General features: G+C 45.5%; 65 protein-coding genes and 1 tRNA gene. 21 read left to right on the forward strand and 45 right to left on the reverse strand.

All coding sequences use genetic code 11. The features are described from left to right. The 7 genes from CUN85_RS13615 to CUN85_RS01600 form a co-directional block, all read right to left on the reverse strand. The coding region (locus tag CUN85_RS13615; RefSeq protein ID WP_205804316.1) for a transposase at window positions 1-127 on the reverse strand (127 nt) is incomplete at its 3' end. Window positions 128-600: 473 nt separating this feature from the next. Then, window positions 601-2,256 carry an archaellar assembly protein FlaJ gene (gene flaJ / locus CUN85_RS01575; RefSeq protein WP_135388371.1) on the reverse strand — a complete coding sequence of 552 codons (1,656 nt, stop codon included), beginning with the start codon at window positions 2,254-2,256 and terminating at the stop codon, window positions 601-603. Window positions 2,257-2,265: 9 nt separating this feature from the next. After that, on the reverse strand, window positions 2,266-3,924 hold the full coding sequence (locus CUN85_RS01580; protein ID WP_135388373.1) for a type II/IV secretion system ATPase subunit: 1,659 nt from the start codon (window positions 3,922-3,924) through the stop codon (window positions 2,266-2,268). A gap of 19 nt (window positions 3,925-3,943) precedes the next feature. After that, window positions 3,944-4,639 carry an ATPase domain-containing protein gene (locus CUN85_RS01585; protein WP_135388375.1) on the reverse strand — a complete coding sequence of 232 codons (696 nt, stop codon included), beginning with the start codon at window positions 4,637-4,639 and terminating at the stop codon, window positions 3,944-3,946. A 9-nt stretch (window positions 4,640-4,648) separates the two neighbouring features. Continuing rightward, a complete protein-coding gene (locus CUN85_RS01590; protein ID WP_135388377.1) occupies window positions 4,649-5,155 on the reverse strand; it encodes a flagellin in 507 nt (168 codons plus the stop codon). 95 nt (window positions 5,156-5,250) lie between these two features. Next, window positions 5,251-5,682: a hypothetical protein gene (locus CUN85_RS01595; RefSeq protein ID WP_135388379.1), complete on the reverse strand. Its 432-nt coding sequence runs from the start codon at window positions 5,680-5,682 to the stop codon at window positions 5,251-5,253. After that, window positions 5,672-6,973 carry a FlaD/FlaE family flagellar protein gene (locus CUN85_RS01600; protein WP_135388381.1) on the reverse strand — a complete coding sequence of 434 codons (1,302 nt, stop codon included), beginning with the start codon at window positions 6,971-6,973 and terminating at the stop codon, window positions 5,672-5,674. Before CUN85_RS01600 ends, CUN85_RS01595 begins: the two co-directional genes overlap by 11 nt. A gap of 158 nt (window positions 6,974-7,131) precedes the next feature. On the opposite strand from CUN85_RS01600, the gene CUN85_RS01605 reads away from it, so the two are divergent. Next, on the forward strand, window positions 7,132-8,148 hold the full coding sequence (locus CUN85_RS01605; RefSeq protein ID WP_135388384.1) for a methyltransferase domain-containing protein: 1,017 nt from the start codon (window positions 7,132-7,134) through the stop codon (window positions 8,146-8,148). 1 nt (window position 8,149) lies between these two features. On the opposite strand, the gene CUN85_RS01610 is transcribed toward CUN85_RS01605, so the two are convergent. The 4 genes from CUN85_RS01610 to alaS form a co-directional block, all read right to left on the reverse strand. Then, complete coding sequence (locus CUN85_RS01610) at window positions 8,150-8,524, reverse strand: response regulator transcription factor (protein ID WP_135388387.1); 375 nt, start codon at window positions 8,522-8,524, stop codon at window positions 8,150-8,152. A gap of 65 nt (window positions 8,525-8,589) precedes the next feature. Continuing rightward, window positions 8,590-9,648, reverse strand: a complete 1,059-nt coding sequence (locus CUN85_RS01615) for a response regulator transcription factor (RefSeq protein WP_135388390.1) — start codon at window positions 9,646-9,648, stop codon at window positions 8,590-8,592. A gap of 87 nt (window positions 9,649-9,735) precedes the next feature. Further along, a complete protein-coding gene (gene gvpD / locus CUN85_RS01620) occupies window positions 9,736-11,076 on the reverse strand; it encodes a gas vesicle protein GvpD P-loop domain-containing protein (RefSeq protein ID WP_135388392.1) in 1,341 nt (446 codons plus the stop codon). Between the two features lie 10 nt (window positions 11,077-11,086). After that, complete coding sequence (gene alaS / locus CUN85_RS01625) at window positions 11,087-13,864, reverse strand: alanine--tRNA ligase (protein ID WP_135388394.1); 2,778 nt, start codon at window positions 13,862-13,864, stop codon at window positions 11,087-11,089. A 279-nt stretch (window positions 13,865-14,143) separates the two neighbouring features. Here alaS and CUN85_RS01630 point away from each other — a divergent pair, with 279 nt between their 5' ends. The 3 genes from CUN85_RS01630 to surE all read left to right on the forward strand — a co-directional run bounded on the left by CUN85_RS01630 (window position 14,144) and on the right by surE (window position 15,787). Then, window positions 14,144-14,437 carry a hypothetical protein gene (locus CUN85_RS01630; protein ID WP_235856147.1) on the forward strand — a complete coding sequence of 98 codons (294 nt, stop codon included), beginning with the start codon at window positions 14,144-14,146 and terminating at the stop codon, window positions 14,435-14,437. Window positions 14,438-14,510: 73 nt separating this feature from the next. Further along, the gene (locus tag CUN85_RS01635) at window positions 14,511-14,927 is read left to right on the forward strand and encodes a hypothetical protein (protein ID WP_135388396.1); all 417 of its coding nucleotides are present in this window, start codon (window positions 14,511-14,513) and stop codon (window positions 14,925-14,927) included. A 71-nt stretch (window positions 14,928-14,998) separates the two neighbouring features. Further along, entirely contained in the window at window positions 14,999-15,787 is a 789-nt protein-coding gene (surE, locus tag CUN85_RS01640; protein WP_135388398.1) for a 5'/3'-nucleotidase SurE, read from the forward strand. A 41-nt stretch (window positions 15,788-15,828) separates the two neighbouring features. Here the strand turns inward: surE and CUN85_RS12885 are convergent, their stop codons facing one another. Further along, window positions 15,829-15,978: a hypothetical protein gene (locus CUN85_RS12885; RefSeq protein WP_167848753.1), complete on the reverse strand. Its 150-nt coding sequence runs from the start codon at window positions 15,976-15,978 to the stop codon at window positions 15,829-15,831. A 1-nt stretch (window position 15,979) separates the two neighbouring features. Beyond that, complete coding sequence (gene moaA / locus CUN85_RS01645; RefSeq protein WP_135388400.1) at window positions 15,980-16,903, reverse strand: GTP 3',8-cyclase MoaA; 924 nt, start codon at window positions 16,901-16,903, stop codon at window positions 15,980-15,982. Between the two features lie 84 nt (window positions 16,904-16,987). On the opposite strand from moaA, the gene CUN85_RS01650 reads away from it, so the two are divergent. Continuing rightward, window positions 16,988-18,307 (forward strand): cobyrinate a,c-diamide synthase, encoded by a 1,320-nt coding sequence (locus tag CUN85_RS01650; RefSeq protein WP_135388402.1) that lies wholly within the window; start codon window positions 16,988-16,990, stop codon window positions 18,305-18,307. Window positions 18,308-18,313: 6 nt separating this feature from the next. On the opposite strand, the gene priL is transcribed toward CUN85_RS01650, so the two are convergent. From priL to CUN85_RS01670, 4 genes are all read right to left on the reverse strand, one after another. Then, entirely contained in the window at window positions 18,314-19,387 is a 1,074-nt protein-coding gene (priL, locus tag CUN85_RS01655) for a DNA primase regulatory subunit PriL (protein WP_135388404.1), read from the reverse strand. A 4-nt stretch (window positions 19,388-19,391) separates the two neighbouring features. Next, on the reverse strand, window positions 19,392-20,129 hold the full coding sequence (locus CUN85_RS01660) for a DNA polymerase sliding clamp (protein ID WP_135388406.1): 738 nt from the start codon (window positions 20,127-20,129) through the stop codon (window positions 19,392-19,394). Window positions 20,130-20,249: 120 nt separating this feature from the next. After that, the gene (locus CUN85_RS01665) at window positions 20,250-20,564 is read right to left on the reverse strand and encodes a transcription factor S (RefSeq protein WP_135388408.1); all 315 of its coding nucleotides are present in this window, start codon (window positions 20,562-20,564) and stop codon (window positions 20,250-20,252) included. Continuing rightward, entirely contained in the window at window positions 20,542-20,958 is a 417-nt protein-coding gene (locus tag CUN85_RS01670) for an NUDIX domain-containing protein (RefSeq protein WP_135388410.1), read from the reverse strand. The genes CUN85_RS01665 and CUN85_RS01670 overlap by 23 nt, the downstream gene beginning before the upstream one ends. 65 nt (window positions 20,959-21,023) lie before the next feature. On the opposite strand from CUN85_RS01670, the gene artA reads away from it, so the two are divergent. From artA to CUN85_RS01690, 4 genes are read left to right on the forward strand one after another with little or no spacing between them, the layout of a single operon-like run. Beyond that, window positions 21,024-21,848 carry an archaeosortase A gene (gene artA / locus CUN85_RS01675; RefSeq protein ID WP_135388412.1) on the forward strand — a complete coding sequence of 275 codons (825 nt, stop codon included), beginning with the start codon at window positions 21,024-21,026 and terminating at the stop codon, window positions 21,846-21,848. Next, complete coding sequence (locus tag CUN85_RS01680) at window positions 21,849-22,469, forward strand: phosphatidylserine decarboxylase (RefSeq protein WP_135388414.1); 621 nt, start codon at window positions 21,849-21,851, stop codon at window positions 22,467-22,469. Further along, window positions 22,459-23,136, forward strand: coding sequence for an archaetidylserine synthase (locus tag CUN85_RS01685; RefSeq protein ID WP_135388416.1), 678 nt, complete (start codon window positions 22,459-22,461; stop codon window positions 23,134-23,136). Before CUN85_RS01680 ends, CUN85_RS01685 begins: the two co-directional genes overlap by 11 nt. Window positions 23,137-23,140: 4 nt before the next feature. Continuing rightward, window positions 23,141-23,515, forward strand: a complete 375-nt coding sequence (locus tag CUN85_RS01690) for a dihydroneopterin aldolase family protein (protein WP_135388418.1) — start codon at window positions 23,141-23,143, stop codon at window positions 23,513-23,515. On the opposite strand, the gene hisC is transcribed toward CUN85_RS01690, so the two are convergent. The 9 genes from hisC to CUN85_RS01735 form a co-directional block, all read right to left on the reverse strand. After that, window positions 23,501-24,601, reverse strand: a complete 1,101-nt coding sequence (gene hisC / locus CUN85_RS01695) for a histidinol-phosphate transaminase (RefSeq protein WP_394346213.1) — start codon at window positions 24,599-24,601, stop codon at window positions 23,501-23,503. The two genes, CUN85_RS01690 and hisC, sit on opposite strands and share 15 nt — an antisense overlap. Next, a complete protein-coding gene (locus CUN85_RS01700) occupies window positions 24,582-25,757 on the reverse strand; it encodes an acetylornithine transaminase (protein ID WP_135388422.1) in 1,176 nt (391 codons plus the stop codon). The genes hisC and CUN85_RS01700 overlap by 20 nt, the downstream gene beginning before the upstream one ends. A gap of 126 nt (window positions 25,758-25,883) precedes the next feature. After that, entirely contained in the window at window positions 25,884-26,231 is a 348-nt protein-coding gene (locus CUN85_RS01705; protein WP_135388424.1) for a hypothetical protein, read from the reverse strand. A gap of 45 nt (window positions 26,232-26,276) precedes the next feature. Beyond that, complete coding sequence (locus tag CUN85_RS01710; protein ID WP_135388426.1) at window positions 26,277-27,200, reverse strand: polymer-forming cytoskeletal protein; 924 nt, start codon at window positions 27,198-27,200, stop codon at window positions 26,277-26,279. 88 nt (window positions 27,201-27,288) lie between these two features. Continuing rightward, the gene (locus CUN85_RS01715) at window positions 27,289-27,762 is read right to left on the reverse strand and encodes a PUA domain-containing protein (RefSeq protein ID WP_235856149.1); all 474 of its coding nucleotides are present in this window, start codon (window positions 27,760-27,762) and stop codon (window positions 27,289-27,291) included. Between the two features lie 364 nt (window positions 27,763-28,126). After that, the gene (locus CUN85_RS01720) at window positions 28,127-29,593 is read right to left on the reverse strand and encodes an RtcB family protein (RefSeq protein WP_135388427.1); all 1,467 of its coding nucleotides are present in this window, start codon (window positions 29,591-29,593) and stop codon (window positions 28,127-28,129) included. 157 nt (window positions 29,594-29,750) lie between these two features. Next, a complete protein-coding gene (locus CUN85_RS01725) occupies window positions 29,751-30,182 on the reverse strand; it encodes an archease (RefSeq protein WP_135388428.1) in 432 nt (143 codons plus the stop codon). Between the two features lie 69 nt (window positions 30,183-30,251). Continuing rightward, window positions 30,252-30,866, reverse strand: coding sequence for a CDP-alcohol phosphatidyltransferase family protein (locus tag CUN85_RS01730; RefSeq protein WP_135388429.1), 615 nt, complete (start codon window positions 30,864-30,866; stop codon window positions 30,252-30,254). Between the two features lie 114 nt (window positions 30,867-30,980). After that, window positions 30,981-31,535 (reverse strand): aldolase, encoded by a 555-nt coding sequence (locus CUN85_RS01735; RefSeq protein WP_135388431.1) that lies wholly within the window; start codon window positions 31,533-31,535, stop codon window positions 30,981-30,983. A 97-nt stretch (window positions 31,536-31,632) separates the two neighbouring features. Here CUN85_RS01735 and CUN85_RS01740 point away from each other — a divergent pair. Both CUN85_RS01740 and CUN85_RS01745 read left to right on the forward strand, forming a co-directional pair. Continuing rightward, window positions 31,633-31,706 (forward strand) — tRNA-Thr (locus CUN85_RS01740). 315 nt (window positions 31,707-32,021) lie between these two features. After that, window positions 32,022-32,216, forward strand: a complete 195-nt coding sequence (locus tag CUN85_RS01745; RefSeq protein ID WP_135388875.1) for a YwbE family protein — start codon at window positions 32,022-32,024, stop codon at window positions 32,214-32,216. A 399-nt stretch (window positions 32,217-32,615) separates the two neighbouring features. Here the strand turns inward: CUN85_RS01745 and CUN85_RS01755 are convergent, their stop codons facing one another. Further along, entirely contained in the window at window positions 32,616-32,801 is a 186-nt protein-coding gene (locus tag CUN85_RS01755; protein WP_135388434.1) for a CxxC-x17-CxxC domain-containing protein, read from the reverse strand. Window positions 32,802-33,342: 541 nt separating this feature from the next. Here CUN85_RS01755 and CUN85_RS01760 point away from each other — a divergent pair. From CUN85_RS01760 to CUN85_RS01785, 6 genes are all read left to right on the forward strand, one after another. Next, the gene (locus tag CUN85_RS01760) at window positions 33,343-34,155 is read left to right on the forward strand and encodes an ABC transporter ATP-binding protein (RefSeq protein ID WP_135388436.1); all 813 of its coding nucleotides are present in this window, start codon (window positions 33,343-33,345) and stop codon (window positions 34,153-34,155) included. Window positions 34,156-34,275: 120 nt separating this feature from the next. After that, window positions 34,276-34,719 (forward strand): DUF2267 domain-containing protein, encoded by a 444-nt coding sequence (locus tag CUN85_RS01765; protein ID WP_167848754.1) that lies wholly within the window; start codon window positions 34,276-34,278, stop codon window positions 34,717-34,719. A gap of 206 nt (window positions 34,720-34,925) precedes the next feature. Continuing rightward, window positions 34,926-36,185 carry a UbiD family decarboxylase gene (locus CUN85_RS01770; protein ID WP_205804320.1) on the forward strand — a complete coding sequence of 420 codons (1,260 nt, stop codon included), beginning with the start codon at window positions 34,926-34,928 and terminating at the stop codon, window positions 36,183-36,185. A 49-nt stretch (window positions 36,186-36,234) separates the two neighbouring features. Next, window positions 36,235-37,431: an aconitase X gene (locus CUN85_RS01775; protein ID WP_135388440.1), complete on the forward strand. Its 1,197-nt coding sequence runs from the start codon at window positions 36,235-36,237 to the stop codon at window positions 37,429-37,431. Continuing rightward, on the forward strand, window positions 37,421-37,822 hold the full coding sequence (locus CUN85_RS01780) for a DUF126 domain-containing protein (protein ID WP_135388441.1): 402 nt from the start codon (window positions 37,421-37,423) through the stop codon (window positions 37,820-37,822). The genes CUN85_RS01775 and CUN85_RS01780 overlap by 11 nt, the downstream gene beginning before the upstream one ends. Window positions 37,823-37,847: 25 nt before the next feature. After that, complete coding sequence (locus CUN85_RS01785; protein ID WP_135388876.1) at window positions 37,848-38,954, forward strand: TIGR04013 family B12-binding domain/radical SAM domain-containing protein; 1,107 nt, start codon at window positions 37,848-37,850, stop codon at window positions 38,952-38,954. 29 nt (window positions 38,955-38,983) lie between these two features. On the opposite strand, the gene CUN85_RS01790 is transcribed toward CUN85_RS01785, so the two are convergent. Both CUN85_RS01790 and CUN85_RS01795 read right to left on the reverse strand, forming a co-directional pair. After that, window positions 38,984-39,751: a helix-turn-helix transcriptional regulator gene (locus tag CUN85_RS01790; protein WP_135388442.1), complete on the reverse strand. Its 768-nt coding sequence runs from the start codon at window positions 39,749-39,751 to the stop codon at window positions 38,984-38,986. Between the two features lie 384 nt (window positions 39,752-40,135). Beyond that, a complete protein-coding gene (locus CUN85_RS01795; RefSeq protein WP_135388443.1) occupies window positions 40,136-40,861 on the reverse strand; it encodes a YkgJ family cysteine cluster protein in 726 nt (241 codons plus the stop codon). 151 nt (window positions 40,862-41,012) lie between these two features. On the opposite strand from CUN85_RS01795, the gene CUN85_RS12890 reads away from it, so the two are divergent. Beyond that, window positions 41,013-41,186 (forward strand): DUF5350 domain-containing protein, encoded by a 174-nt coding sequence (locus tag CUN85_RS12890; RefSeq protein WP_167848755.1) that lies wholly within the window; start codon window positions 41,013-41,015, stop codon window positions 41,184-41,186. A gap of 198 nt (window positions 41,187-41,384) precedes the next feature. Then, a complete protein-coding gene (gene thsA, locus CUN85_RS01800; protein WP_205804322.1) occupies window positions 41,385-43,034 on the forward strand; it encodes a thermosome subunit alpha in 1,650 nt (549 codons plus the stop codon). Window positions 43,035-43,242: 208 nt separating this feature from the next. Here thsA and CUN85_RS01805 read toward each other — a convergent pair whose 3' ends face one another. From CUN85_RS01805 to CUN85_RS12895, 3 genes are all read right to left on the reverse strand, one after another. After that, window positions 43,243-44,358, reverse strand: coding sequence for an ORC1-type DNA replication protein (locus tag CUN85_RS01805; protein WP_205804324.1), 1,116 nt, complete (start codon window positions 44,356-44,358; stop codon window positions 43,243-43,245). 164 nt (window positions 44,359-44,522) lie between these two features. Next, a complete protein-coding gene (locus tag CUN85_RS01810) occupies window positions 44,523-45,704 on the reverse strand; it encodes a cysteine desulfurase (protein WP_135388444.1) in 1,182 nt (393 codons plus the stop codon). A gap of 41 nt (window positions 45,705-45,745) precedes the next feature. Further along, complete coding sequence (locus CUN85_RS12895) at window positions 45,746-45,898, reverse strand: hypothetical protein (RefSeq protein ID WP_167848756.1); 153 nt, start codon at window positions 45,896-45,898, stop codon at window positions 45,746-45,748. 206 nt (window positions 45,899-46,104) lie between these two features. On the opposite strand from CUN85_RS12895, the gene CUN85_RS01815 reads away from it, so the two are divergent. Then, window positions 46,105-47,382: a YcaO-related McrA-glycine thioamidation protein gene (locus tag CUN85_RS01815; protein WP_135388445.1), complete on the forward strand. Its 1,278-nt coding sequence runs from the start codon at window positions 46,105-46,107 to the stop codon at window positions 47,380-47,382. Then, entirely contained in the window at window positions 47,379-48,047 is a 669-nt protein-coding gene (locus CUN85_RS01820) for a TfuA-related McrA-glycine thioamidation protein (protein ID WP_135388446.1), read from the forward strand. Before CUN85_RS01815 ends, CUN85_RS01820 begins: the two co-directional genes overlap by 4 nt. A 6-nt stretch (window positions 48,048-48,053) precedes the next feature. Here CUN85_RS01820 and CUN85_RS01825 read toward each other — a convergent pair whose 3' ends face one another. The 13 genes from CUN85_RS01825 to CUN85_RS01885 form a co-directional block, all read right to left on the reverse strand. Then, entirely contained in the window at window positions 48,054-48,869 is an 816-nt protein-coding gene (locus tag CUN85_RS01825) for a metal ABC transporter permease (RefSeq protein WP_135388447.1), read from the reverse strand. Between the two features lie 12 nt (window positions 48,870-48,881). Beyond that, window positions 48,882-49,631, reverse strand: coding sequence for a metal ABC transporter ATP-binding protein (locus CUN85_RS01830; RefSeq protein WP_135388448.1), 750 nt, complete (start codon window positions 49,629-49,631; stop codon window positions 48,882-48,884). Window position 49,632: 1 nt separating this feature from the next. After that, window positions 49,633-50,589, reverse strand: a complete 957-nt coding sequence (locus CUN85_RS01835) for a metal ABC transporter solute-binding protein, Zn/Mn family (RefSeq protein WP_135388449.1) — start codon at window positions 50,587-50,589, stop codon at window positions 49,633-49,635. A gap of 70 nt (window positions 50,590-50,659) precedes the next feature. Beyond that, window positions 50,660-51,082 carry a metal-dependent transcriptional regulator gene (locus tag CUN85_RS01840; protein ID WP_135388450.1) on the reverse strand — a complete coding sequence of 141 codons (423 nt, stop codon included), beginning with the start codon at window positions 51,080-51,082 and terminating at the stop codon, window positions 50,660-50,662. Window positions 51,083-51,177: 95 nt separating this feature from the next. Beyond that, complete coding sequence (locus CUN85_RS01845; RefSeq protein WP_235856151.1) at window positions 51,178-51,510, reverse strand: DUF1622 domain-containing protein; 333 nt, start codon at window positions 51,508-51,510, stop codon at window positions 51,178-51,180. 258 nt (window positions 51,511-51,768) lie between these two features. After that, window positions 51,769-52,077 (reverse strand): hypothetical protein, encoded by a 309-nt coding sequence (locus CUN85_RS01850; RefSeq protein ID WP_135388452.1) that lies wholly within the window; start codon window positions 52,075-52,077, stop codon window positions 51,769-51,771. A 97-nt stretch (window positions 52,078-52,174) separates the two neighbouring features. Then, entirely contained in the window at window positions 52,175-52,354 is a 180-nt protein-coding gene (locus tag CUN85_RS01855; protein WP_135388453.1) for a hypothetical protein, read from the reverse strand. Window positions 52,355-52,579: 225 nt separating this feature from the next. Further along, entirely contained in the window at window positions 52,580-53,239 is a 660-nt protein-coding gene (locus CUN85_RS01860) for an MBL fold metallo-hydrolase (protein WP_205804326.1), read from the reverse strand. 12 nt (window positions 53,240-53,251) lie between these two features. Beyond that, a complete protein-coding gene (locus CUN85_RS01865; RefSeq protein ID WP_135388455.1) occupies window positions 53,252-53,824 on the reverse strand; it encodes a DUF1847 domain-containing protein in 573 nt (190 codons plus the stop codon). A 39-nt stretch (window positions 53,825-53,863) separates the two neighbouring features. Further along, complete coding sequence (locus CUN85_RS01870) at window positions 53,864-54,754, reverse strand: ATP-binding protein (RefSeq protein WP_135388456.1); 891 nt, start codon at window positions 54,752-54,754, stop codon at window positions 53,864-53,866. Window position 54,755: 1 nt separating this feature from the next. After that, window positions 54,756-55,613 (reverse strand): ATP-binding protein, encoded by an 858-nt coding sequence (locus CUN85_RS01875; RefSeq protein WP_135388457.1) that lies wholly within the window; start codon window positions 55,611-55,613, stop codon window positions 54,756-54,758. 22 nt (window positions 55,614-55,635) lie between these two features. After that, entirely contained in the window at window positions 55,636-56,025 is a 390-nt protein-coding gene (locus CUN85_RS01880; protein WP_135388458.1) for a NifB/NifX family molybdenum-iron cluster-binding protein, read from the reverse strand. A 126-nt stretch (window positions 56,026-56,151) separates the two neighbouring features. Then, window positions 56,152-56,520, reverse strand: a complete 369-nt coding sequence (locus CUN85_RS01885) for a NifB/NifX family molybdenum-iron cluster-binding protein (RefSeq protein ID WP_135388459.1) — start codon at window positions 56,518-56,520, stop codon at window positions 56,152-56,154. Window positions 56,521-56,615 lie beyond the last annotated feature (95 nt).

Genomic DNA, 56,615 nt, shown 5'->3' on the forward strand with positions numbered 1-56,615 from the left:
GAAGCTCTTTTAAACGTGCCTCAATCTCATTTTCTAAAACATTTCGTCTATATTTAGAACACCATATTAAATGAAAACCGATGTTATACACTGTTGTATTGCTATGTTTCCATCGTTCTGTTGCCATAACAATGTATTATAAGTCTGACAGCTATATAACATTTGTGATTATCTATAAGGTGTGGTACGATTCATCCCACAGCTAAATCAGTAGGCTTTCTCTACCCCTACGCCCCGTTAGTCGTAAATCATTGAGAAAAATACAAAGTACTGACAGTTTGGCATAAATAATTAGCATTTTTCTATATTCCTAGTCCTTTTTTAGTGTAAGAAATATTAGATATTATACATGCCTGGTTTGTATAAAGTGGTTCCTGTGCCAGAGAATATAAAAGCAGCCACCCGCCAAAGGCGGCACAATCCGTCGCTGGTGTACTGAAGAATGTTGAATTGAGGAGATGTGGCGGCTACTTTCGTTCATCTTTTTAAGTTATACACGATTTGGGACTATGCAACCTGACAGAAAGAATTTCAGTATTGAAAAAGCCGACTTTAAAATTTCAATCTACATGACTTCTCAAGGTTGTTTTTTCTTTATTGTCAGGTTATCCCGAGCAATGATGATACTGCTGCCATAGTAACCACGGCACTTGCTCCTGAGATCCAGACCATGATCACAAAATCAATTGTTGCGCTCAGCATGTGGCCTCCGTCAACGACCCTGATGAGGATGGCAGACATCAGGGAATGACCTATCATTATTGCCAGTACCATGTTTGCAAGGGTGTCCATACTTCCCACATTTGTATAGAGCACCATGCCCATGGACATGCCAGCCGGCATTTCGACTGCCGCGAACATATCCTGCATCAGTCCGACAACACCCAGGGAAATATACATTGTAAAACCGATACCACCGGTCAGCCCGTAGAGAACACCGACCAGACTGCCTGCGGACTGGCTCCTTTTCTTTCGCAGGGCGACTATCCTGTGAAAGTTCGTTGCGATGATATCACCTATAACCTCAGGCTTACCGCCGAGATTTGTCGCCTCCACGAACATCACACTGAATCGCTGGATAAGATTGCTTCCTGTGTTGGCAGAGAATACCTCCCATGAAGTTATTTTATCGATCCTTGTCACCAGCATCTTGTAAAGGTTGTTGACATCCTTTGTCAAAGGACCGAAATCATGAGCTCGCAGGGCTTTTAAGGCATCATCTATCACACCACCCCTTGCACCTGCAGAACTTCCCAGGGAGCGGATGAAAGCAGGGAAATTCTCATCCTTTCGCCTTATGCTCTTTTCGATCTTGGTGGCAACATATCCGGTATATACCAGTGGGGTGAATACCATTGCAACAGCGATAGATGTTTCGATCTTACCGTATAGGGAAACAGCTATAGCTACAATGATACATCCTGCGATCGAGATGGGAATGGAACGGTACAACTTGAGTTTCTCGCTTGTGACGATCCTGGAATTACTCCATGTAGGGTCCTTTGGGATCTTGCTCTTGGTGAACATGACCATAACAAGATCTGTCACAAGGAAGACCACAACCACGACACCCATGAGGAGTTCCGCATTCATTCCGGTGATAACAGGCATTATAACTGCAAAGGAAGCCATGAAGATCAGAGACATCACAAGGGACACGAAAAGCTCCTTGATGACCTCTACCGCATAAAGGGCACCATTATACATGGATTCATATTCATTCATCACGACATTCTGCTCTGCAAAAAGGAATGACTTTACATCCTCTCCCGACTGGAGCGCATGGGCGAACCTGTCAAGGAAATCCTCGAATATAATGGAAGGAGACCTTTTTGATACGAACCTGCACCCATCCGCAAGGCTCAGGTTCCAGACAATCACAAGGTCATATATTTTCCGGGTCTCTTCCGCAAGTTCCTGGTAATCCTCATTTTCAGAAACTATACGGATAATATCAAGCCTCGGGGTCTCAGCTGTTGCTATTGACCCCATCTGAGTTATGTAGTAGTGCATGTTGTTGTCGATACGGGCAGCTTTTGCACCAAGTATGGACAAAGGATAGGAGAAGGCAAATATCATACACACTACCGTAACAAGGGCTGGAATGTATCTTGTCGGGCCAACAAAGAGATTCGGCAGAACAGCGTACATCAGGATGGCGAAGAGGACACCAAATCCGATGATCGGCAAAGCAAACTTCTTTAAGTAGGTTTTTGGCTCCATGTCCAGATTCTTGAATGCCTTCTCATAACTCATGGAACTCACCTATACTACGAACGGAAGGCCATCTACACCATGCTTATAGAAATTCACGATGATCTCGAGCACATCATAGTAATCATCGATACCCCGTGAGCGCATCTCTTCCAGTATCCTGGCCCTGAGGAAAAGGTCCTCGTATATCTTTCTCTTGTCCTCATAACCCAGTTTTGTGGCGATCTTGTTCTCAAGAATGAAACTGTTATTAAGGCCCCTGAAATGATGCTTGTCCGTTTCGGGATCCCACTGGAATACTGCCCTGGTAACAACACCACCTACCTCCTCGTAATATCCTTCTATCTCTTCGATTGCAAGACAGCGTCGCAGGAACTTACCCTTACGGTAAACCGCTGACAATATCATTGCCACATTCAGGTTATCGATGAAGGTCACAGGGACATTTATAGGATCCGCAGTAAGGCGCTGTATCATCTTGGTTACCGCAGATGCGTGGAAAGTGGCCAGTACCGGGTGTCCTGTCTGCATTCCCTGGAAAGCCACGTTACCTTCGGCTCCTCTGATCTCACCAACGATAATATAGTTAGGCCTTGAACGCAAGGCCGCCTTGAGCAATGCAAAGGTATCCACCCTGGAATCAGGAGGGCCTTCCTCACGTGTGATAAGCTGCTGCCAGACAGGTTGCGGAGGCTGGACCTCTGCCGTGTCTTCCGCAGAGAATATCTTTGCTTTGGGATTGACGAACGCAAGACAGGCATTCAGCATAGTGGTCTTCCCACTGGCTGTTTCCCCGCTGAAGAAAACACTCATACCGTTCTCAAGGCACATCCACATATAGGCAGCCATTTCAGGACTTAAAGCGCCCCAGCTGATCAGCTGTATGATGCTCACAGGAACCTCACTGAACTTACGCATGGTGAAACTGCTACCACGCCTGCTGACATCTATACTGTAGATGATGTTGATACGTGAGCCGTCCGGAAGTGCACCATCGGCTATAGGGCGGGCATCGCTTACAGGACGACCAATACGCTCACTCATGCTTCTGAGCCAGTTGTCAAGTCCCTGCTCATCCCCGAAACTGAGATTCGTCTTCAACGTGTCGAATATCTTGTGGACAATGAAGATGTTATCCACACCTATACTGCTGATATCCTCAAGATAAGGATCCCTTATGATGGGTTCTATCGGACCGGAACCGATGATATTCCTTTCGATATGATAGAGTATCTTGTTATACTCTTTCTGGGTCATTAACACCTTTTTCTGGACAGGCATCAATTTCTGGATGATATCGAATCTGCCCTTTACCTCTTGCTCCAGAGCCCCGCCTGCACCTACATCGACGGATCCGTTCAGGAGCTTGGTTATAAGGTCCTTGAGCTCTGATTCTGAATCCGGTATCTGCTCACGCGCAGATTTTTCGAGTATGATGCTAAGTACAGCATCATATTTCTTCTTTTCAGGATCTGTCAGCTGTGGTTCAATACCATAGTAGAAGACATCGCCAAGTTCGGGAGTACCATAAAGGTGAATGAATACAGGATCCCCGACAGGTAAGATCACATTAATGCTCTCAGTGTCAAGGTCCTTTGAAAGGCTAACCATGAATGTTGGTTCATCCGCGCCGTTCTCTTTCATGAACTTGCGGACATACTCGCCCAGGTGCGGATTCCTCTGTATGGCTTTTTCAAATTCCTGATCCATTCGATCGCCTTCTTCAGCTTCATGACACAGAAGCTATCTCTACAACAAGACCAACTTTCGGCTCTATCCTGAAACCGATCATCTGGCCCACCGGGCCTTTGGCACCGGTGAACTTGTTGACAACTATCGTACGCTTGACCTCACTTCCCAGAGGTCTTGACTTGAGGGTAATGTAAACATCGCAGGATGACCTGAACATAGAAGCGATGTCCTCACTGAGCTGATTAGGCTCGATGGTAAGTATGATGACCTTCCCCATTCCGTTCAGTTTTTTGAAAAAAGATATCAGATCAAGACTTTTTTCAGTATTTGCGCTGTATTTTATTAGTGAGGAAATGGTATCTATGATAATTACGTTCTTCTCAAAGAGCTCTTCAGCTGTCATTAACCTCTCAAGGAAGTCGAAACGGGATTTAGCTGCCTGTACAAGAGGAATAACAGGAATATAGAGCAGATTACCGTTCAGCAGAAAAGGCGCAATCGGGTAATCCATTGAGTACATCTGGTTAATAAAACCCTTTGTGGTCATTTGTGTGGAAACAAAGGTAACACTGACGTCACTCTCATTAAGTCCGTATGCCAGACGCTGGGTGATCGAACTTTTGCCCCCTCCGCTCCCACCTTCTATCACTACAAGGGAACCTGCAGGAAAACCTCCTCCCAGCTTGGCGTTGAGTTCATCTCTTGGTATTTCGAACGAGTTGATCTTTGCCATATTTCACCATTAAATTATAAAGTTCATGCCACCGGATTTCCCATTCTCTGCTGCAACAAGTATGCGATGGTCACCTGCCTTAAGTGGAAAAGGGTCTGTTGTCACATTTATCACCAGGACATCCCCGGGACGCCATATGACATCTCCATCCGGGAGATCGATATCCATTTCACCTGGCCCTATCATGGAACCATCTACAAGGACGGTTATGAATTCCGGTACCAGTTCAGTCCTGCCTGTGTTCTTCGCATAGAAGGTATAATAATTCCCGGAGGCATCATAGGGGATGACAGAAGGGTCATTGACAATCGTTATGTCAGTCCTCATCTGCTCTGAGAGCAACTTGCTGCTGACAGATGATGATGATACCATGGACTGGATATCCGCGGAAAGTACAGTAACGACTCCCATTGCGATTATTATGGCCGCAATGAAGAATATCATGTGGGTTACAGCCGTATCTGCCTTCTCACATCCGGAAAATGGATGCCTCCGGTCGAAGCGTTTGTCCTTCATACTTTGGTACCATCAGGTCTGAAATTGGAATTATAATTAGAAGTATTATATATTGATAATAGTATATAAATTTGGTACCAGCCGGCAAGGTGCCCTCAAACCACATAGGTCCCGTAGTCAGCAATACCGTTCTCAGTGACAATTTTCACACGATGGGATCCCGTACCTTCCAGACCGGATACGGTCAGATTACGAGTCTCTTCCGGAACCCAGGTAACTGCAGTATCAGAAAAAGTATATTCTTTGAGGCTGCCGTCGATAAGCACATTGAGCTCATCAAAACTGAGAGTCTCACTACCGGTGTTTTTCATGGTAACGGTGAGGTCGTGGGTTTCGTTGAAAACGTCTGCTATCGAATCCTCAATCTCTATTCCGGTATTCAGGCGTTTATTCTGCATCTGGTATTGTTCTGCAGACGCATCGGAGGCAATCTCAGAAGATGTTGTTAAAGTTGTGTATGAGAAGGTCCCTACAATGACTGCCGAAATAAAGAAGATAGCAACAACAACCGAAACCTCAAATCCCATACAGTTCCTCCAGGCCGTGCTTGACCTTTGACATCTCCCGGTCGATGGAGCTTAGCATGTTGCGATCGATCTTGCGTCCGCACAGACGTTCAACAAAGAGAAGGGATTTGGTGTGGTCCTCCGGAAGCAGGCGCCAGGTAGGTTTCTCAACATAGTAATCTATACCGCGGGCATATGCCATTACCTCGGACCTTACATCTTCGCTTATCCACCCGATGTCCACATAGTAGTCCAGTGCGTCCATCAGGTTGTTCCTGCCTACGCGCTCCATCAAGAATTCTATCCAGTTCAGCAGTACGACCACGCTTGTGGGATCGGTCCTTATATTCTCCAGACGTACCATCGGAACTACTTCTTTGGAATTCCTGCGGGTACCTTCATCAGCATCATGCTCTGTGGCCGTTTCCCCGGAACCGTCTCCTATACCCTCCACGGGCAACTTTGAAGACATCAGAACGCCTTTTCTTTCGATCTCATCGACCCTTATGGAAATGGCACTTGTTGTTTCTGCAAGTTCAAGGATGTTCTGGTCAACAAGTTCGTTCTTGTCCGTGAGCTCCTCGGTTTTAAGGGTCAGCTGCTCGATACTCCCATGCAGCATGGACATGGCATCAGCAAACGCAGTGAGTTTGGATTCCACATCCTGCATCTTAGAGTCGATTTCCTTGGAGATTCCAGGCATGTTCAACTTGTGGTCGATCGAATCCAGGTCGTTCTTGAAGACAACCAGCAGGTCCCCAAGCTCAGTGGCCCTTTTCTCCACCTTTTCAAATCGTTCTATCGTAGCCCTGGAAGCTACATCATCACCTACAAACGGATTTACCTGATTGGATACGATCTCATAGAGCGAAAGCAATTCAAGCACACTCTGATCTATCTTATCCACTGTTTTTTTGATCTCTTCGTTCTCACGTTGCACCATGCTAAGAGTCACGTCAGCCTTGGACACCTTCGTTTCGATCTCTTTGATCCTTTTGGTATTTGTCTCGATAGCCTCTTTGTTCTCAGAAGAGCCAGACTGGCCGGAAGAACCCCCCTGGAAACCCGGAGGGCCGCTCATGCCGGGAGGGCCACCTGCAGGAGGATTTGCTCCAGGCATACCTGGTGGACTCATGCCGGGAGGACCTCCGGGAGGCATACCTGAAGCCAGGTCCGGCACAGAGTTAAGGTCGGGAATCCCTTCTAAAAAAGGAGGATCTGAATCAAAAGGAGAACTACCCCCATTATTCTTTCCTTTTTTACTAAGGATAGCAGAAGTTGCCTTCTTTATTTTATCGCTTAAGCCGGACATGGTCTCACATAGCAGGATCTGATCTTTCAGATATATCTATCGATAACAGAATATACGTTCAATAATATATAAAAATATTGAATCAAATGATTTTGCCTGGTCCGGGCAGGCAAAGGTGGGTTTAAATCATTTGACCAACCATTGCTTCAAAGATCAGAGTGACGCGCAAAAAGAAGTTTGAACATCGTATCTTCTCCGACAAGGACGGAGTGAGGTTTGCAACACCTGAAGACGTAGCAATCTACAGGGCCAAACGCCTGAGATGTAAAACCATCGCCGACATAAGTTGCGGGATTGGCGGACAGACAATATACTTCGCAAGGGAATGCGAGCATGTCTATGCAGTGGAGATAGACCCTCAAAAGATAGCATACGCCAGGAAAAACTGCAAGCACCTTGGGATCACAAACGTGGAATTCATCTGTGCAGATGCACTTTCCCCTGAAGTGATAGCCAGTCTGCCTCAGCTTGATATCGTATTCTCGGACCCTGCCAGGCCTGCAAGTGAAAAAGTGAGGGATATCAGCAACCTGCAGCCATCGATCCCTGACGTGATGACCGCATATAGCACAAAGACATCCTGTTTTGCCTTTGAAGCACCCCCTCAGCTTACACCCGAAAGAGTTCCTTTTGACTGTGAAAAAGAGTATCTTTCACTCGAAGGCAAAATGAACCGCTTAAACCTGTACTTTGGGACCCTGAAGAAATGCGGGGTATCGGCCATAGCCCTCCCTTCAGGAACCAGAATAGAGTCGGACGATGAGATACCGGATATCCGGAGAACCGAAGAGCCGGCCTTATATGCCTATGAACCGGAAGAATCTGTTGAAAGGGCAGGGCTCCTTGCACAGCTGGCTGAAGAAGTAAGGGAACAGGCATCAGATGTCAGTTTATTCCCGATAGATAAGAAACGCATTTTCCTAACATCCATGGAACAGATTGACCACCAACTGTTCAAGAAGAAGTATAAAGTTCTGAATATGCTGGCGTTTGACATCCCGCAGATCAACGAGTACCTTCGGGAAAACGGTTTCGGAACTATGCTTTTAAGAGCTTCGGTCGATCCGAAAGAATACTGGGATATACGTAACCGGCTTGAAAAAGGACTTCGGGGAGACAGAAAAGCGCACCTGTTCCTTAAGGGCGAAATTGCCATATTGTGCGAGACATTGTAAACTACTGGCCCTTTAACTTCAGCAGGGACCTTGTCCTTTTTATGAGTTCACGTCTGCTGAAAGGTTTTGTAATATAATCATCCGCTTTGATCACATGTAAACCAAGCATCTTATCGAACTCCTGGCTTTTTACAGTAAGCATAGCAACCGGGAGGGCAGGGTTATCTTCCTTTATCTTGTGGAAAGTTTCCCATCCGTTCATGTCAGGCATCATGATATCAAGCAGAACAGCATCCGGAAGTTCTTCCTTTATGAACTCGAGACATTCAAAACCACTACTTGCCCCGATGACATCTATACCTTCAGATTCAAGAATAAGTTTCACAAGGTCGATGGTATCGGGTTCATCATCTACGACCATGACTTTGGGACACATTTTTTAACTCCTTAAAGAGAAAGATCTTTACAGAACAGAATATAAGATACTCTTTAAATATATAATTAATCCTCTTCCGACCAGCCAAGCCGCCTCATGACCATCTTTATACGAGCTTTTACTTCCCTTTTGTCAAAAGGCTTTGAGATATAGTCATCAATACCAAGTTCCATACCTTTTACTTTGTCCTCGACTGCTGTTTTTGCAGATATCATTATTACAGGGATGTCACTGGCAGTTCTGCTTTTCTTGAGTTCTTCCACAACCTCATAACCATCCATATCCGGCATCATGATGTCGAGCAGTATCAGGTCCGGTTTTTCCTTTAAGGCGATATCAATTGCCTGCTCACCGTTATATGCCACCAGGAAATCGTATGGTTCATTCATCAGAGAAAGTTTTAGAAGTTCGGGAATATCAGGTTCATCATCCACGATCAATATCTTTAACCTGTCATGTTTGATCTTCTTTCGGGAATACTCCAGTTTGATATATCCGTCTTCCACAGTATACAGGAAGTCAAAATCCTTCAGTCCGACCTGTGTATGAACCTCACCTATATTGGTCGTTTCAAGTACCACGTCAAAAAAGGACTTAACCAGCATTTCAGTATCTTTAGAAAGGATGTCCTTCAAAAGTATGGAGACAATACCACCTTTTTTCTCGCTCACCTTCTTCTCGATGAACTGCATGAAGTTCTCAACGACCTGCATGGTATCGCTGGCAAGGACATTCATATTATCGATCACAAGTAGCGAACCCGGATTCTTTTCGAACAGGTTGGCTATATGTGACGCCATTTTGGTATAATCAGCAGGAGAACTGCAGTACAATGTACCTTGCTGTGGTGGCCTTCCAGGAACTTCTACGTCAATGAACCAGAAACGGCCCATGAATCCGGAAATATCCAGCCCGAAATCCCCGAATTTGCTTAGGACTTTATCCCTTGAGGAATTCAGGCATAGCCAGACCACAGTCCTGTCAGCATCATTCTTCAGTATATCATACACATGAAAATAGACAAGGCGTTCGACAAAACTATCGACTGGAGCAAAGAACAGGGAACTTTTGTTTGCCAGTTCCTTCCTTAAAGTAGCCAGAATTTCAGGAGTCCGATCTTCCATTGTCCCTTACCTTTATAGTCTTTTGTAAGGATTGGTTCTATTTTCTTATTAATGTTTGGGATGTTTTAGACTATAGAGCCTGACCGCCTATTTGATCGGAGTGAGTCTGACCTGCGGATAGCCCGAGCTGAAGTCCATCTGAGCAACAAACAGTCCTGTTTTCGGAACAATGCCATACATAACAAGGGTCTTATCAACGTTCTCGAATTTCCAGTGGGTTGTAGCCATATGCGCCACGGAATCAGTGATATTCTGTCCGTGCTTTGCAACGGCAAGTACAACATTATCAGTCGTTTTGGTGACCGAAGCCATTTGTCCTATGATAGAACCAATGTTTTCCCAGCCGTAATTGTATTCCATACTGTCCAGCCCGATATAATCAAGAAGTGGAGAACCATGCTGACGCATCATTTCGTTCTTTGCCTGGTAGAATACATCCATGTCCTTGTATACGTTACCCGAAAATGCTGCTATATATGAAGGGATCCGACCCTTCAGGTCACGTATCTCAAACCCCCGGAACTGCCCGGGAAAATCAGGCCCTGTTGTAAAAGGGGAGATCATCCGCTTCTCGGTCTCCACACTCGTACCCTCGGAAGGAATACTCAGCAACCCTCTGCCAAGATTCAGATGATTGATAAATGTCGGAAGCAGGAGGCTGTAAAAAGAATCACCTACACCGCTTGTGATCTCAAAGAGATTGAAACTGCCTTTCTGGTAACCTCCTCCGAGGATCTCATCGAGATCAGGACTTCCCGTAGAGATTTTACTTTCCATGGGATCCGGCATGGAATCAGGAATTGCTGTCTTCTGAGGATATGAGACCCTGAAAGGATCAAAACTTGTGAACTTACCCCCTTCAAGCGTAAAGACATATCTCGACTGGGACATACCGACCCCCCGGAGCTTGAGCATCTGAACCTTACGGACATCGGCATCTGATATCTCTGAAACCTCGAGGGATACCACCCCGTCGACAAGGTAATCCAGAGAAGTGACCTCAGTCTGTTCAGTGATCAGTACAAGGTCTGCGTTAACCTTTCTGGAGAAGTCTGACAGGAGACGTTCGAGCTCGAACTTGTTATCCTCCCATCTGGATGACCTTGTTGTTGCAATGCTCAGGGAATCGATAGAATCTACCACTATCATGGGTTTTGAATCACCCGATTCCCAGATGACCTTGATCCTGGAGGCAAGCATCCTCAGGAAATCCTCATTATTGCTGAAATCCCCCTCTATCCAGGGGAACTTGCCGTATGATGATGACTTGTCTATCCGGGGAGAAATATAGATACAATTTCCCTCAGGACATAGTTCATTCAGAATCCCGAATATGAACGTGGTTTTACCAGTACCGGGTTTGCCTTTGACAAGCAGGGACTTACCGAACTGAGAAGAAAAGAACTGCTCTATCTCCCCCGGGATCATAATTCACCCCTCATGCAACCTTAAGCTGTTCTTTTAGCAGAGCTACTCCACATTCCAGCGAATCGTTGACCTTTAAAGGATCGACACCGCCTCCACGCGCCATGTTCGGACGACCTCCGCCACCGCCACCCACTACTTTTGACATTTCCCTGACAATGGAGCCTGCATTCGCGCCTGCAATTAGAGCATCATTGCCTGCGGCAGCTACGATCTTAACGCCTTCTGCATCACTTACAAGTATGGAAACTACATCCTTTTCCCGCGTGAGCTCACCTGCGATCTTTACAAGTTCTTCTGCATCTGCATTTGGAACCAGGCTGGCTATCACACGGATGCCACCTATGTCGATGGCGTCGTTTATCATGCCTGCGACACGCACGTGTGCCAGTTCATCCTTGAGTTTCTCATTCTCCTTCTTGAAGTCCTTCCATTCACCGAAGAAGCGTTCAATGGTCGAAGGCAGGTGTTCAGGAAGTACGCGCAATGCTTCTGCCGACTGGTCGAGATAGGACTGCAGCTTCTGTGTAGCTCTAACTGCTGCAAGACCGGCAGCGTATTCGATACGTTCCACACCATCCTGGATGCGTTCGGTCTTGAGCATCTTGATAGGCCCTACAATCCCGGTACTTGTACAGTGAGTACCTCCACATGCCTCAACATCATCTGCAACTTTGAGAACACGGATCCTGTTACCCGGAGGGACACCTCCCTGATAGAGCTTGAAGCCGTACTTCTTCTCAGCATCGACACGGTCCATCCATTCGGCAGTGACACGCTGGTTCTCCATCACCGTACGGTTTGCGATCAGTTCTATCTGGTTGAGTTCATCCTGAGTGATACGCTTGTAGTGAGAGATATCAAGACGGGCCCGTTCAACTGTCTTTTGTGCACCGGTCTGCCATACATGATCACCGAGTACCTTTCTGGCAGCATCGTTTACAATATGTGTTGCGGTGTGATGACAGGCATGTGCCATTCTTCTTTCCTCATCGACTTTCGCGATAACAAGGTCACCTTTTCGCAGATGGAATTCATCTTCTGTGCCATTTATTGTATGGACAACGACACCATTCACTATCTGAACATCGACAACGTTGAGTACATCATCATAGACAGTAATAGTACCATGGTCTGCAGGCTGTCCACCACCTTCCGGATAGAAGAGGGTGCTCTCAAGCACCAGATGGTTATCAAAAACGTCAAGCACAACTGCCTCGAACTCCATCCTTGCAGGTTCATCGTAAAAGAGACGCTTTGTTTTCGGGAGTTTATCCACTTTATCCGCATAGGGGAAGACCTTCTCTACTTTAGCCTCTGCCCTGCTGTGGCCTTCTGCCACCAGCGAATAGAAATTATCCGGAAGCTCGGTCTCGACTCCCATCTCAGCGGCAGCTTCCTTTGATACTTCCGGCGGGATACCATGACTGTCATACATCTCTATTACTGTTGAGAGAGGGATCTTCTCACCTGCAGACTTATAGTGTTTTGCAGATTTCCGGATCATGCGCCTTCCACGTTCAAGCGTGTCAGCAAATTTCTTTTCTTCATGCTCCAGTATATCACGGATCACATCAAGCTTCTCGCCAAACTCTGGATATTCCGGCAGGTTATCAATGTGCATCTCGACTATCTCGGACAGAGGTATCCTGATATCCATCTCATTCATCTTCCTCAGGGTCCTGCGAAGCACCAGACGTGCAAGGTATCCTTCTTTGACATTTGATGGGATAATACCATCTGCCAGCATGAATGTCAGACAGCGAGTGTGATCGGTTATTGCATAGACGTTCTCCACAGGTTCCATAATAGTGGAAAGCTTGTCCACTGTGGTGCCGATACTGGATGCCACTTGTTTGCGAAGCTGGAAGAGATTCGCTTTCTCGCTGACATCCATCAGTCCCGCAAAACGGGCATTCTGGGCCAATATGTTGGCATATTCGGAATTGTCCAGCTCATGTTCAATACCGGCAAGACCCATGAGCTCATTGACAATGTTCGGGAAAACAGCATCATATATCGTAGGTGAACCTTTCGAAGCCCACACGAACCTCTCGAGACCGTAACCTGTATCAACAATGTAATTGTCCATCTTGCGATATTGATCACCTTTTATCAGGATATTGCCTTGCCCTGATTGCTCCAGGTCCATGAAAACCAGCGTTGCAACCTCAAGGCCGCCGATCAGTGCCTCAACGCACGGACCAGCGTTACCTCCTCCGGCCCAGGGCTCCTCCTTGTAGGTCACGGCCAGTGGGTCCGCTCCAAGAGAGTTGAAAAGCTCATCACATAGCTCCATGGTGTGGTCCTTCCAGTAGACTTCCTCATTCTCCTTGTTGAAAGCATGGTGAGCCATCATCTCAAAAGTTGTCAGATGGCGGCCACTCCTGCCCACGGCATCAAGATCCGAAAGACGGATGCAAGGCTGGGAGATTGTCAGAGGGTTGGCCGGAGGTCGTACCTGACCGGAAGTGACAAACGGTTGAAAATCAGCAATTGAAGCGATGGTGAGATAAATATCATCCCTCCACCTGGCCACAACAGGATACCTTTCCAGTCTTGTATGCCCTCTGTCTTCGAAGAACTTAAGATAGTATTCCCTCATCTCTGAGAGATCGTAATTTTTCTTGAAAACCGGATCGCCTATAAAGCTATAGGGATCGCAAGGAGCATCCCCGCAGGTACTTCTGTCGACATCCCGTGTCCAGAAGAACTTACCACATTTTGAACACTGCTTACGAATAAAACCGTTTTCATAGAAAAAATCAAGTTGATATTCATCCTCAAGCATAATTATTCCAACTAGATGATCCTTTGATGAAATTTATTCTTCCAAGTATGCCCCAATGATTAAAAATGTTTCTTATAGAAATTCATTACACAATTTAATTAGAGAATTTATATAAATATACATAGACAATAATTTCAACAGATGGTGATTCGGTAAAATTTTGTGTCAGGTTACAACTATTTTGTGAACATATAACTATCGATAAAACTACATACTTAAAAAATCGAGTACATCATCTTTAAATAGATGCTCAGAAACTAGCATAAATGGTGATGACCGATGGAATCAATGCGATATATGTCGTTAGTGTTTAGAGGTTTGGTCGAAGAGTACAGTAGCTCCGGAGCAAGACCTTCCGTTTTTATGGATGCTGGTGGTAATCTGCAGGTATACCTGTGCGATCCCATTGTTGAGGAAAACAAAGAAGAATACGGCATAGATATTGAAGGAGATTACGACGTTAACGGCGGACAGTTCACAGAGATGTATGAAGCATTGAAGCTCATTGCACCTGCCCCTCTTGAAGCTGAGATAAACATGGAGCTCAGAAGAAAGGCAGCTACTAAACAATAATATTGGTCATGCACCAAAAAACAGCTATTTCCGGTTTGGGAATCAGCACACGGGATGAACGGGATGAGAGAGAATGGACTACAAAAAACTCCTGAAAGTTTTGAAAAATTCTAAGCAGGTCTACAGGGAAGACTATGTAAGAAAGATATTCAGGAGCTCACACTATGACATCGGTCTTTTTGAGACTCAGTTGAACGAGTTCAATCAAACAATGAAAGGGAACGACTCTGCCCTTGCCAGGCAATATATGGACAGGACCATCCTTGCACAGGTGCTGGATGACGCTTCGATTTTGCTTGAAATAGCAAAAGACAACAAGTGCCTCAGCGAAGAACAGAATGAGTCGATCATTGGGATCATCGATAAGATTGACACCATCAGTGAAGACATTGAAGTAATCGAACAGATCAAGGCCCTGGCAGAACTGCCGGAAGGATCCGACCAAGACCTGTATTCCAGAGAAAGGAAAAAGATCTTTGCAAACGTATAGTTTCGCTGGATTTTATCCATATCTTCTTTCCAGGCATTAGTTTTAAGACATTGACCCACGAAGAATAGGCCATGTCCAGAAGAATTCTTCTTACGAATGATGATGGTGTGTATTCCGCAGGCATAAGGGCTGCGTACAGAAGCGTGGCGGACCTGGGAGAAGTGACCGTGTCCGCACCCCTCATGCAGCAAAGTGGCGTAGGACGCTCAATATCTATTTTTGAACCCCTGAGGATCACAACTACCCGGATCGACGGCATAGAGGTCAATGCTGTGGGCGGGACACCTACGGATTCTGTAATACTCGGAATGTTCACGATAATGAAACAGAAACCTGACCTCATACTTTCAGGTTTCAACATCGGAGAGAACATAAGCACTGATACGATAACCACTTCCGGAACCATAGGTGCAGCCCTGGAGGGCGCAAGTTACGGCATCCCTGCAATAGCGGCCTCGGTTCAGGTGAAGGAGGAAGGAGATAAATTCGATGACCACAGAGATTACAAGCATGATTTCGAAGTCGGAATAAAAGTGGTCAACAGGATTGCCAGTAAAGTAATGCAACACGGACTTCCTGATAAAGTGGACCTGCTTAATGTCAATTTACCATACCATGTGGAAGAGGATACAGAAATAGAGATAACCCGCCTTGCAAGGAAGTTCTTCAGGACTGATGTGGAGGAAAGACATGATCCAAGGGGCAGGCCTTACTACTGGATAGCCGGCGACCTCATAAACGAAGACGAAAAAGGCACTGACGTAGACGCCCTTATCAGTAAAGGACATATCTCCGTGACACCAATATCACTGGATGCCACGTCCCCTATTGATTTCTCGGAAATAGAGCATCTCCTGTAGTAACTCTGAGCAATTAGTAATAAAGAATAAAAAAAAGAATCCTATTTCTTTATTTTCAGGAGTATCTCTGTGCAGCCCTCATCTACCCCGCGCAGAGTTCCTGTAGCACCCACGACAGTGCTCCCAAGTATATCCTGTACAAAACGATTGATATCGATACTTTTACCATCAACTGTCAGTTCTACTTCCATTTTAATCTCTCCTGCTAGTGTAAAAAGGTAATCTTCTGCTCACTGCAAGCTGCAGCAATGCAGGCAGTTCTTCCGGATCAGCATCCGACACATCCACCAGATTATCGTTGACGAGCAGACATGGTTTCAGTTTCCCGTCAGCAGTTACGCGCAATCTGTTGCAGTTAGCACAGAATTCCGTGTTGTCGATCGGGCGTACAAATTCCACTTCAGCACCATTGATTATGTATTTTTTCCTGTGGTGCATCCGGCGTACTTTGACATCAGTGGCGCGACTTAATAATGCATTCTCCACCTCGTCTGCATTGACATGCAGATCCGCGACATCTTTGAAATCCATAAGCTCTATCAGTTGCAGTATGACATTCCCATTGAACTGACTTGTGAATGAAAGCATGTCCTCTATCTCAGTCTCGTTCAGATCCTTCAGAAGGACCATATTCAGCTTAACTGGCGTCAGCCCTACACGGACAGCTTCTTCGATGCCAGCAACCACCTTCCCGAGAATGTTCTTTTTGCAGTTTGTGATCATCCGGAACTTTTCAGGGTCAAGAGTGTCCAGACTAACATTCACTCTGTTCAGTCCGGCATCTTTGAGGGAACCCGCCCTTTCCTGAAGCAATATCGCATTTGTCGTAAGAGAAACATCCTTAAGCGGAGGCAGCATTGTCAGGATATCTTCCAGGTCCTTCCTGAGAAGAGGTTCCCCCCCTGAGATCTTAACGCGGTCAACACCAAAGTCTGCAGCCGCCCTGACAATGTTGGCTATTGTCTTAACTGACATTTCACTGACACTGCCAGGATCACCTTCGTTATGACAATAGATACAGTTGAGGTTACACCTATTGGTTATGGACATTCTCAGACTTCGGACCGTTCGCCCGAACGGATCTGTCAAAGTCATACCTGCCCCGGATGAATTCATACTACGTAGATAGACTTCGCTTATTTAACTATTGTGAATCGGCAGGGAACAATACATATATACAAACTGGACAAATTAACCTGCATGACAAAAACTGTACTGCTGGCAGGGACCAACAGCGGTGTCGGAAAGACAACCGTTTCCATGGGAATAATGGCGGCCCTGAAAAAAAGGAAGATGGAAGTACAACCATTCAAAGTGGGACCGGATTACATTGACCCCACCTACCATACCGCAATCTGCGGAAAGCCTTCAAGGAACCTTGACACTTATATGATGCAGGTTGACGGAGTTAAAAGCACTTATGCCAGGCATTCAAAAGATGCTGATATCAATGTAATAGAAGGCGTTATGGGACTTTTTGACGGAATGGGAGCTTCCGAGGTGGCAAGTTCCGCACACGTGGCAAAATCGCTTGGAGTCCCGGTGATTCTGGTAATAAATGTCCACGGGATGTCGCGCAGTGCCGCAGCATTGGTGAAGGGGTTCTCTGAATTCGACAGAAATGTGAATGTCGCCGGAGTGATACTCAACAAGGTCGGAAGCCCCAGGCATTCACAGATGATAATAGACGCCATCCCGGACATCCCCGTTGTAGGCACACTCCCGCGTAACCAGGATGTCAGTGTACCTTCGCGGCACCTTGGCCTTTTCATGGCCCATGAGCAGGATTTTGATGCCTCCCAGCTTGCGGGCTTTATAGAGGAGAATATCGACCTTGATGCAGTCATTTCCATCGCCGAAACCGCCCCGAAGATTGAAGACGTACCTGTTGTGGAGAATCCTTCCCAGGACAAAGTAAGAATAGGCATTGCACTGGACAGTGCATTCTGCTTCTACTACCAGGATATGTTCGATGCTTTCAGACAGGCCGGAGCAGAAGTAGTATTCTTCAGTCCGATAAAAGGAGAAGTACCGGAAGTCGATGGTATGTACTTTGGCGGCGGCTATCCTGAACTTCATATATCCGAACTGGAAGGCTCAAAGACCACAAAATCCCTGAAAGACCTCTCTGCCGATGGCATGCCCGTTTACGGAGAGTGCGGGGGGCTGCAGTACCTTTCAACATCATATGAAATAGAGGACACTGTATACAAAATGGCAGACCTGTTCCCTGCAGAAACAGTGATGACCAAAAAACTGCAGGCACTGGGTTATACCGAAGGTACAGCGAAAGGTGACTTCATAAAGGGAACTATCAGAGGACATGAATTCCATTATTCGGTCACATACTGTGCCAACGATGCCAAATTCATCTATGAGATGAAACGCGGAAAAGGTATTGAGAACGGTATGGACTGCATCACAGAGCACAACTCCCTGGCAAGCTATACCCATACACATCCTGCCTCATTCCCGGTAAAGAGTTTTGTGGACAAATGCAGAGAATATAAGCGTAATTAAGAAAAGTTAAGAGCCGGAACCGGGACCATTCACAGATGATTGCTTAACGGCCTGCTTTTTATCATCCTTGTTCTTGAACCAGATCTTACGCTGGTAATAGCCCAATGGATGCTTTATTTTATCGCAGATCTCATCGGCAGAGTAGCAGTTGCCGTATGTCTTCATCGTTGAGCACGAAGGAGGTTTGTAACTTGTCCCTGATGCACCGGCGATATGTTCCACCTGATATCTTGCTTTTTCAACATCAAAATCAGGAGAAGATGCAAAAAGGTTCATGATATCATCTACGGACATGCCGACTGTAAGCAGGAATGAGGTCATTGCAAACCTCATGGAATGTGCAAGATTGACACCTGCCCGGGTCTGCGATATAGCATAGATGATACAGGGAGGGAACAGTTCGCTCTCCACAGAGCCAAACTCCGAGCCCCCCCCGAATGCGCTCTTGCGTTCATGGAGTGCAATCCGTATCTCTTCAAGATAGGGCTCACATGCCTGCCGGACATTATCAGGAACTGATACCGGAAGACTACCTTCTATCCTATTCCTGACACCTTCCTGTAGAAGGCGCGCAAATTCATCTTTTGAGACCTTTACATAGCCATGGTCAAGTTTACGGTTCACCAGTTTCCATTCAGTTGCCTTTAGCGTGTTGGCAAGCCTTATGTAGTCCGTGAAGTGCATCCTGAAACCGGAATCATCTGCCTGTGAATGAATATCGAATTCCATGGCAAAGGTTTTGAGAAAAAGAACCTCCCTTCCTTTGAGGGACTTGTAGGAGGAAACAGCTTCTGCCAGGGAATATCTCCTTGTCAGAAAAGGATCGTCCATGCATGAAACAAGTATGCGTGAGAACGGGTAGGAAAGCAGTTCGACCAGTATTTTCCGATCATCCGAACTCAGGAGACCGGGTTTAAGTATCTCACCCCCGATGGACTGCAGCACTCTTTCCTTACCCCTCAGACGCGCTGATTCCATGGCCCTTGAGGAGATCAGCCTGTCGAGGGAAAAATCAAGGCTTGCCACATAGCGGGAAGCCTCGCTTACATAAGGATATAATGCAAGGTCCTTGTGATCCATGTCCTTAATCTGATTCGATACGTGGAGCCAGCAGATATCCGATCTTGCCTACGCCGTTGGCAATCGTAAATCCGATCTTAACAGGGAAATCCTTACCGATCTCAACTGTAACCTCATTTGATTTTGAGGCGGGCTTAACGATGTCCGAAAGGTAATCCAGGGAGAAAAGCGAGCGGGCATCACCTGCTCTCAGGTCTATCAGCTGGTCACGGGGAATATCCAGCCGTACACGGTCCGTATCTCCCTCGGCTTCCATGTAGAATGCATCATCTTCGACTCCCAGTAACATGTGGTCACTTATCTTCTCCGCAGCTTTGACCGCCCTCTGGAGGTCCTTCCCGTTCAGGACAACCTCTGCAGGAAGTTCAAGCTGAGGGATTCTTGGTTCTGCTCTGATAGTTGAAGGGTCAAGCAATGCGAGAGTATAGGACAGGCCGCCAAGATGGAGTGACATTTTCTGTGACATCTCATCAAGTTCCATGCTTACCTTGTTATCTTTTCCTGCCACACTGAAAATATCGCTTATCTTTGACAGGTCCAAACCTATCTCACAGTCATCCGCAGCGAACTCGTCAAAGGCATTTGAACCTAGTTCAAAACTGACCATTGCCACATTAGCGGGGTCTACCGCCCTGACCGTAAATCCTTCCGGAGATATTTTGAACCTCGCCTCGTCAACAAGAACTGAAAGCGCCTCTATGGAACTCTTAAGTGTATCTGCATCGATTGTTGCCTTGAACATCTGGATTCTCCGCCAAATAAATTTAATTTCTAGTCATTATAGACATTTACTAATAAAAGCTTTCTTGAAAATTCTCTGAAAGTCTGAACAACCTGCTCGATATTAGATGTTAATTATATATTAATCATACTCACGCCAGGTTGCACCACATTTGATACACTTGAAGAATCGTGTTTCGGACTCATCGGCAGACCTGAGTTGACGTAACCACCAATATGCTACGTTGTGCCCACATTGCTCACATCTTACAGCTGTTGTGGGAAGTCCCTGATCGACATGGCCTTCAAGTACTGTTACTTCCCTGTCAGACCGTGCTGATCTGGACATCAGTGATTCGGCCTCCGCTTCTTTTTCTTTGACGTATCCGCATTTCCTGCATTGAGAAATACCCTTTGTCGGAAACATCATACTTTTACATTTTGGACAAAATTCCATCAATCTCACCTCGTGACTGCTCTAGTATCTTATTGTGATCGAACGCCATTTCTGGTATGCTCGAAATATCGAAAAGATGTACATTTTTCGCATCAGAACCTGCTTCCAGATCCCCATGGCCAATTGACAGATAGGCCACACTTACCGTATGCCCTCTGGGATCACGCGAAGGGTCAGAATATACTCCAAGCAACTTAACTATTTCTATCGACAGGCCGGTTTCCTCGAGCGCTTCCCGTACAACTGCTGCTTCCACAGTCTCGCCTATATCAACAAAACCACCTGGCAAAGCAAACTTACCCTGAAAAGGAGGGTTTTTCCGTTGTATCAGAACAATCCTGCCATTGTACAGGATAACAGCGTCAACTGTCAGTTTTGGAGTATCCGGGCCCATATGAACAAAAACTTAATACGCTAAATCGTATATATAGAGCGCATACCTATTAAAGGTGCTTGTAAATGATAGAAAATGTACTTTGGGTCGCGGTGGCATTGATGCTCGCCAGTTCACTGACGTCCAGAAAAAACAACTTGCGTAAACTGCTGGGAGCAGCAGGCTGGGTATTCTTTGCAATACACTGGTTCTACCAGCCAGTGCATTATATAGAGATATCTGATTACTTCAATGTTGTACTGGTCATAACTGTGGCTTTGATTTGCCTCATAATAGCACACACCATGTTCAAGGAGTACAGAGACCCCGATGCCCTGAAAAACATATCTTCCGATGTGACATCCATGGCCACAAGCGCAACAGCTTTGGGCTCATTGTTCTACTTCCCTTTTGCGCAGATGGAGTCCCTCAATATATGGATAATTTCTCTTGTTACGGATAATGTATTCTGGACACTTCATTTGCTGAACCTGCCGGCAGAAATGACAGCCTGGAATAAGATAGGACTTAACGGGTATCAGGTAGAGATCATACTTGCCTGTACAGCTATTGAAAGTATCGCACTTTTCATCGGCCTTATAGCTTCTGTGAATGCACCATTTAAAAAGCATGCCAAGGCGTTCCTTGTCTCTGTGCCTGTTATATACGGATTAAATATAATAAGGGACGTATTTGTCATCGTTGCTTATTCATACCAGTGGTTCGGTCCTAACAGCTTTGATATAGCCCACCACACCATTGCGAAGATAGGGTCGGGTATCGCCCTTTTTGCAATAGCCTATGTGGTCATGCGCATCCTTCCCGAACTAGCAGAACTTATAGAGGGAGTATGGTTCTTGGTTATCGGATTTATCCAGAATTTATTAAAAAAAGTAGTAGGAAATAATTAGATGCTTGCAAAAGGCTCGGCTCCCTGGATAGCAACTGCAGTTGCTATCAGTATATTTGCTACCATTGCTCATTTTTTTTTAAGCTGGCCGCATACGGATAAGATAGCACTGTTAGGAATAGCTACCACAGTATTCTTTTTATTCTTTTTCCGGGATCCGGAAAGGAATATCAAACAATGTGATAATGTCATGCTTGCACCTGCAGACGGAAAAATAGTAGACGTCCGGGAAAGGAAGATATGCATATTTATGAATTTCCAGAACGTACATGTTAACAGGGCACCCATGACCGGGAAGGTACTCTCGATAATACATAAGAAAGGAGGATATATACCTGCATTCTGCAAAGATTCCGAAAGGAACGAACGCAGTCACATACTTATAGAGACAGAGCATGGACTGGTGGAAGTGATACAAATAGCAGGAACCGTAACCCGGAGAATAATCTCATATGTCAGGGAAGGAGATTATATGACCCAGGGTGAACGATTCGGAATGATACGTTTCGGGTCAAGAGTCGATGTAACAATTCCCGAGAACTTCGAGATAGCCTGCAAAAAAGGAAACAGGGTCTTTGCAGGGATAACGGTGATAGCCCGGGCAAACGACAATGGGAAGTGAAAATATATTCCGGAATTTAAAATTAGCCGACCTCGCAACACTCTTTAATTCCCTGTGCGGGCTGCTGGCCGTGATCCTTATCCAGGAGGGTTTTACCTATCTGGCACCCATACTGATACTTGCGGCTGCTGCAGCTGATGGTATTGACGGATACCTGTCGAGGCTTTTCTCAGGAAGTGATATAGGAGCGAACCTCGATTCCCTTGCCGATATCATCTCATTCGGACTTGCACCTGTTGCCATAGTATACTCGTTCGCAGGCGATGAAGCAAACTACCTGCTTCTTACAGCACTTTGCTTTTACTTCTTCTGCGGGATACTGAGGCTGGCAAGGTTCAACACATCGCATCAGGGTTTTCCTTCTTTCAAAGGGTTGCCCATCACCGCCGGAGGCATAATCCTTTCAGCGTATGTGCTGACAGGTGAAAACTATTTTTACGCTGACCTTGCAACTATACTTGCTTTTGTCATCGGATTACTAATGATCAGCAAGTTTACATACATGAAAGTAAGAAAGCCTGAACTTATAACACCGGTAGCCTTGCTTTTTGGAGTGGCCATCTTGTCCTATATAGTGGACCTGACTTACACGCATTCGATGGCAACTCTGTTACTGGGGATCATGTTGCTCTATGTAATATCCCCTGCAATAAAAAGAACTTTGTGAAAGCATGAAGGATACAGACATGATAACTGATAGAGATAATGCATTATTTGAGGCGGGTATAAAACTGGGCGCCCTTTACCACCAGTTCACAGGTTCTCCTGTCAACCTTAAAACCGTGAAAAGCCTTGAAATGGCAATACAGGAGAGTATCTCAGTCCAGCCATTCGCCAGGGACATAACTGTGTCCATTGACAGGGAGGCCATTACTTCAAAAGTGAACGGAGAGTTCGGATATTGCGAACTTGAAGGACGCATGCTGGATGTCAGAATAACAATTTGCTACAAGACGATCATGGCAGACGTAAGTCTTGCATACGACCTGGAACTTGACTACCCACTCATGAAAATAGATAAAGTTTACAGCTCAAATCAGAGCTGAAACTTCTTCAAATGCCTCAACTACCTTTTTGTTCTGATCGGTTGTGCCCACCGTCACGCGGATTAGAGAAGCCCCTGCACCTTTAAAAGAACGGCAATCCCTTATGATCAGACCTTTTTTCAACAAGGCCTCTGCGACATCACCCGACGCAAGGGGCGCAACATCCACCAGCACGAAGTTCGCCTGGGATCCATATACCCTGAAAGGGATATGCTCCTTAAGAAAATCACGCCCCTCCCTGGCACAAAGTATGCTCTCCTGCAGGTAATCATTATCCGACAGTGCTGCAACGCCGGCTACTATCGACGGCACGCTGATATTGAAAGGTGTTGCGATCTTCATGTACTGCTGTTTGAGCCATGCGGGCATGATACCGTACCCCAGCCTCATACCTGCAAGCCCGAATGCCTTGGATAAGGTCCTGCCGACAATAATATTATCGTACTCGTTCACAAAATGTGCGAAATTGCGGTCTGCAAATTCCACATAGGCCTCATCCACAAAGACCAGTCCCCGAGTGTGCTCCAGTATACGGCGAAGATCCTCCTCAGTAACCTGTTTTCCCGTTGGATTGTTGGGAGAGCACAGGAATATCACCTTTGTTCGCGCTGATTCGGCCTTTATCACTGCATCAGCATCCAGCTCAAGACCCTCACCCAGGTCCACATGAACGGGGAGTGCTCCGTTTGCGCGAGCAGCGACCTCATAATAGGAGAATGTCGGGACCGGAATAATGATCTCATCACCTGGCGAGATCAGCAATCTCATGAGGTTGTCCAGCAGGCCATCCATACCCGGGCCTGCAGCACATATGTTCTCTGCAGGGAAACCCGTGTAGACAGAGATTGCATCCACCAGTTCGGATGCATCTGCAGAGGGATATATGTTCACTTTTTCTGCACAGGCGATCATAGTCTCGACTGCCTTGGGAGATGGGCCCAGCACATTCTCATTGGAACCCAGTTTTATGATTGAAGCCGGATCCAGATCATACTTGCGGGCAATCTCCTCGATAGACCTTCCAGGAACATATTCGGCAATTCCGGTTATTTCAGGTTTGATCAGTTCAGGCCTGCTCAAGTACATCCACCACCGAATCGATCTGCCCCTTGTTTATTGTCAGAGGAGGAGCGATACGCAGCACCTTCTCCGAGGTACAGTTCAAAAGCACGCCATTTTCCATACAGTACTCGACTATGTCCGCACATTTGCGATCAAGCTCCACACCGATCATAAGTCCGCGTCCACGCACATCAACAACACCATCCAAAGACATGTTCCGGAGTCGACCCATGAAATAATCACCCATTTCTTGTGAGCGTTTAATAAGACCTTCCTCACGTATCACCCTGATGGAGGCCAGGGCTGCAGCACATGCAAGAGGACTCCCTCCGAAGGTGGCGGCATGCTGGCCCTTATCAAAGGATATACCCTCACGTGCGGCAATGGCACCCATTGGGAATCCTCCCCCCATTGCCTTCGCCATTGTCATGATATCCGGCTCGACTCCGGAGTGTTCCTTGCAGAACCATTTACCGGTCCGTCCAAAACCTGTCTGAACCTCATCAAAGATAAGAAGTGTTCCGGTCTCGTCACATATACTGCGAATATCCTGAAGGTACCTGTCCGACGGGACATTTATACCTCCTTCCCCCTGGATGGGTTCGACTATGACCGCTGCGGTCTTATCGGTGATGGCATCAGCGATTGCATCTGAATCATCATACGGCACGAACATCTCTTCCTGCACCAGCGGCTTGAATGGGTTGCGATATATGTCCTTATAGGTCACCGAAAGAGAACCCATGGTCCTGCCGTGGAAAGAGTGTTCCACCGCCACAAAATCAGTCTTGCCGGTAGTCACACGTGCAAGTTTCATTGCAGCCTCTACTGCCTCTGTTCCTGAATTACAGAAGAATACCCTGGACATACCGGTGATACCTGCAAGCTGTTCCGCAAGTTCGGCCTGGGGTTCGGTATAATATAGATTTGAAACATGGATGAGTTTCTCAGCCTGTTCTTTGATAGCTTCCACATGTTTCGGGTGACAATGGCCAATATTGTTAACAGCTATTCCTGCGACACAATCAATGTATTCCCTGCCACTGACATCCCGGACAACACAACCGTTTCCGCTGGAAAGTACGATTTTATAGCGTCCATAGTTCTGCATTACATATTTAGCGTCCTTCCTGATGATAGATCCATGATCCGATGATTGTAAAGTAGTATTCCCTGTCATTAAAACACCTTTTGCACTATAATATTGAATATAGTATTAAAGCTGGCTCTTGAAATTCAGGGAAAATATAAAGTTTTTAGCACCTGAATGCAAGCAAAGTTAGAAAAAGATGTTAGGGTTCCAGACTCAAAGTATCCTTCTGTCAGGAACCCTTATGACCACATAGAGATTAACAAGGAAGACAAGGATCAGTACCTGGAATGTTGTCAGTGTCATCCCTATTAATATATCGTGCTCGCCGCCTGATACTGCAACCGGTTCACTTATACTGATATAAGCATCAGCAAGATATAGCAGAAAGCCCACAGTCAGTAATACAAAGTACTTTTTGATCGTTCTGAAAGAAACATATATCCGCGAGCGTATGACGTCCGCATCGATCCTTATCAGTAAGTTGGAGAGTAACAGCGCAACTATAACAATAGATAATCTGATTGCAAGATCAAGAAAATTGAATATACCAATGGAATTCATAACCAGCCCCTTGAATACATTTTATGTTGGTATCTCAACAGTTTTTCAAACATTCAGTTCCAGCAGTTCTTTTTCGCCCGGGATCCTCTCTTCCTCTCTTTCGAATACGATACCGTCAGGTGCGCGCATAACACCATCGACACGTGCGCTCTCATGTATCTTTATGGCCTGAGCATTTATCTCACCCAATACATGAGTATCTTCGGCAATGTAAACAGTTCCTCTTGAAATGATGTTCCCGTGGATTATGTCATTTTTGCCCAGCACTACATCCTGAATGGTGCGGATACTTCCGTAGAGGGTTGTCCGATCTGCCATTTCCAGAGAAGTGGCACGGATGTTGCCAACAAGCCGGCAATCATTTCCGATGACTGCCTTTGAAGGTACCCTGATCGCATCCATGGAGATCCTGGAACCATTGGGAATGATCATGCTGTTGGCACCTATTGATTCGAGATCCTCGTCATCAAAGAGATCTTCTAAAGCCTTTTCAACCTCTTCGTCCTTTCCAAGCCTTAAAAGTTCACTTATGTAGAGGAAAAGATAGACCATTACCGGAATAGGATTACGTACAACTATCCAGCCCCTTGCCTCGAAGCCTCCGTTTATCCTGACATCGTTACCGATATCCAGATCCCCTTTCACGACAAGTTTGCCATCTATCGTAACGAACTCACCGATATAGGCGTTTGAATCGGTCTTTACATTTCCGCCCATCTGTGACCAGATATCTATCCTCACATCTGCCCTGGAGATCAGATCCCCCGAAAGCTGTACCCTTTCTCCCAGTATGGATGAATTGGAAATTATGCCGTATTTGATCTCGGAATGGTTTCCAACAATGATATCTCCGTCTACAACGATCGTGTGTTCTTCCATTCTGGTTTTATCCGGAACAACAAAGGTCTTGAAAAATTCCTCTTCTATGTTTTCACGCTCCGGAGACAGATAAGCTTTTTTTGAAGGCATAGCTATATTAGTCCATTTTTATCAGCTTGCTATTATTTTAATTTTATGCTTTAAGCACATTATTTATGATATATTCGTTGATATGATATCAGGATTGGTCCTTGCCACGCCTGACGTCAACCGCTGCTCCCTTGTCCAGAGAACCTATTTCAAAGGGAGAGAAGATCAACTGTCCTGTTGCCAGCAGTTCATCAGATTCACTTACGACGACTACCTCATCCCCCGCACGCAGTTCAGGATCAATGGCCAGAACGTGTTTTGCAAATGCAGTCTTACCTTTGGCCACAAAGGGCACTGCATCTTCACAGACCACTACCCGTCTTGCAGGTGAAGAGAAGTATTCATGAAGTGTGCGGGCACCTTCCATACCAAGGGTCAGCATACCGTCCTTTGCCCGCACCGTTGCAATATGTTCGCCCTCGTTAAAGACCTGCCTTACTCTTTTGGTCTTCGAAAGCCTGAAACTCACACCTTCTGGAAAAAAGACATCCCCACATCCTTTTCCAAACTGGAAATCAGCCATTATACGGACTCTTTTTAGATTTTTATCAATATCAGTCATAGATGCTAAATAAAGTATAAGTATTAAATTGATAGCGGTCCATGGATAAAAATACCCCGCATAGAATCAGAAAATGTATATAAAGAATATCGAACAGATTTATATATAATAATGACTAATTATAAGCTGAGGAAGCGGATTAACTGCTTGTAGCTGTATTCAAAGTATAGTAATTGTAACCAAGCAAAACCATTCATCCCCTCAAACAAACCCCGCTTCCTCATTGCTCATTCTGAATGTATCCTGATTACATATCCTTATAAAATATTCTTATATCGTATTAAAAATAAAGCCGTTGTATGATTCATATTTTTAAATATTGTTTTAAGATTTCATATTTAAAAAGGAAAAGAAGAAAAAGAGATTAACCTTTTATTACCCCCATAGGCAGGAGCCGGGCAACCTTTCTGGCAATCCCCAGATCATGAACAACGTCCACGACCTCACTGCTTGATTTATAGACAGCAGGAGCTTCCTCGGCTATCAGGGAAGGTTGTGTTGCCCGGACCAGGATGCCCCTGGAACTTAACTCATCCCTTATATCTTCACCGATCAGTTCCTTTTTAGCATGCTTGCGACTCATGACACGGCCTGCACCGTGGCAGGCACTGCCGAAACTTATATCCATTGAATCTTCCGTGCTGCACAGCACATAAGAAGGTGTTCCCATGCTCCCGGGGATCAATACAGGCTGGCCCACAACAAGATAGTCTTCCGGCAGGTCAGGATGGCCCGGCGGGAAGGCACGTGTGGCTCCTTTCCTGTGCACGTAAACCTCTGTGTTCTTTCCGTTGATCTTATGTTCTTCAAGTTTGGCAATGTTATGTGCCACATCGTAGACCAGGTCAAGACCAAGGTCACCATGATCGGCTGCAAAATGACGTTCGAAGACCTCACGGGTCCAGTGCATTATCACATGTCTGTTAACCCAGGCATAGTTAGCTGCGCATACCATCGCCTTGAAGTAGTCCTGTGCTTCCTTAGACTGTGCCGGAGCACAAGCAAGCTGTTTGTCAGGCAGAGGAATCCCATACTTTTTCGAAGCCTGAGCCAGTACCTGCAGGTGGTCAGTACATATCTGGTGACCTGCACCACGTGAACCGCAGTGTATCATGAAGGTCACCTGCCCTTCCCTGAGACCCATTGCAGAAGCAGCCTCTTCGTCATATATCTTATCAATATACTGCACTTCAAGGAAATGGTTGCCACTTCCAAGAGTGCCTATCTGGGGCCTCCCACGTTTACGGGCCCGCAGACTTACCGTGGAAGGGTCGGCACCTGACATCTGTCCTTTGCTTTCACAGTGTCCGATATCGGCCTTGACCCCATAGCCGTTATCTACAGCCCACTGCACACCATGGACAAAGATATCGTCCAACTCAGCATCCGAGACTTTCAGACGACCCTTAGAACCTACACCTGTGGGAATGACTTCAAATAGTTCGTCCAGCAGCCCTGAGAGCTTCGGGCGTACATCCTGTTCAGTGAGATTGGAGCGTATCAGACGCACTCCGCAATTTATATCGAAACCTACGCCCCCGGGACTGATTATCCCGGAATGCTTATCGAATGCAGCGACACCCCCGATAGGAAAACCATAACCCAGATGGGCATCGGGCATGGCCATCGAGTATCTCTGTATTCCCGGCAGGATAGCAACGTTTGCCACCTGGTCAAGAGTCCCCATATCAAGAAGATGAAGAAGCGACTCCGATACAAAGATCCGTCCGGGAACGTTCATCCCAGGCTTGAAGCCTACGGGCACCTCCCATGCATTATCATTGATTTTCTTAAGCACATCGAAAACCGAAGTTTCATTTTCTTCTGACATCTGATCTTTCCTCTGTGATGAGATTATAGCTTGGACTATATTGTTCTGTACGTATGAATGTGTTGATGATAAGAAAAAGAGATATTGCCTGCCAGATTGCATACAGCCAACAAGCGGCCCTTTTATTATGAGAAACAGAGAGGAATAATTCAGGATATCATGTATCCACTGTTGCCTGTATCATCCATCCGTCTGATATTTGTTCAATCCTCATGTCATTATAGGTTGCAGCCTTGACCTCAGTGTCGAACTTGTGTTTGGAAAGATCGATCTCTTCACCCACAGCTTTTGCATATATGTGCCAGCCGACCTCATCCTGTTCCACCCTGTCAACAATGAATTTCCCGAAAACAAGGTTCTCGACCTCGAAAACGAAAAGAAGTTCCGAGAGCCAGTTAAAGAGAAGGGCTTCGATATCTTCAGAGTTCAGTTCAATCTCCTGGGAAACCTCATTTACCACCGTATCGGTATCGATCATTACATTGAACATAGCAAAGGCTGCATTCTCAAAGGCTTCTTCGATAGTTTTTCCATACGCCCTGAACTTTGCATCTGCTGTATGTTCCAGATATTCGAATCTTTCTTCCATAATAGAGAATTTACTCCTGAATTTATTTATCTATACGGCAACTGAGAAGTGCCGGCTGGCAACTAATAATCATACATTGAGCTGTTTCCATATGTGAGATATCCTTTGGAACGCCGTGATGTGGCTTCCCACTCCGATGATGATAATTACCCATCCAAGAGATGACAGTCCGTATACTTCTGCAGGATATATCGCGTAAATGAAGGATGCCAGCATTACGAGGATGAGACGATCAGCCCTTCCGATGATACCACCGTAGTAACGCCCGAGGTTCAGCGCCTGAGCCTGTGTGCCCAGGTAACTTGTGATCTGAACACCCACTATTGCTGCAACACCTATCTGCCAGTGAACATAACCGCCAAAGAATATGCCGCATATGATAAAGATGTCTGCATAACGGTCTATCACATGGTCCAGGAAATCACCCTTCGGACTTGAGATTCCCAGATGACGTGCCATCAGGCCATCCATTGCATCAAGCAGTGAGTTCAATGCAACCATCAGACCCGCAGCTATAACTATCGAGACGCTCTCCCCGGAGTAATAGAACAGTACACCGGAAAGCACGGCAAAAATAAGGGAAAGTATGGAAATGGCATTCGGACTTATACCGGCGTTTGCTGTAAGTTTTGCCATAGGTTCCAGATATTTGAGGGCAAAGGGTCTGAGAGCGTTGGAAGTCATGGGTATTGTACTTAATGAACTCTTTTCTGATTTAATGTTTTCCGGGATTTAACTGAGATCGACCCAGTATATAAGAGGTGCGCAAGAACGAGCATGACAGGAGAACCGACAATTTCAGCGATTGCGTGCAAGGTCGTACCAGTACTTTATCTTGCAGGAATGCTCCACCTGAGTTGTCATGACATAGGCCTCATCCAGCACGCGCCCGATGGCAAAGGTCCCATGGCTGTGAATTATGGCGGCCCTGTGAGATGCAAGTGCCAAAGAAATATTGCCTGCAAGTTCACTTGAACCGATTCCACCTCTGACAACAGGAATGTCCCCCAGGAAATACTGCCCTTCACTATCAACCGGCTCAATTGCACCATTCCTGCAAAGCAGGGACATAGTTACCGCGAATGGGCAGTGAGCATGTACGATCGCAAGCGCTGGCGTGTTACTGTAGATCGCACGATGCACGACAGCCTCGGAAGATGCGATAATGTCAAGGGCACATGTCCTGTCAAGCCCTACCTCCACAACGCTGTCCTCTGATATCTCATCAAGTGCAGAGCCGCTCCTGGTGATCAACATCCTGCTGCCTATCCTCACGCTGATGTTCCCGAAGTGGGATTCCACCAGACCGGTATCTACAAGTTTTTTCCCTATCCTGGATATTTCACGCCACATGGAACATCTCCGGCAATATTACCATAAAATTTATCTGCTATTATTGTATGTAAGGGAATGCTTTCCATAAAAAGATGTGGAATGCGCAATCAGATATGCCTCGATGGCTCAGCCCGGCAGAGCGAGTGATTTGTAATCACTAGGTCGCGTGTTCAAATCACGCTCGAGGCTTCTCATTCTTTAAGAATACAATAAATGCCTCCGGTGCAACTTTTGTCGTATTCCTGACCGAACGATCTATCAGATATTCATATTGCCTTATAATCAATAAATGACCAACATCCAGATGATCGATTAAAATCTCAGATAGGACGGCAAAAACCGATACAAATAAAGTATAACCAGTCAATGCAGTATATCAGGATATGGATATAAGGAATTTTTGAAGATCGCTGAAGAACTGGAAGAATGCTTACGGGAAACACAAATACTTTTTTAATCTGGTAACCGGTATCTATTTTTACATTACCATGGAACTACATGAACATGAATACAGGCAGTAACAGAAGCAACATCAATATCGGATCAAGTGTGGGTATAGTCTTAAAGCAAGACCAGAGAAGTGGGAAAATAACCAGGGGTGTTGTCAAGAGAATCCTGACAAAATCCTCATCTCATCCGCATGGAATTAAAGTGCAATTGGAAGATGGCAGGGTAGGAAGGGTAAAAGAGATTCACTAAACACATGTTTTACCGCATCAACCGGCAGACTGGTTAAATGATTAATATGAGCTGTCTGCTTTATCACAGATTCCGGGTGTAGCATGCAAAACTCTTTTGGCAACTGGTACATCTTGATGCGGACTTATATATCGCTCCAAAATCAACCGGATTACCAGAACTTATTGAAACACAAACGATGCACTGACCCATAGGTATTGTTGCAAGGATTTGAGAACCACAGCCAGGACATAACACATTTTCAATTTTCATATCTATATTCCTCTCCAGGTTAAGTTGCAGAAATCATTTAAAAACAAGAATTTAAAAAAAACCAAGCAGGCTGAAACGATCAAAGCAAATTGACCGTCAGACACCTACCATTTTCTAAAAATATTTAAGATTCTATTGCAATAGAATCTAATATCTTGCTGGTCTGTGCTTCTGGAAGCATTCCCTGCAGTAGACAGGTCGGTCGCCGGATGGCTTGAATGGTACTTCAGTTTCCTGTTTACAGTCTGAGCATGTTGCTTTGTGCATTTCTCTTGGACCGCTTGAGTTAAAGCCACCGCTTCTACCTTTTCCGCCTCTGTTATCGTATCCCATATTTTTATCTCCTTAAGTTTTATTTAGTTCCCCTGGCATATACCAGGATTGAGAATTTTCGCATGACTTGTATTACCTGATCATGATCAGGCCTCTCATTCCGATACGACTAACTCTAACTGTCCCATCAATTGTTAAAAGAAGCACACAAAAATTAGTAACCCTTTATTAAATCGTTGAGCAATCGAACTATTATTTACATACACTACCTGATACTATATAAATGCACGCTTTTTGGCCCCTGCAAATCCCCGATGTTCACATTCGAAATGAAGCATATAAAATATTCTCAGATATATTGCCAGATCTTGATCGTAATTACTTTTTTGTTTGTATCTATCGGTTCTGATAGCTTTTCTGGAGAGCAGTTTTTTTGTAATTGGTCCCTAATCTCACAGTTGATCAGGAACAGTATCCACTGAGATGTGATCACAGCACACCTGTCATTTTTACAAAAGTTTATTGCTCTTAGCAGATTTTACAGAAAAGCTAATCCGATTCTTAAGCTAATCCAATTCTTAGAACTGAAATGTGACTGAAAATGCCCCCAGCAAAAAAGATGACCGAACCGGAAATACCCCTCATTGAGATGCGAAATGTGACGGTATCCCGGAATGACAGGAATATACTGGACTCTGTGGACCTCAAGATAAACAGGGGAGAGAATATTGCCCTGATAGGGCCCAACGGTTCAGGTAAATCATCACTCATAAAAGTGATCACGGGTGACTACCGTCCACGTGCGGACAGCAGGGACATGGTCCTCAGGATCATGGGAAAGCAAACATGGAATATCTTTGACCTGAGAGATCTTATGGGAATAGTTTCAGGAGACCTTCAGTTCGAGTACAACAGGGATATCAACGGCTTTGAAGTTGTACTGTCCGGTTTTTTCAGCAGTATCGGTATTTATCCCAACCACAATATCACGCTGGAAATGGTAAGAACGGCTTATGAGCTTATGGAGTTTCTTGGAATATCGGGGCTATCGGACAAGTTAATATCGGAAATGTCCACCGGTGAAGCTAGAAGGACACTTGTCGGAAGAGCTCTTGTCCACGAACCCCATATCCTCGTGCTGGACGAACCTGCGAACAGCTTGGATATGAAAAGCCATCACCAGTTCAGAGAACTGACAAGGAAGATAGTATCTTGCGGAAAGAGCATAGTTCTTGTGACACATGATCTGGACGACATCATACCTGAGATAGGCCGGGTCGTATTGCTGAAGGATGGAAAGGTCTTCGCAGATGGTAGAAAGGAAGAGATTCTCAGCGAAGAGAATCTGTCAGGCCTTTTCGGGCTGCCTGTAAAGCTGACCAGGAATAAGGGTTATTATCATGCCACATATTGAGGCCACATAGGAACTCCGTTTTTTTCTATTATTTTTGTTCTTAGATATGGTTATATAGAGTAAACAAACATAGGTTTAATGTGCCTATAGATATTGAAAATCAGCGGGGATGAGATACAAGTGACTACTGGAGTAAGCAACCTTGACAACAGTATAGATACAACCAATATATGGCTCAACGATATCCTTAAGCAACTGCAATGGCAAAGCAAGATCAGTGCATATCAGGCCTTGAGAGGTACTCTGCATGCTTTAAGGGACAGGTTGCCAATTGAAGAATCCGCCCAGCTTGCGGCACAGTTACCACTTCCGTTAAAAGGAGTGTATTATGACGGATGGAAACCTGTGGGTAAGCCTGAGAAATACTCAAAAGTGGAGTTTGCAAGGAAAGTCCATGAACAGTTCGACCTGGATCCCGACCTGGACCTGGGAATGATCATACGGGCGGTTCTCAGGGTCATGTACAATCATATGGGTGCCGGAGAGCTTAAGGATGTCAGATCCAATCTGCCGAAGGACATGTGGGAGTGGTTTCCGGAAGAGATAAGGCCTGCTGAAAAGTGAGACATCAGGCTTAAGAAGACAGATTATAATCTCAGTTTAGATTCCTGGGAGAAAAACATCTTTTTTTCAAACAGGCTTATTACAACAGCACACCGAATAAGATATTTTTTTAGAATAAGTCCTGCATCCCTGTCAGACAGTTAAGATAATGATTTAAAGCAGCAATTTCCTTTATCTATCCATATACCTGTAACATGGATGATACTATGAGAGAATTTATCGAAAAACTCCAAAAAAGCGGGAAACTGGTCGAGATCACACGTCCTGTTTCGAAGTTGTTCGAAGCTCCAATTATCGCAAAACAGACCAATGCTCCCGTACTGTTCCATAATATAGATGGCAACCGTGCCATTATGAATGTCCTCGGTTCCAGGGATGAACTCGCAGCTATGTTCGGTGTGGAAAAGGACATGATAATACAGAAGCTTTCTGAGATCAGTCCGGATGGCGAGGTTGTCCTGGTAGATGACTCCCCTACAAAAGAGGTTGTGGAGACCGACATTGACCTCACAAAACTACCCATAATGACACATTTTGAGAAGGATGCAGGCCCCTATATCACCGCAGGGGTTGTTGTTACCGAATACGACGGGACTATGAATGCCGCTATTCACAGAATGCTTGTGGTCGATAAGACCAGGATCGCTGCAAGACTGGTAGCCCCCAGACATACTTTTGTACTGCACAGGAAAGCTGCAGAAAATGGAGAAAAACTGCGCGTAGCAATTGTTCTAGGAGCCGATCCGGCAATTACCTACGCCTCCACTACACGAGTGCCTACCGGAAAAGAATTTAACTATGCAGCAGCCCTCAAAGGCAAAACCATCGAACTATTCGAATGCAGTAACGGAATAAAGGTTCCACATGCAGAAATCGTTCTTGAAGGATACATAGACCCCGAAGAACGTGTGGATGAGGGTCCTTTTGTTGATATTACCGGCACATATGACCTTGTCAGGAAGGAACCTGTCATACACATCACCAGGATACTGCACCGCAGGGACCCCATATACCATGGAATACTACCTGCAGGACCCGAACATCTGCTCATGATGGGGGTACCTTATGAACCCCGGATATACAATGCCGTGAGCGAGGTTACGACTGTGAAAAATGTAGTACTCACAGAAGGCGGTTGCTGTTACCTGCATGCTGTCGTCCAGATAGAGAAACAGACAGAAGGGGATGGAAAGAATGCGATCATGGCGGCCTTTGCCAGCCACACCAGCCTGAAGCATGTGGTTGTGGTTGATGAGGACATTGACATATTTGACATGAAGGACGTGGAATTTGCCATTGCCACCAGGGTGAAGGGAGACATGGACATTATGATAATACCCAATGTCCGCGGAAGTTCCCTTGACCCCAGAGGAGCACCGGACGGGACCACCACAAAGGTCGGCATCGATGCAACGAAGGTGCTGGCCGAGGCACAGAACTTTGAAAGGGCGAAGATGCCTGAGTGACCTACCTAAATAAATCATAAAAATATAAAAGTCAAAGGTCGGGATTCCAATGTACCTTACGAAGGAAGAGCAAAGAACCCTTGATGGGGAGTACGGAGAGACCCTCCGGAAAGCAATTGAAATACTTGTAGCGCTGGGAGACATATACGGGGCTGACAGCCTGATACCCATCAAAAGCGCCCAGATTGCCGGTGTATCCTACAAGACCATCGGGGATGCAGGACTGGAATGGATCTCCGACCTTGAAGGCAAAGTCAGGGTCCCTGCAATACTCAATCCGGCTGGTATGGATCTGCTGCGCTGGAAAGAGATGGGAATTGAGCAGAATTTCGCTACAAAGCAGCAGGAGATAATAAATGCCTATGAAAGCCTTGGCATCCGGACAAAATGCACCTGTACACCCTACTACCTTGAGGGCTTCAATGCAGGTCTAGGAGACCATCTGGCATGGAGCGAATCGTCCGCCGTTTCCTACGCAAATTCTGTCATCGGTGCGAGAACTAATAGGGAGGGCGGACCTTCCGCACTCTCTGCTGCACTTATCGGGAAAACCGCTAATTACGGGTACCACCTTGATGAGATGCGAGAGCCTGTGATCGCAGTTACAGTAGACTGTGAACTCTCCGACTCTGATTACGGCGCCCTGGGCTACATAGCAGGAAAGGCAATTGGCAGTCGGGTGCCGATCTTTTTCTTGAAAGGTGAACCTTCAAACGATGAACTTAAAACACTGGGTGCAGCACTTGCAGCTTCCGGAGCCGTTGCGCTTTATCACGTTAATGGTGTCACACCTGAAGCAGTCAGGTCGAACTTTGAAAAGCCCCATGAGAACATCACTATCGAAAAGCAACAGATAAAAGATGTATATGAAGCATCGGCCGAATTTACACAAGGAAAACTCAATACGGACATAATCACAATTGGTTGCCCGCATTGCTCACCAGGGGAACTGAAATACATTGCAGAACTGCTTGAGGGCAAAAGTATAAAAAAAGAGATGTGGGTCTGCACTTCCAGGGAAGTTGCACAAAGGTGTGCCGACCATGTGAATATTATTGAAAAGAGCGGGGCTAAAGTCGTGTGTGATACATGCATGGTAGTATCGCCTGCGGCAAATAATTATCAGGCAATGATGGTTAGTTCAGGAAAAGCACTTGCATACGTTCCAAGCATGTGCAAGGTTGCCGCAAGGTACGGAAGTATCGAACAATGTATCAAAGAGGCAGGTATTACTCATGAGAATTAAATGCAGGAGCATTTCCAGAGGAACTGCCGAAGGTGAAGTGCTCCTCACACATGATCCGATATCGTTCCTTGGCAACGTCGATCCGAATACAGGAACTATCGTGGAAACCGAGCATGAACTATACGGACAATGCATCAAGGACAGGGTACTGGTGTTTCCTCACGGGAAAGGATCAACTGTGGGCTCCTATGTCCTTTACCAACTTATCAAGAATGATGTCGCACCGGCCGCCATGATAAACACCGAGTCTGAACCCATTGTAGCAGTAGGTGCAATAATTTCGGGCATACCTCTGGTGGATAAGATGGAAAAGGACCCTTTTGATATCCTGAAAAACGGAGATCACGTAAAGGTTGATGGCAGCACCGGATGCGTGGAAACCGACAATTGACCATCCTCACAGACTTTCGCTGAACATGGATATCAATTTTCGCCGGAACAGGAAGAATTCCTATAGCCTTGCTGCACTCACACCGCTCTTCCCGGATGCGCAAATGGTGAAGAAGCCGGAAAACGGGTTAATGATCTACAGTTTTGCTTCCCGTCAGAAGACACCTGTTTTCAGGGAAGTTGAAAATGCCAGCACTGACTCTGTTTTCATAGCCGGCGGACCACACCCTTCCGGTGCACCTGAGGAGACCCTTTCTTATTTTGATTATGTGGTCATCGGAGAAGGCGAGCAAACGCTGCCGGAGCTTGTAAAGGCTCTGAGATCAGGAAAAGATACCAGCAAAGTTAAAGGAATCGCATACAAAGATGTAACAGGCAATCCAGTCTTCACAGAAAACAGGGGACCCGTTGACCTTGATATGTATCCGTGTTTTGATCCTGACAGGTTAATGGCCCCCCTGGAGATTAGCAGAGGGTGTCCTTTCCGATGCAAGTATTGCCAGACCCCACGTATTTTCGGGGGCAAGGTCCGACACAGGAGTATCGACTCTATTGTGAAGTTCGCGCAATACTATAATGATCTCAGGTTCACTTCCTCCAATGCACTTGCCTACGGAAGTGACGGCATACACCCAAGATTTGACAAGGTAGAGAAACTTCTCTCATCTCTTCATCGTATCGACGGCAAAAAGATCTATTTCGGAACATTCCCTTCCGAGGTCAGACCGGAGTTCATTACCGAAGAATCAATTGAAATGATAACGAAATATTGTGACAACACCAGATTGAACCTGGGTGCACAGTCAGGAAGTGACCGCATCCTGAAAGAGATATGGAGAGGGCATACCACAGAAGATACCTTCAGAGGAATAGAACTGTGTTTTAAGCATGGTATAATTCCGGTGGTTGATTTTATCGTAGGATACCCGGATGAGACCGAAGAGGAACAGGACAAAAGTCTTGAGATGATTAAATGGATATCCAAAAAAGGAGGTAATGTACATGCACACTACCTCACACCCCTGCCAGGAACACCTTATGAGCATGCCATTCCTTCCGTTGTAAGTGACCGTTTCAAGAAGGTGCTGGGAAAGATGGCGTTGGAAGGAAAAGCTACAGGTTCATGGTCATGAGATTCAGGAAAAAGATAGCTTTTCCCGAATCAGACATCAGTTATAACAGTTGACCTCTCTTTGTAGTATTCGAATAACTCCTTGCCCCATTCCACTGCATTTTGATTGCAGGCCATAATCAGCTTGTTGTCAAAACCGTTGTTCTCCCCCAATAGCCTGAACATAATACATGCGTCTGTCAGTGAAAATGATACGAAACCAATATCTTCAGGATACAGGTATACATCGGAACATTTATTTTCTACGAGCCTTTTGAAATCAGCATACCTGTCCGTTTTTAATTTTTCAAACATTGCCTGGTTGATTATCACAGATACTTTCACTCCCTTATCCATCATCTCTGAAGTAAAATCAGGGAATGTGGGATACAAAAAAGTGGTTATGACTGAAAACGAGGTCGAAACCGTACTCATAAATTCCTTATCCGGCTCATGGACCTCGGAAAGCTTAGGTTCTTTCAACTCCAAAGAGCCTATTTCATGGAATCTTTCAAGCAGATTTGAGGGAATGAAGTCAAGTTTGTATTTTCCAAGGAGATTAGAAGTCTTGTCCAGGAATTCCAGTGTCTCAAGGAAAGGTATCATTTCGCATACAGTTATTTTTCCCACACCTGTCAGTTCATAACTACCATCCTGACTCGTGATCAGACCATTCTGCTCCAATAGCCGCAGATGAGGAACCAGCGCCTGTCGGCTCATTCCCATAGCCAGGAGTATTGTCTCTTTTTTCTTTTGGCCTTCATGCAACAGCAAGAGTAAATTCTTCTTCTCTTCTGATATACCCAATAGTTTGAACATTGGCGTTTTCAAGTATGTGAACCCTCTTACAATCTTCTGCCCTTCATCTAGAATATAATAATGATTCAGACAAGCCAGATTGCAGTATGTATTTATTTTACTGCCTATTTATGCATACCTTAACTGAAATTAAGCACACACATTACATACTTTGATTATAAGTCGGATAATGCTCCCGATTATTCATTTTAAAAAAAAGCAACTTGAAGCTTTAAATGTTTATGCATTATGAACCTGGTACATGCACAATGACCTGTTCGTCTGGTATTAGCACAATATCCTGACTCAATTAATTCACCAGACAGATCCTCAAAAGTCAATTGTTTTCCTACTATATACCTCCGGACAGGATAACCTCTTCGTTTTCTTCATTTACATCTGAGATTACTCTGTTTTAACCTCATGATCTTTGAAGCCTTTCCCGTAAAATACAAAAACAGTTATATTCCCGCCTTTATTGAATCTCCTCATCTCCCGGTCATATACTCCCTGTACGTGCCGGAGTTTCTTATCCGTGAAATGTTGCCTTGCCTTTTCAAGGAATGCTATCTTTTGCTCCAGGAAAGAACTCTCGTATGCTTTTACATCCGATGCTATTGTTTTACATTCCTCATCACGAATATCATTATGGTAGCACCCATGGAGGTTTAGTCCGCTTATCTGCCTCCACCCTACGTTACCCTCCTCATCAGCTTCCAGATGCAACATATAAGGATACAGCCTGCAGATGGAAGGACGTCTGTCGTATATGGTGCAGCGTCTGCCTTCTAGAAAGGTGCAAGAACCATCCTCTTTTGTCTTGAGCGCATAGCCCGAAACATAGAAATTGCCTTTCTGGTCACATAGTTCATAGTATGGTGCAGGTTCCATCTTTGTTGGATCGATCTGCCTGATAATATCCGCATCCTCCTCAAGAAGGAACACATGGTCATTGAATTCCTGTGTGCAGCAGCGTGCACAGAGGTCACAATGAAAACCAACTTCTTTGATCGTAGCAATGAGGTCTTCATCCGGGTAGTCCTGTAATTCCTTTAACTCTAATCTTGCAAGTGATAGTTGTTCATCTATTGATGTTTTGAAGCTGACCAACTCCTTTTGTGATAACTGCATAGAGGCCCGGGCTTAAAAGCAATTTTGGTACCGCATCGTAAACATCAAGATATTTCCCGCAAGATTTAATAGGAAGCATTACGTTAACTGGTAAACTCAAACCTTAATTAGTTATTATTATCGAATATTAGAATCATACAGAGGACTGATAATGGGTAAAACTGGCAGCATTGAATGGGTCAAAGTTAAAGGCCGTAAAGGTAGAACAATAAAAGTACAGAAATCCAGGGCAACAAAATCTCACCCGGGTCCGGCACAGAGATACAGTTCATCCGGAGCTAAGAGAAGATTCCTTCAGAGATCTCCGAAGGCACTTGTTAAGTGAGTCTATCTCACTCTTTTTTATATTAGATCATTCCTGTTCCGTACGATCCATGAGTGGATTCGCTACCATTGCGGGCACATAATCCTTTCCAAGAAAAATGGACTATAACCGATACGCTTATATAGAACTACATTCATTAGAAAACGACCGGAATTAATAGTTATTCTATAATTTCCATTACTAGGAGGACAGAAACAAATGGCAGGACAGATGGCTGGACAGCCAATTTTCATATTAAGAGAAGGAAGCCAGAGAACAAGAGGCAGAGAAGCACAGAGCAATAACATCATGGCTGCAAAAGCAGTCGCTGAAGCTGTAAGAACAACACTTGGCCCAAAAGGAATGGACAAGATGCTTGTAGACAGTCTCGGAGATGTTGTCATTACCAATGACGGTGCAACCATTCTCAAAGAAATGGATATCGAGCACCCCGCAGCAAAGATGATCGTCGAAGTCGCAAAGACACAGGATGATGAAGTGGGTGACGGTACAACCACAGCTGCAGTAATTGCCGGTGAGCTTCTTAAGAAAGCTGAGGAACTCATTGATCAGGACATACACCCCACGATCATTGCCTCTGGTTACAGAATGGCTTCGGAAAAGGCGGGAGAGATCATCCAGACACTTGCAAAGTCAGTTACCAGGGAGAACAGGGATATTCTCATGAACATCTCCGGAACTGCAATGACAGGCAAGGGTGCAGAAGCAAACAAGGAAGTACTTTCAAACATCGCAGTTTCAGCCATCATAAGCATTGTTGATGAAGACAACAAGGTGGACATGGACAACATCAAGATCGAGAAGAAGGTCGGTGCCCGTATCGAGGAATCAAAGCTCATCGAAGGCATGATCATCGACAAAGAGCGAGTCCACACCAACATGCCAAAGAAGGTAAGCGATGCCAAGATCCTGCTTGTCAACACTGCGATCGAGCTTAAAGACACAGAAGTGGATGCAGAGATATCCATTACGTCACCAGAGCAGCTCCAGTCCTTCCTCGACCAGGAAGAGAGGATGATCAAGGACCTTGTTGAAAAGATAGTCGCATGCGGTGCAAATGTTGTATTCTGTCAGAAAGGCATTGACGACATGGCTCAGCACTACCTCGCAAAGGCAGGTATCTTCGCCATCAGGCGTGTGAAGAAGAGCGACATGCAGAAGCTTGCAAGAGCAACCGGTGCAAAACTTGTCACCAATGTTGACGAGATCACCGAAGCAGACCTTGGAAAGGCAGAAGTTGTCGAAGAGAAGAAGATCGGCGGCGACGAGATGACCTTTGTCACAGGATGTGTCAATCCAAAGGCGGTCTCCATCCTTCTGCGCGGCGGTACAGAGCACGTCATCGACAATATCGAAAGGGCACTCAATGACGCACTAAGAGTAGTAGGTGTAGTCATAGAGGATGAAAAGCTTGTAGCTGGCGGCGGATCACCCGAAGTCGAGCTTGCACTCAGGCTTCAGGAATATGCATCAACCCTCAGCGGCAGGGAGCAGCTTGCTGTAAAGGCTTTCGCAGAAGCTCTCGAGATAGTCCCAAGAACCCTTGCAGAGAACGCAGGTCTTGATCCGATAGACATGCTCATGGAACTGCGTGCACACCACGAGAAAGGACAGAAGACAGCAGGCCTCAATGTCTACACCGGTGAGGTAATAGACATGTGGGAAGCTGGTGTCGTTGAGCCTCTCAGGGTAAAGACACAGGCAGTTAACGCTGCAGCAGAATCCGCAGTCATGATCCTGAGGATCGATGATATCATTGCATCCAGACAGGGACCCGGAGGACCTTCTGCAGAAGACATGGTGCCAGGGATGCCACCAGGCGGAATGCCCGGCATGGACATGATGTAAAGTTCACATCAAAAGAAATAACATTTTAAGAAGCGCAGTTTGATCTGCGCTTAAACATTTTTTTTGCTAAATCTATTTGCAGCATTAATTCTTTTTTAATTATATTGATTTTAAATTACCATGATAAGCTTGACTCATTGATGCCGGGCTGGAAAAAATAAAGCATAAGCTCGAGCTAAGTATAGCTTGAAAACAAAATCCCAATGAGCTATTGCTCAAGGCACTTCAGAATATCCTGAGGCTCATACCTTGGCTTTATAACCCTGGTCCTGCCACGCATACCTTTTCCCGAAAAATCGGCATCCAGTAGTTGAGAATCGCTCATTTTCCCGATGATCTCATAAAAACGGGTGTAACCAAGTCCCGTGATCTCATGGAAAGACTTGTAGAGTTCACCGGCCTGCATATTATTCTCTTTTGCGATCAGGCCCAAAAGGGTTTTTTCATGTTCCGCAAGGGAACGTATGCTACGACACAAATATATAAGCCTGGATGCTTCATAGGCCTTTTCCACATCCTCTAATGAGATCTTGCGACTTGCCCTGCGCTCTGCATTCAGACCTGAACGCCGCAGCAGATCGATACCAACCCTGAGATCGCCTGTGAGATCCACGTATTCCACAACCCTCTCACATACCTCATCTGGCACGACATCCTGATAGAAGGCATGCTGTATCCTGTTGGTTACAATGTCCCGTATCTCATTCGCATCATACCTGAGGAATTCGACCTCCTCGGGCAGGAAAACAGAACCCACACGCGGATCGAAATGATGAGAGATTCCTACATCACTGATGATTGCAATGACGGCTATCTTTACCCCCGGATACTGTTCATGTGCACGTAATAATGAATACATAATCTCATCGGCATGCCCTTCATGGAAAAGGTAGTTGATGTCATCAAGGGCTACCACAAGGATCTTATTGGAATCCACAAGCTGTTTTATGACCTTATCAAAAAGCTTCCTGAAGGCAATGCCGGAGGTGGGTGGTTTGATATTGACAAGTTTTTCATATATCCGGGATACGACTGCAAATCGCGTGGAATCCATCTGGCAGTTTACCTTGACAAAGACAACATTGCCAGCATGTTCCTTCATTTCACTGAAAACTTTCAGGACGGCAGTAGTCTTACCGGTGCCCGGGGGGCCCTTCACAAGACAGTTAACAGGCCTCATACCCCTCATAGCAGGCTTCAGGCTGAACTTGAGAGCCTGCATCTGGGAATCTCTGTGCGCAAAGTATTCAGGAACATAGTCAAGTTCAAGTACTTCACCGTTCTTAAACAAAGTCTCATCCCAGAGTAGCATGTCCTTGCTCACGTAAGATCCCCTTTTTTTGATGAAATAGATGTTCTGACTGTAAATCGACCAGGTTTACTAATATATAAATAACTGCACATAATAAGTTTGTGCTCTTATTCCTCCTGAAATACTCTCTGCTGAACGCAATGAGTAAACAGGCATTCAACACATGGCATCAAAGTTTACGCAACGAGCGAAGCTATGTTTGAGACAGTTTCAACAAGTATATCGACTTCTTCCTGAGTATTATATAATGCAAACGATGCCCGCACAGTTCCGTCAACGCCAAGAAGATCTATTCCAGGTATCGCACAATGATAACCACTTCGCACACATATCTTTTTAGTCTGGTCAAGGATCATGGCAACATCATGAGCGTTCATCCCCTTTACATTAAAGGAGACAACAGAAGCCCTGTCGCGGGGACCATACACTTCGACACCATCGATACCGGCAAGTCGTGATGCAGCATCCCTGGCAAGTGAGAGTTCATGCTTTTCGATCATGTCAACACCGATATTCCTTACATATTCCACTGCCCTTCCAAGACCAATAACACCTGGCATGTTCGGAGTTCCTGCTTCGAATTTAGCAGGACATGGTTCTGCCTCATAGCAGGAATCCGTCACTGAGCGAACCATTCCCCCCCCTACGAACATTGGCTCGATCATATCCGGTTCTTTTATGTAGAGTATGCCCGTACCCTGAGGACCCAGCAGGCCTTTGTGACCCGGAGTTGCAAAGAAATCCGGGTCCATTGAATTGATATCCAGGGGAACATGGCCTGCCGACTGGGACCCGTCCACAAGTACTCTTACATCCTCCCTGTGAGCTGAACGGATTATCTTAGTTATGTCCTGCCTGGAGCCGAAAACATTTGATATATGGTTTACCGCGATCAAACGTGTCCTGTCATTGATAGCCGATCTGACATCCTCCGGATCAACGACGCCTGTGATATCAGGCCTGACGATAGTAATGTTCACACCCTCATCCTTCAGGCGCATCCATGGAAGCAGGTTAGAGTGATGTTCCACAAGAGTTACGACAACATGGTCACCATCTTCCCAGGGGAAGCCGCGGGATACAATATTGATGCTTTCAGTTGCATTTCCTGTAAAAACCGTTCTTTTAGCATCCGTTTTTAAAAAATGTGCGACACTCTCCCGTGCATCTTCATAATGATCAGTGGTTTCACGGGCAAGCCTGTGTGCTCCCCTTCCATGATTACCTGCATACCTGAAAAAGTATTCTTCCATCGCCCTGACAGCAGGCACAGGAGTCTGAGTAGTGGCTGCGTTATCCAGGTAGATCACATTTTTTAGAACAGGAAAGTCTTCCCTGACGGAATGAACATCATACATGGAAGTCCTTATGTCTGGAAAATAAAAATAGTTTTGCAGGCCTATTTTGCCTGCATGCCGCCTACCATAAAGCGGCAGAGATCCATTTCCTCTGCACTGAGTTTGTCTTTTGAGATTCCATCGACAACAGCATGGAAATCCTTTTTCAGACGCTCGTGGGTGCAGGACTGTCTTCTGCATTTATTGTCTCTCATAATATCCTCCTGTCTCTCATTTCTTTAAATATACCGGATAATTTATACAAGATATATAACCTTGTTAGAATATTTATAGCCATTCTACCGGTAAACACAACTATAAGTGTTCAAACTATATATGTATTTTGGAGAAGGCTGAAATGCATGCTTAAAACCAGAGATATCGCAAGAAATATAATATATGCAGGAGACTTTGGCTGAATATGCCAGAGATTACAATTAACAGATCACTTTCATATACTAAAGGCACTCAACGTATTTTTGGTGAGGCAGAAACCCTGGAAAAAGCAAAACGCGGACTCAGCAGCATAGGAGTCACCAGGGTGGCCGGCATCACTGACCTTGACAGATTGGGCATACCTGTTTTCTCTACAATAAGACCAAGTGCCGCAGAAGGAGCCATATCCGTATACTCCGGCAAGGGTATTACAGAGAACCAGGCAAGGATCTCGGCCATGATGGAGAGCTATGAAAGATGTCTTTCTGAGAGAAATGGACTGAATAAGGACGTCAGAGAGGATATTTCTGCACCGCATACCATTGTCACATATGAGGAGATATCCGAGCATGGACCTGCAGTAGACCCTGCATCCCTGCTGATGTCAGAGACATATTCCCAGGAAAATCTTGTCGAATGGATCAGTGGATGGGACCTCCTGAAAAAAGAAGAGGTTGCAGTTCCTGCAAATGCAGTATACCACCCCTATGACGCACCGGGCAGAACAATAAAACTCTTCAGGACGAACACCAATGGCCTTGCCGCAGGAAATGTTCTGGAGGAAGCGATACTTCACGGACTGCTTGAGGTCATTGAAAGGGACGCCCTGAGTACTGCGGAATTTAACAGGTACCCCGGGAAAAAGGTCATCCTCTCCAAAGAGGACGGAGACAACTATGAACTGCTGCAAAAGTTCAATGATAACGGAGTGGATGTTAAGCTCTGGCTTCTACCCCATGATACCGAGATAACGACCATTGTCGCTGCCACCGATGATATAAGACTGAAGGACCCCGCACTGCTTGTAATGGGTGCAGGTTCACATCTGAGACCGGAGATAGCAGTCAGAAGGGCACTCACAGAAGCCGCGCAGTCCAGAGTGGTGCAGATACATGGTGCCCGGGAGGATACCGAGCGAGAGAAGTTCGTCAGGGAAATAGGGTATGAAAGAATAAAGCGCATGAACAGGTACTGGTACGAAGAGGGTAATAAGACCACAGTAGCACAGATGAAAGACCTGTCAAAAAAAAGCCCTGCCGAAGACATCGAGACCGTACTCGACCAGCTCAGAAAAGTAGTTGACAGTGTGATAGTGGTGGACCTTTCAAGGGAGAGTATCCCTGTTCCCGTAGTGAGAGCCATCATCCCATCCTTTGAGATGTATACACTCGACAGAGAGCGTTTAGGACAGAGAGCAAAGGCAGGAAAAAAACGGAAAATGACGCGTGAAGAACGTCCCTGGAAACACAGAACACGAAAATGAACAAAAGCAAGCTCAAAACACTGGTATTCACAGGTACAAGCATCAGCCACCATGATGCAAAGAATATACTTGGCGAGGCCACCTTTCACCCCCCGGTTTTCAGAGGTAATGTCGAAAAGGCAGTCAGGGAAGGGTACAAGCTGATAGGCATCATTGACGGTGTATTCTTCAGCAGGTCCGCTGTGGCACATAAGGAGATCATCAGAGCCATAGAAGCAGGAGTTACAATCATCGGAGGTTGTAGCATGGGTGCCCTGCGTGCTTCCGAACTTGATGTCCACGGCATGATCGGAGTAGGGAAGATTTACGGACTATACAGGGACGGAGTGATCGAAGATGATGACGAAGTGGCCGTGGCGACAAATCCCGATACCTTCGAACCGGTATCATCACCAATGGTGAATATCAGGGAGACCCTAAAGGCAGCATCTCATGAAGGGATCATCGACGAGGAAAGCTGCAGGCTGCTGATCGATCTTGCCAAAAGGACCCATTACGGAGAAAGGAGTTACTTTGGGATAACAGAAGAGGCTTCAAAACAAATGATTATTTCAGGGGAAAAAGCCTCCCGACTTTTGGCTTATTGCAGGGATAAAGAAACAGACCTTAAAAAACAAGATGCCATACTGGTTCTGGAAAAAGTAAAAGAACTGATGAGCAGATAAGACTGCTCAGCCAATTCTTCTTGGTTTTAGTCCGTCGTACAGGAAATGCAACATATATACTGTTGACATAACAAGGATGATCGTTGCACCCGACGGTACATCAAATGTGTATGAAAGGAACAGTCCCACGACACTAAAGAGTGCGCCAAAGAAGATTGAAAGATACATCATCTTCCGGAGATTGTTTGTGTAATGACGGCTCAGGGTTGCAGGCATCGTCAGGAGTGCGATAATCAGAATTATCCCTACCACCTTTATAAGCAGGACAATTGTCAATGCTATAAGACAAAGCAATAATAAGTACAGGCGTTCTACATCGATGCCTGCCACCTTGGCGAATTCCTCATCAAAGCACAGGGCCATGAACTCTTTATAGAATGCATATACCAGGACGATTATCACTATATCAAGTGCGAACATCAGATAGATGTCCAGACGTGGCACAGTTAGTATATTCCCGAAGAGGTAAGACATAAGATCAGGTGCATATCCGGGGGTCAGATAAATCAGGATAATACCGATTGCCATACCCAGCGACCACAGGATGCCAATAATTGTGTCTTCTGCAACCTTTGACCTCTTGCTGACAAGCCCCATGACAACAGCCGAGAGCAGGCTGAAAGGTATCAGCCCGTACAGAGGATTTATGCCAAGGTAATAACCAATACCGATCCCCCCGAATGAGGCGTGGGATATACCACCGCTTATAAAAACGATTCTTTTGACAACAACATACACGCCTATTATGCCACATGCTATACTGGCAAGAATGGCCCCCACAAGAGCATTCTGCATGAAACCGTACTGAAGTATTTCCAGCATTTCCAGCACCGTTCAGTGTATCTTTAAAACCCGGTGTGGCACACCGTGTGCTATCAGCTCGACCGGACACTGGTATACGGCTTCAAGATCATCAGGACTTATCTCCTTAGAATTGTGATAGTATAATTTCTTGTTCAGGCATGCAACCTTGTCCACATAGACCGAAAGAGCACTCATATCATGAGTGACCATCAGGATGGCAATCTTTGATTTGAGTCTGTTGAGAAGTTCATAGAATTCTTTCTGCGTCTTCGAATCAACACCGGTCGAAGGTTCATCCAGAATGAGTAATTTTGGATGGGTTACAAGTGATCTGGCAATAAAAACCCTTTGTTTCTGGCCACCAGACAACTCGCCAATCTGCCGGTCCCTGAACTCGAGCATATTTACTGTTTTAAGAGCCTCTTCGGCGGCCTTTTTGTCCTCCTCATTAAATGAGCTGAAAGGGCCTTTATGGCTCAGGCGACCCATGAGAACCACCTCCCACACACTAATCGGAAATTCAAGATTGGAAGAGATGTACTGAGGAACATACCCTACATATTTCCGGGTCTTTTTCGGATTGCCGCCCAGGAGTTTTACTGAACCCCTGTCAGGCCTGACCAATCCAAGGATTACCTTGAGAAGGGTGCTTTTACCTCCCCCGTTGGGGCCGATGATGGCAAGGAAATCCTTGTCCTCAACGGCAAGATTCACTGCTTCGAGCACGGGAATTCTATCATAACTTACCCAGATATCCTTGAGATCGATCACTTCAACCATTTCATGCCAGCCCTTTTTCAAATGCTGCTGTTACTTTTGCAAGATTATCTATATAATCCTTTGCCAGCGGGTCGACCTCTACAACCTCACCATCTATCGCATCAGCTATTGTCTGCGCACTCGAAGTACTAAAACCCGACTGTACGAATATGACCTTGATATCCTCTTCCCTGGCAATATCGATCAGGTTCCTCATATCCTGGACACTTGGTTCTTTGCCTTCTACCTCAACAGATATCTGTTCAAGACCATAGTCGTCAGCAAAATAACCCCATGAGGGATGATAAACAAGGAAGCTACTCCCTTCTTTTCCTTCAAGTGCTTTCCGAACATCTGCATCTGCAGCCTCCAGTTCTGCAATATAGGCATCCCTGTTCTGTGCATACATATCTCCATTTTCAGGATCTATTTCGACCATACCCTCATAGATATTCTCCACCATCATCTGTGCATTCTTAGGAGATGTCCATATATGAGGATCCCTGGATCCGGAGGCTTCTTCAGTATGATCTCCTTCCACATGTTCGCCCTCACTTTCATCTTCATGTTCTTCTTCGGCTTCTTCATGAGAATGGGATTCCATGGTCCTCAGCTGTATACCATTTGAGGCATCAACGATATGCATGTCAGGGTTCACTGCAATTAAACGGTCCATCCATACGTTCTCAAAGGACAGACCTGAACCGACCTTAACATACATATCAGCATCACTAAGCTCCCTGAGTTGTCCCGGAGTCACTTCATATGAATGCGGATCGGCCCCGGAAGGAACCATAACTATTACCTTAGCCTGATCTCCTGCAATCTGTTCTACGAACTCTGCTTCTGGCAGAATGCTTACCACCACAACAGGTTTGTCCGCAGACGATGCGGAAACATCCGGCCCATCAACACATCCACTTACGAATGCGAGGCACATAGACACAAATATAACAAATACCAATTTTCTTCTGATCATCAGATTTCCTCTTGTTTTTACTCACTACAAATTGTTTGGATAGATACCAAATATAAGATAGATAAAGATATCAGGAAATATCACACGAAACATGTCCGATCTTACCACATACACCAACCGTGGGATGACCCATGGAACTGCATATACGGTCAACCGCAGACCTGGAAACAAATGACTCGAACCTTGATGCTTCCTCACATGCATCCTCAGAAGACAGGCCATAATGAGTCAGCATCAGACTCAGTATATTATGCCTGTTGATAAGGAATTCAGCATATCGGGCGCCCACATCGGTCAGTCTTACTCCCCGGTAAGGAATATGATCCACATATCCAGACTCAGCAAGATCACCCAGAGTCTTTGTAGAAGTAGAGGGATCCACACCTAACTGTGAAGATATATCAGTAGTCCGCACCAACTCCCCCTTTTTAAAGAGAAACTTTAAGTATTCCACTTTTTTCGGAGAGAGCTCGAGTCCTGTGATTTCCTGCATGAAAATAACATTACCATAGGAAGTATATAGTGTTTGTGACTCCATACCAAAAAAAGGAGTTATTTGTGGAGGCACCCCAAAAATACTCCACACATTTACTGTTTAAAATGGTACTCCGACATCTCCTTTGTAAGGAAATAACCAAGGACAGACCTTATCACAACTATCGCCCCCAGAAGCAGAATTTCCCCAAGTTCGGGCTCTCTAACAGTGACCATAACATCCGCAGCTATGAGGAACTCAAGCCCGAACAGAATCCTGTCAGTGAACATTCTCCTGATATGTGCATAGGAATAAGGCTTCTTGCGTACCTCATACAAAATAATCTCACCGGCTGCAAGTACACCGCCATAGAAAATCAGTAGTATACCCACGACCTTCAACAGCGTTTCGAACAGTGTCAGCAGACTAGAGCCAAACGATGCCAAATACTCAATGCTCACCATTTACAGCAACTCCGCAATTCAGTAGAATGTTTGTTAAAAAGGCTTAAAGTAATTTTCGTATACATTATCTGAAAGTACTGGCCATCGATCAATCTTAAAAAAGCACACACTATCCCGGGAAAGAGCCCCGGACACAGGTCAAGCATGGATGCAGCATACTTGAGCAAAAAAAGTTTGAGAGAATATCCATCAGGAGGGGCATGAAACAGATAGCATTCTGTTTCATACTGCATTTGCTGCTCAGGTCCGGACTTCTATTTTGAGTCCACCGACCCAGCCAGATATAATATTATAGAACCATGCAACCAGTATCCCGACAATAAAACCCATTATTCCGTAGAATATCGGGAAAATTATTATCGAGCCGATACCAAAGAACATATTCATTGCACTGTAACTCATGAAACCTTGCATGGCCACACCCCCCAGTACAGAGAAAAGAGCCATCAATCCCCCTACTATAAGTCCGAAAAGTGCATATATTAGTCCGACTATTTTACCCAGGGATAATATCCCTATCCTGTTTATATAAGCAGTAGTTTCTACCACGTAAATACCCCAATACTGGAATATATGGTTTTAAATGATATACCTTTTCCAGGATTGACTGAAGTTTATGCCATTTTATGGCATCTGAGTATTATATTTACGGACCGCCGTGGTACAAGAATACATCACGCATCAGATACACAAAGTCCGCAATATCATCAGAGGACATCCACAACAATAGCATGATCAACATCAGGATGATGATTTCGGAATAATTGGGGATTGATTGCACCACATGTGCAAAAGTGCCCGGACTTCCATTAGCTGAATGTACCATATCTTTTCCTGTAGAAATATCTGTTCTGCCCGGATAAAAGGATTACGAATATACTTCACTATTTTTTATTATAATAATTAATCACTACAGGTAATTGAAAATAAGCAGTAAATTCAAAATTGCATATATAAAAACGAAAAGCACACTATTAAAAATACTATCATTAGTAAGCAAATGCACCTTGATCCCTTTTTAAAAAATATCTGCCACAAAACCGATGACAGGTCACATCTCCAGGACATACCCTGCGAATATATCCGTAAAAGCATCAGGATACAGCTCAAGGATACGGTCCTTATGTGCAGTACAGTGACCGGCACCAATGAGTTGCATCCCAGCTAACAGACCATATTCCTTGCTGTCGTGCAGACCTCCAATTATACCCGTAACCTCACCAAAAGCAGATGCTGCACCTAGTATCGCAGCAAGCCCCGGGTGAGAACAGCCAGCAATAACTAAAAGACCTCTGCCAGAATCAACGATCAGAGACTGCTCTTTTATCTCTTTTCCAAGTTCGCCTGTTGTAAAGACACCTTTGCATATATCCCGAGAACCCTTTACCTCATGGAGACTTTCACATCTTGAAGAAATTTCTTTTTTGAGGTTAGCAGAAAAACCTGCCGGCACATACGCCTCCACACCAGAGCTTGCATTAAGAAAAGTAGTCATTCCCCCCATATGGTCCCAGTGCTGATGAGATAGTACAAGCACATCTGCATCCTGCGGAGATATCGAGAGCCTGCCCATGTTCCCCAGAAGCAGATGGCCGTCCCATCCGGTATCGAACAGGATGTTCTTCCCGGGAGTTTCAATGAAACAGGAAAAACCCCAGCCTCCCTGCAGATCGTCTTTTGCCTCATTGTCGTAAACTACAGTCAGTTTCATAATTATACCTCTTTATTCATCCAGGCCGAACCTTTTCTTCAAGTAATAGCCGGAGTAGATCGCACCTGCCGGGTTGTGTGCAAGTACCCGATCCTTGACTATCAGTGTTGTTACCGGAGCAGTTGAATGCTGTGTGAAAAGTATATCGTGACCGATACAAAGACCAATGATTATATTGAGCTGTGTTTTCTTGTTGTTGAGCAGTATTGCCTGTGCGAGGGGATTGCAGGTAGGATCGAAACTGCCGGGACGCAGTTTTTCGAGATCGTATTCGCTTTTATCTATCCCGGAAACCTTGCAGCAGACAGAAAATACCCTGAAATCCCTTTCGAGAATCCTCTGGATGATCTTTGCTTCTTTTTCAAGTCCCACACAGAATGCAAGACCCAGCTTCTCGTACCCCATTTCCTGCGAATACCTGATCATTTCCTCGAGTCTTGTTTTTTGCATATAGTAACGTGCTTCGATAGAGGCAGAGATTCGCATGGACTTAAGATCAGAGCCCTCGTAGCTTATATCCTCTGCCAGACCTACACAATCCCTGCCTTCATAACATTCTTTTTCATCACAGAATGCACATTTCATCTTTATCCCACATCCGTACAAGTTCATCTCGAAGGTTCTTTAGCTCCGAAACACAGAACACTTTTCGGCAAACAGGCAGTCCCGGATATTTTCCCACATATCATGGACATTAGAACTAAAGCCGCCACATGCATATTCAATAACTGTCTTTCCTTCCAGCATGGCGTCTGTCGGCGTTCGGTCATAGGGAAGAACACCAATTATCCCTACTTTTCGATCTCTGCAATAATCCCGGATCATCTGAGTGTTACATTCGTTGATGTTATATTTATTGACGCAGACAAGTGCAGGTATCCGGAAATGGTTCACCACTTCTAGCACCCGTTCCAGATCATGCATGCCCGAAACAGTGGGTTCTGTTACAATAAGAACCAGGTCAACACCTGTTATTGCAGCAATAACAGAACAGCCGGTTCCCGGCGGACCATCGATTATAATGAGATCCTTACCATACTTCATGGCCAGTTCACTGGCAGTGGTCCTGACAGCCGACACCAGTTTTCCACTGGCCTCTTCACCGATCCCCAGTTTTGCATGTGCCATTGGTCCGAACCGTGTCACTGAACTAAAAACTTCTCCTGCTTTCCTGTCGACCATCCTGATAGCGCCGGACGGGCAGACATATTCACAGACAGCGCACCCTTCACAGCCGAACACATCCACGCGAATATCCCGGCCAATTGCACCGAAACTGCAGGATTCCCGACAGATGCCACAATAAGTGCATATATCAGGGTTGATATCTGCCACTTTGAGGCCGTAGAAATCGTTTGTTTCCAGTATGTTCGGACCCATGATCAAATGCATGTCAGCTGCGTCCACATCACAGTCGGCTATGACGGCATTCTCGGCAAGGGAAGCAAATGCCGAGCTGATTGTAGTCTTTCCGGTACCGCCTTTACCACTTATTATAGTGACCTGTTTTACCATCTCAGTTCTCCTTAGTACTCAGAATCTGCCTGCAGACATCCTCGAACATTTTCAGGAAATGTCCTTTCCATTCAGTCATTTGCATTACAAACGGGATACCTTCTGAATACAGGACAGCTATCTGCCTCTTATCAGGGATCTTCATCAAAACAGGGATATCCCCGGAGTTACAGTACACCTCAACCCCGTCATAACCCATACCATTACGGTTAATGATGACCCCAAAAGGAATACCCATCTGCCTTACAACCTCCACTGCAAGCATAAGATCATTGAGACCAAAAGGCGTAGGTTCTGTTACAAGTATACAATAGTCGACATCCCTGAGTGAGGCAATAACAGGACAGGCAGTCCCGGGAGGAGAATCAATAATTACAACTTCGCCCTCCCCCTCCCTGATATTGGTCTTTAACTGCCTGATCACAGGAGATGCCATGGGCTCACCTGTGAAGAGTTCACCTTGCCAGAGATCGATCCTGGCATCAGACCTGCTTCGCTCAATGACACCTGTTATCCGCTCGTCTTCAGTTATGGCATTTTCCGGACAGATAAGCATGCACCCTCCGCATCCATGACATAGTTGCGGGAAGAGCATGGGACCACTGGAAAGAACTGCAAGGGCATTATACTGGCAAAATTGTACGCATTTGCCGCATTGAATACATTTGTTCCCGTCCACCCGGGGAACTGGGAGGATCACATCCTGATACTTGTCAATATCTGACCGGAGGAAAAGATTGCAGTCAGGCTCCTCTACGTCGCAGTCAATTAGTTGTACTTTGCCTATTGACAAGGCAAGATTGACTGCCACTGTTGTCTTGCCAGTGCCACCTTTGCCACTTGCGACGGCAATCTTCATGCACTTTTACCTTTAAATCATTTCAATGGCAGTGTGCATGATCATGGCTGTGATCATGATCATGACCACCACATGCATTATCATGCGTTGCTTTTGAAAGCTTGCCGGCCTTCCAGGCATCTATGGCATCTGCCACCTTACCTGATGCACCGACAAAAACATCTATCCCGAACTGTTCGAACATTACAACAGCCTTTTTACCAAGCCCGCCACAGAGCATTAATTCCACGCCGGATTCAGCCATGAGTTCCGGCGGGAGACCTGTGCCCCCATTGTGTTCACTTGTGTTCGGGATAACAGAGAATTCCCCTGTTTCCGTATCATAGACAGTGTAGGCAGGCACCTTTCCAAAATGCTGGCCAACTACATCATCCGTTCCGCCTTGTCCCATTGATGGTATGCTTATTTTCATTATATCACCTTATAATTTATTTTATGTCAAAATATGAATTTAGTCTAATGCATAGATACTAACTGACTGAAATATCCATTATACCGGATATATGCACATTTAGAGGCGCCTGGCATGGAATCATCGTCATTTTTTGCCAGGAGAATTTGGTGCCTCTAATTTTTTCAGGGAGCCGGTCCTGTAAGCTGAAACAGCTTCCGCAACAGAGCCTTCGGCGGCCATTAATACCTCAACACCTTCGGCAGAGAGAAGTGAGAATGCATTCGGACCGACACTTCCGGTTATGAGAGCTGTTACACCTCTGTTGATCATTTGCTGCGCCGCCTGCACCCCGGCTCCCCCCGGACCTGAAGAGCCGGCATTCTCAAATGACTCGAACTCCATTGAATCGGGGTCTGCAATGACAAAATATCTACATCTTCCAAAATGAGGGTCTATCGAAGCCTCAAGATTGTCTGACATAGATGTGATACACACTTTCATTTCTTTGACCATTCTTTGAACCTGGGTTATTTCTTATTGAGATCGAAATACAAATATCAATCACTTCTAAGTAGTTATTATGTACATAAGAGTTAAAATATAAAAGC

The sequence above is a fragment of the Methanolobus halotolerans genome, assembly GCF_004745425.1.
GTDB classification, from domain to species: domain Archaea; phylum Halobacteriota; class Methanosarcinia; order Methanosarcinales; family Methanosarcinaceae; genus Methanolobus; species Methanolobus halotolerans.

Coding starts and splice junctions, on each gene's coding strand:
- CUN85_RS01590 (WP_135388377.1), bottom strand. CDS start 5,155: ATGAAGGACAAACGCTTCGACCGGAGGCATCCATTTTCCGGATGTGAG.
- CUN85_RS01610 (WP_135388387.1), bottom strand. CDS start 8,524: ATGTGTCCCAAAGTCATGGTCGTAGATGATGAACCCGATACCATCGAC.
- CUN85_RS01680 (WP_135388414.1), top strand. CDS start 21,849: ATGCTTGCAAAAGGCTCGGCTCCCTGGATAGCAACTGCAGTTGCTATC.
- artA (WP_135388412.1), top strand. CDS start 21,024: ATGATAGAAAATGTACTTTGGGTCGCGGTGGCATTGATGCTCGCCAGT.
- CUN85_RS01725 (WP_135388428.1), bottom strand. CDS start 30,182: ATGGAAGAAAGATTCGAATATCTGGAACATACAGCAGATGCAAAGTTC.
- CUN85_RS01880 (WP_135388458.1), bottom strand. CDS start 56,025: ATGAAAATAAGCATACCATCAATGGGACAAGGCGGAACGGATGATGTA.
- CUN85_RS01860 (WP_205804326.1), bottom strand. CDS start 53,239: ATGAAACTGACTGTAGTTTACGACAATGAGGCAAAAGACGATCTGCAG.
- CUN85_RS01775 (WP_135388440.1), top strand. CDS start 36,235: ATGTACCTTACGAAGGAAGAGCAAAGAACCCTTGATGGGGAGTACGGA.
- priL (WP_135388404.1), bottom strand. CDS start 19,387: ATGGATCACAAGGACCTTGCATTATATCCTTATGTAAGCGAGGCTTCC.
- CUN85_RS01710 (WP_135388426.1), bottom strand. CDS start 27,200: ATGCCTTCAAAAAAAGCTTATCTGTCTCCGGAGCGTGAAAACATAGAA.
- CUN85_RS01840 (WP_135388450.1), bottom strand. CDS start 51,082: ATGCAGGAAATCACAGGACTCGAGCTCTCTCCGAAAAAAGTGGAATAC.
- CUN85_RS01720 (WP_135388427.1), bottom strand. CDS start 29,593: ATGTCAGAAGAAAATGAAACTTCGGTTTTCGATGTGCTTAAGAAAATC.
- CUN85_RS01755 (WP_135388434.1), bottom strand. CDS start 32,801: ATGGGATACGATAACAGAGGCGGAAAAGGTAGAAGCGGTGGCTTTAAC.
- CUN85_RS01875 (WP_135388457.1), bottom strand. CDS start 55,613: ATGAAGATTGCCGTCGCAAGTGGCAAAGGTGGCACTGGCAAGACAACA.
- CUN85_RS01885 (WP_135388459.1), bottom strand. CDS start 56,520: ATGGTCAAAGAAATGAAAGTGTGTATCACATCTATGTCAGACAATCTT.
- CUN85_RS01810 (WP_135388444.1), bottom strand. CDS start 45,704: ATGTATGATGTTCATTCCGTCAGGGAAGACTTTCCTGTTCTAAAAAAT.
- CUN85_RS01600 (WP_135388381.1), bottom strand. CDS start 6,973: ATGTCCGGCTTAAGCGATAAAATAAAGAAGGCAACTTCTGCTATCCTT.
- CUN85_RS01665 (WP_135388408.1), bottom strand. CDS start 20,564: ATGGAATTTTGTCCAAAATGTAAAAGTATGATGTTTCCGACAAAGGGT.
- CUN85_RS01650 (WP_135388402.1), top strand. CDS start 16,988: ATGACAAAAACTGTACTGCTGGCAGGGACCAACAGCGGTGTCGGAAAG.
- CUN85_RS01865 (WP_135388455.1), bottom strand. CDS start 53,824: ATGAAATGTGCATTCTGTGATGAAAAAGAATGTTATGAAGGCAGGGAT.
- CUN85_RS01730 (WP_135388429.1), bottom strand. CDS start 30,866: ATGACTTCCAACGCTCTCAGACCCTTTGCCCTCAAATATCTGGAACCT.
- CUN85_RS01830 (WP_135388448.1), bottom strand. CDS start 49,631: ATGGTTGAAGTGATCGATCTCAAGGATATCTGGGTAAGTTATGATAGA.
- thsA (WP_205804322.1), top strand. CDS start 41,385: ATGGCAGGACAGATGGCTGGACAGCCAATTTTCATATTAAGAGAAGGA.
- CUN85_RS01615 (WP_135388390.1), bottom strand. CDS start 9,648: ATGGAAGATCGGACTCCTGAAATTCTGGCTACTTTAAGGAAGGAACTG.
- CUN85_RS01580 (WP_135388373.1), bottom strand. CDS start 3,924: ATGGATCAGGAATTTGAAAAAGCCATACAGAGGAATCCGCACCTGGGC.
- CUN85_RS01795 (WP_135388443.1), bottom strand. CDS start 40,861: ATGCAGTTATCACAAAAGGAGTTGGTCAGCTTCAAAACATCAATAGAT.
- CUN85_RS01870 (WP_135388456.1), bottom strand. CDS start 54,754: ATGGTAAAACAGGTCACTATAATAAGTGGTAAAGGCGGTACCGGAAAG.
- CUN85_RS01705 (WP_135388424.1), bottom strand. CDS start 26,231: ATGAATTCCATTGGTATATTCAATTTTCTTGATCTTGCAATCAGATTA.
- CUN85_RS01585 (WP_135388375.1), bottom strand. CDS start 4,639: ATGGCAAAGATCAACTCGTTCGAAATACCAAGAGATGAACTCAACGCC.
- CUN85_RS01790 (WP_135388442.1), bottom strand. CDS start 39,751: ATGTTCAAACTATTGGGTATATCAGAAGAGAAGAAGAATTTACTCTTG.
- CUN85_RS01815 (WP_135388445.1), top strand. CDS start 46,105: ATGCCAGAGATTACAATTAACAGATCACTTTCATATACTAAAGGCACT.
- CUN85_RS01855 (WP_135388453.1), bottom strand. CDS start 52,354: ATGGTACATTCAGCTAATGGAAGTCCGGGCACTTTTGCACATGTGGTG.
- CUN85_RS01685 (WP_135388416.1), top strand. CDS start 22,459: ATGGGAAGTGAAAATATATTCCGGAATTTAAAATTAGCCGACCTCGCA.
- CUN85_RS12885 (WP_167848753.1), bottom strand. CDS start 15,978: ATGGAAGTAGAACTGACAGTTGATGGTAAAAGTATCGATATCAATCGT.
- moaA (WP_135388400.1), bottom strand. CDS start 16,903: ATGAATTCATCCGGGGCAGGTATGACTTTGACAGATCCGTTCGGGCGA.
- CUN85_RS01760 (WP_135388436.1), top strand. CDS start 33,343: ATGCCCCCAGCAAAAAAGATGACCGAACCGGAAATACCCCTCATTGAG.
- CUN85_RS01825 (WP_135388447.1), bottom strand. CDS start 48,869: ATGCTGGAAATACTTCAGTACGGTTTCATGCAGAATGCTCTTGTGGGG.
- CUN85_RS01785 (WP_135388876.1), top strand. CDS start 37,848: ATGGATATCAATTTTCGCCGGAACAGGAAGAATTCCTATAGCCTTGCT.
- CUN85_RS01780 (WP_135388441.1), top strand. CDS start 37,421: ATGAGAATTAAATGCAGGAGCATTTCCAGAGGAACTGCCGAAGGTGAA.
- CUN85_RS01835 (WP_135388449.1), bottom strand. CDS start 50,589: ATGATCAGAAGAAAATTGGTATTTGTTATATTTGTGTCTATGTGCCTC.
- CUN85_RS01630 (WP_235856147.1), top strand. CDS start 14,144: ATGGAATCAATGCGATATATGTCGTTAGTGTTTAGAGGTTTGGTCGAA.
- CUN85_RS01715 (WP_235856149.1), bottom strand. CDS start 27,762: ATGACTGATATTGATAAAAATCTAAAAAGAGTCCGTATAATGGCTGAT.
- surE (WP_135388398.1), top strand. CDS start 14,999: ATGTCCAGAAGAATTCTTCTTACGAATGATGATGGTGTGTATTCCGCA.
- alaS (WP_135388394.1), bottom strand. CDS start 13,864: ATGCTTGAGGATGAATATCAACTTGATTTTTTCTATGAAAACGGTTTT.
- CUN85_RS01700 (WP_135388422.1), bottom strand. CDS start 25,757: ATGACAGGGAATACTACTTTACAATCATCGGATCATGGATCTATCATC.
- CUN85_RS01820 (WP_135388446.1), top strand. CDS start 47,379: ATGAACAAAAGCAAGCTCAAAACACTGGTATTCACAGGTACAAGCATC.
- CUN85_RS12890 (WP_167848755.1), top strand. CDS start 41,013: ATGGGTAAAACTGGCAGCATTGAATGGGTCAAAGTTAAAGGCCGTAAA.
- CUN85_RS12895 (WP_167848756.1), bottom strand. CDS start 45,898: ATGAGAGACAATAAATGCAGAAGACAGTCCTGCACCCACGAGCGTCTG.
- CUN85_RS01595 (WP_135388379.1), bottom strand. CDS start 5,682: ATGGGATTTGAGGTTTCGGTTGTTGTTGCTATCTTCTTTATTTCGGCA.
- CUN85_RS01690 (WP_135388418.1), top strand. CDS start 23,141: ATGAAGGATACAGACATGATAACTGATAGAGATAATGCATTATTTGAG.
- CUN85_RS01735 (WP_135388431.1), bottom strand. CDS start 31,535: ATGTGGCGTGAAATATCCAGGATAGGGAAAAAACTTGTAGATACCGGT.
- flaJ (WP_135388371.1), bottom strand. CDS start 2,256: ATGAGTTATGAGAAGGCATTCAAGAATCTGGACATGGAGCCAAAAACC.
- CUN85_RS01670 (WP_135388410.1), bottom strand. CDS start 20,958: ATGGGCCCGGATACTCCAAAACTGACAGTTGACGCTGTTATCCTGTAC.
- gvpD (WP_135388392.1), bottom strand. CDS start 11,076: ATGATCCCGGGGGAGATAGAGCAGTTCTTTTCTTCTCAGTTCGGTAAG.
- hisC (WP_394346213.1), bottom strand. CDS start 24,601: ATGTACTTGAGCAGGCCTGAACTGATCAAACCTGAAATAACCGGAATT.
- CUN85_RS01745 (WP_135388875.1), top strand. CDS start 32,022: ATGAATACAGGCAGTAACAGAAGCAACATCAATATCGGATCAAGTGTG.
- CUN85_RS01660 (WP_135388406.1), bottom strand. CDS start 20,129: ATGTTCAAGGCAACAATCGATGCAGATACACTTAAGAGTTCCATAGAG.
- CUN85_RS01635 (WP_135388396.1), top strand. CDS start 14,511: ATGGACTACAAAAAACTCCTGAAAGTTTTGAAAAATTCTAAGCAGGTC.
- CUN85_RS01770 (WP_205804320.1), top strand. CDS start 34,926: ATGAGAGAATTTATCGAAAAACTCCAAAAAAGCGGGAAACTGGTCGAG.